This window comes from Acinetobacter sp. CIP 102129 (assembly GCF_000368305.1).
Lineage (GTDB): Bacteria > Pseudomonadota > Gammaproteobacteria > Pseudomonadales > Moraxellaceae > Acinetobacter > Acinetobacter parvus.
In genome coordinates this window covers 285,121-328,969 of sequence record NZ_KB849341.1, presented here as the reverse complement: position 1 = coordinate 328,969, position 43,849 = coordinate 285,121, and the positions used below count along the sequence as shown (strand labels likewise).

The window sequence follows — 43,849 nt, the reverse complement described above, 5'->3', positions numbered from 1 at the left end:
GAGTGAGCACCACAGGCGGTACCGGTAAAAATGCCGGCAGCTATGCCCATACGGCTTCAGGCACAGATGGTAACTATGACATCTCCTTTGTCGATGGTGTTTTAGTGATTGAGGCAAAATCTGTAGAACCGAAGCCTATTGAACCGAAACCACCTGTCATGCCAAGTTATTATCCAACTTGGGCAAACCCATATCAACGCGCTATTCGGATGCAAGCCTTACCAGTACCGATCAAAGCCTTTGAACAGGTTGAAATAGAAGTCGAAGGGGAAGGGATTAATTTAGAAAATATTCAAACATTGGGGAGCAACTAATCATGCAAAAAACCGTACTCGCAAGCATACTGTCTTTTATTAGTCTCAGTGTCTGGGCAGATGTCGTTCCTAATGCTGGGCAGTTATTACAACAGCAGCAAATGGTACCGTATCAGCCCCAAGCAGCGATTGAGTTAGAATCAGCGACAACTGTGCTACCAGCTTTGGCAAATGATGAGCAGATACGCGTTGAGAAAATTCAAATTACCGGCAATCAAAGCTTAAGCAGAGAAGTATTGCATACACTGGTGGTCGATTACGAAGGTAAAACCCTGACGTTGAGTGAACTACAACAACTCGCTATACAGATTACACAGTACTATCAACAGCAGGGTTATCCTTATAGCCGCGCTTACTTGCCTGCCCAAAATTTAAGTCAAGGGGTGGTAACCATTGCTGTATTAGAAGCACGTTATGATGGTATCAGCTATAACAATCAAAGCCGTACTCGAAATGCATTGATCGATGCCACACTGCAACCATTACAAGCAGGTCAAGTCATCACAGCACAAGCGCTTGAACAACAAATTAAATTATTGAATCGTTTAGATGGTGTACAGAGTCGTAATATTTTAAGCGCAGGACAAAGCACAGGGACGAGTCAGCTGAATATAGATATCGCACCTACCGCAGCAATGACTGGTTATGTTGGTTTAGACAATTACGGCAATGAATATACCCGAGAAGTTCGTTTCAATGCAGGTGCTGCTGTACATAATCCTTTTGGTCTTGGTGATAAGCTCAGTGTAGATGCCATGACATCAGGCAAAATGCATTATGGGCGTGTAGGCTATGAAGCGACAGTCAATGGGATGGGCAGCCGGCTAGGGGCAAGTTACTCTGACTTAAGTTATGAGCTTGGTAAAGAATACAAAGCCCTCGATGCTAAAGGTCGGGCACAGCAAGCCAGTATTTGGTTAGATCAACCAGTCCTCTTGAGTAATCGTAGTGAAGTGCTACTGAATGCACAATATGATTATAAGCAACTTGAAGATGATATAGGCGTTGCCAATGTCTATCGTCATCGTGATGTGCATGTAGGTCGGTTATCCATCCAAGCTGCACAGTATGATAACTTTGCAGGAGGTGGCTTAAATCAATTGAATATATCAAACGACTTTGGCCAAGTGAAATATCAAAATACTGCAGCAAAAAAAGCGGATCAAGCGACTGCGCAGACACAGGGCAGTTTTTATCATGCTCATCTAAATTTATCACGATTACAAAATCTCGGTCTCTCTGCAACACAGTTATATACAGGCATTCAAGCACAGTATAGTCCTGATAATTTGGATAGCAGTGAACAGTTCAGTATGGGTGGGGCTTATACCGTTGCAGGTTATCAAAACAGCGTTTTAAGTGGCTCAAGTGGCTATTATGTTGTGGCAGAGCTCAGACAAGGTCTGTTAAATACAGCACAGCATCATTTGATGTTGAAAGTTTATGTAGACAGTGCAGAAGTGAAAAAACAAGCCCAGCGTTGGGCCGGTTTAACGGGAGATAATCGAGAGCGAATCAGTAGTGCAGGCTTAGGAATGGATTGGTCGGACAACAAACGATTCCAAGTCCAAAGCAAGGTTGGTTTTCCGATCGGTGCAACACCGACTAGCATAGATAAAAAACATGATGCAGAAGGTTGGTTAAGTATGATGATGCGGTTCTAAAATAACGTGAATTCGGTTTAAGCAGATTTTAATTCAATCGGTTTTAAAATCTGCTGAATCCCAGACTTATATCCATTTACAAGCACCAAAGCATATAATGTTAAAGCAGCAAATATTGTGGTCAGTAGCCCTATTTTTGATCTGTGGCGAGTATGTTCAAGATCAAATTGGCTTTTCATCAGATGAAATGGAGCTTCAATAATTCCTCGTTTTCTTAATACTGCACGATCAAAAGCATCCAGGGATTGGGGTTTCATATTTCTTTTTACTCGTGTGATGAGTTGAACACCGACTTCCGCAAGACGAGATCTCCAATTCTTACCCACATAGCCACGATCACCAAACAATTTACCTGTGAGTTGTGAATGTTCAATTAGATCGGGCAATACTTTACGGTTATCGACGTTACCCGTTGTAATACAATAAGAAATTAAGCATCCGACATAATCACAAATCAAATGAATCTTAAAACCATAAAACCAGCCGACAGAAGTTTTCCCTCGAGTTACACTATCGGCAAATACACGATGTTGATAAATCTGTTTGTTGTGGCATACAGCAAGTTTAGTGGAATCCACAAAAGCAATCCCTGCTGATGAGACTTTTAAACTTTCAACAAGAGCAACGAAATACATCACATATTTTGCTTTTAATTCAATAAATCGACTATAGCTCGGTAGGTTTGGAAAATAGCCACAAAGAAATGGTTTTGCCCAATAAAGATAAAAAGTCTTGAAGTTTCGGCTTCCTGTTAAATGAAACCATAGCAGCAATATAATCACTTCAGATGCACAAATTTGACTTTGACGCACACGTTTAATCTTGCCACAAGTGAGCATGTATTACTCAACTTGCTCTGAAATATCAGTGCAGAAATCATCAATTAGGCAGAAAAGTGTTGTAAGCTGTGTGTCGATAGGCATTTTGAGATCATTGTTTTTCGTCATGATTAAATTTTGACTTAAATGCCTATCCTTTTATAATTTCCTTATCCCGAATTCAGGTTATTTAAGTGGTGTGCTGAAAAGGTTACCGACACATAAAGTGACCCAGATTGAAGAATTACTACCACACCGCTGGAAACCTGAACCGAATTAAAAAATAGCTATGGGGTTCAGCGGACGCTTACCTCAATAAAGCATTTCCATCAATTGAAATGGAAGAAAATAGCCAAGATTGGAATTTACTTTCAAGTTGGAAACTATGGTGGGCAAAGTTAATAAGTCAGATTAAATCATGGTTTTAATAAAAAAGAGCAATGCAAGCATTACTCTTCATCATCATACTGAGCATAATACTCAGGTGATAAGTTACTAAAACGCGTATATTGTCCTTCAAAAGCAAGACGCACCGTACCAATTGGGCCATTACGCTGTTTACCAATAATAATTTCGGCAGTGCCAGCTTCTTTCGATTCCTTATTGTAAACTTCGTCGCGGTAAATAAACATGATTAAGTCCGCATCCTGTTCAATTGCGCCTGATTCACGTAAGTCAGACATCACAGGGCGTTTATTAGGTCGGTTCTCTAAGGAACGGTTCAGCTGTGAGAGGGCAATCACTGGACATTGCATTTCTTTTGCCAATGCTTTCAGGCTTCGGGAAATTTCCGAAATCTCACCAACACGGTTATCACCCATACCTGGCACTTTCATTAACTGCAAGTAATCGACCATGATGCAGCCAATTTTACCATCGTGCATTTTAGCAATACGTCTGGCGCGTGCCCGAACCTCTGTAGGTGGCAGAGCAGAGGAATCATCAATATAAAGATGTTTTTCCTGTAACTGCAAAATCGTGCCTGTGACCTTTGACCATTCATCTCCATCCAGCTTACCTGAACGCAGATGGCCTTGATGCACTTTGCCATAGGAGGAAATCAAACGCATGGCGATAGAATCCGCAGGCATCTCCATTGAGTAAACAAGGGCAGGAAGATTGCTGTTAAATAAAACGCTCTCAACTAGATTCATGGCAAATGTGGTTTTACCCATAGAGGGACGAGCCGCCACAATAATTAAATCACCTGCCTGCATCCCATAGGTTTTATTGTCCAGTTCAAGGAAACCTGTGGAAAGGCCTGTGATATTGCCATCCATTTTGGACAGCTCATCCAGTTTGCTAATTACATCCGCAGTGACTGAACTGATTGATTTTGGGCCTGAATCCTTTTTATTGTTGTTATGCTGTTCTGCCAAAGAGAAAATATTGGTTTCAGCCAAGTCCAGAATTTCGCTGACAGGACGGCCCTTGGTGTCATAGGCATTTTGTAAAATATCTGTGCTGACCTTGATCATGCTGCGTAAGGTTGAAAATTCCTTAATCTTACTGGCATAGATTTCAAGGTTATAGAAGCTTGATGGAGAATCTGCCATCAATTGCATTAAATACTCTTCACCACCAATCGCATCCAGCAGGTTTTGCTTGAGTAACCAGTCATTGACCAAAACAGCATCGTAAGGGGAGTTTTCCTGTGCCAGTTTTTCAATGGCACGGTAAATATATTTATGGCGTGTGGCGTAAAAATCATTTTCCTTAAGCAGGTCACCGACTTGTTCAAATGATTCAGCGACCGTCATTAAAGCCGCCAGTACTGCCTGTTCAATCGCCAGATTGTGCGGTGGCGTTCTAAATTCTTTCAATTGACCTGAGTCATTCACGTTACTCTCTGTCTTTGGAGTATTTTTTGCAAAATTGGCATTTGCCTGTGACATAACAAGACCTAATAAAAAGATGAAACCGTAAAAGAGTGACTATCTTAATCCAAATGGATGCGGACAGGAGGGTTTAATTGGAAGAAAATTGTGTAAGTGGTGAAAATACAGCTCGATGGTTTTGGTAAAATTTAGACGTAAAAAAAAGAGCATGTAAAAACATGCTCTTTTCTTTGCAAAAATTACTCAGATACGATAGTAACGAGAACTTCAGCAACAACATCATGGTGCAATTGGATTGCGATGTTGAATTCACCAGTGTGACGAAGCGCACCGTTTGGTAAACGAACTTCTGCACGGTCTACAGCAAGACCAGCATTGGTCAAGGCATCAGCGATGTCACGAGTACCGATCGAACCGAACAGTTTACCTTCATCACCAGCTTTAGCTGTGATGACGATATTCACTTCGTTTAATTGTTCAGCACGTGCATTTGCAGCAGCCAAAATAGCAGCTTCCTGTTTTTCAAGTTCAGCACGACGAGCTTCAAAAGCAGCAGTGTTTGCTTCAGTTGCAGCTACAGCTTTACCTTGAGGGATCAGGAAGTTACGACCGTAACCAGCTTTAACTGATACTTTGTCGCCCAATTTACCAAGGTTCTTAATGCGTTGTAATAAGATAATATCCACGGCTCAACCTCACTTATGATTGTCAGTGTAAGGAATCAACGCTAAATAGCGCGCTTGTTTAATCGCTAACGCTAATTGACGTTGATAACGAGCTTTAGTACCTGTAATACGGCTAGGAACAATCTTGCCGTTTTCAGTGATGTACTGTTTTAAAGTGTCGATATCTTTGTAGTCGATGTACGCAACTTTCTCAGCTGTAAAGCGGCAGAACTTGCGACGACGGTAAAAACGTGCCATTGATGTTCTCCTTATTCAGCTTCTTGAACTGCGTGTTGTGCTTCTTCACGTTGCGCCTTACGGGCACGTTTTTCTTCAGCACTTTTCGCAAGTAGAGATTCTTCAGTGATTGCGTGTTCACGACGGATGATGATGTTGCGAATGATCGCGTCGTTATAACGGAACAATTCTTCTAGTTCATCAAGAGTCGTTTGACCACATTCAACATTCATAAGAATGTAGTGTGCTTTATGAATCTTGTTAATTGGGTAAGCCAATTGGCGACGGCCCCAATCTTCTAAACGGTGAATTTGACCTTCAGCTTCTTTGATCTGAGAGATATAGCGTTCAACCATACCTACAACTTGATCGCTTTGGTCTGGGTGTACCAATAGTACGATTTCGTAGTGACGCATTGTCAGCTCCTTACGGTTTAAGCAGCCCCTGACTTGATAAAGCCAGAAGCAAGGAGTCATAACTAATTTAGCTATGTCGCAAATTGCGAAGCGACAATTCTAGTCATGTTTGGCTTAAATCGCAAGTTATTATATTGATATTTGGAATTGAGATACGTAGTCAATAGGGATATCTCAAGGAGGTTTCATTGGGTTTGATTCTGGCTATGGACCATAGAATGTTTTTATTGCCCGAAATGATTACAACGAGGGGAGAATAAAAAGATAGAGTGTTCTCTATCTTTTTAAAAAATAGGGAGGAAAGGTGCAGGACTTTTAAAGGTAAAGCTAAAGCTTAGACTAATCACAGTGATGAGGATCACGGAGAATAAGAAAAAGCGTTTTGCCCAAAGCTGGTCATCTTCAGCTTTAAATCCTAAAATACCAATGTAGAACCAGTAGGCACAAAGCAGGTTACAGATCACCAGAAAAACAACATTGGTGTATCCATAAATATATAGAGCATTCATCGCGACAGTGAATAAAACCACATAGATCAGTGATTCTATTTTCGTTCTATAGATAGAGCGAGCTACAGGTAAGATTGGCACTCCTGCATTTTTATAATCATCAAAACGATAGATTGCAATTGCCCATGAATGCGGCATTTGCCATAAGGCATAGGCTACAAAAATCAGTAGGGCCGCCATATCGAAATGGTGACTTACAGCCGTATAACCAATGACAGGTGGACTCGCTCCAGAAATACTACCAATGACGGTTTGATGGATTGTGGTACGTTTGGTCCACAAGCTATAGAAACCGACATAGACGACAAAACCAATGACTGCGAATAAAAACGCATACGCATTGACATAAAACCAAAGCATGCCAAAGCCAATCATACCCAACACAAATGCATAAAGCAGTGCAATGGTCGGGGAGATGGTCTTTTTAACAAGTGCACGGTTCATGGTGCGTTGCATTTTTTGATCGATGTCTTGATCAATCACATTATTTACGACACAACCAGACGCAACCACAAAAGTTGTTCCAATCAGCGTAATTAATAATAAGAGGCAGTCTATGGAGCCTTGGGCGGCTAAGAAGAAGCCGCCCAAGGTGGTAATAAAATTACCGAAGAGAATTCCTGGCTTAGTCAGGAATAAATACTTTTTAAACATGACGACCAGTTTAGATCATCATGTTGTAGTGTAGGTAGTTCATTACCCACACAGAACCGACTAAAAGTACCGCAATACAAAGAATCGTATAGATAAATGCAATCAGGTTCCAGCGTTGTTCAGATGAGGTATTCATGTGTAGGAAATACACAAGCTGTACAATAACCTGAGCAACAGCAGTGATTGCAATCACAGTCACTAAAACGCCACGACCGAAACCACCTGCCATCACCATCCCGAATGGGATGATGGTAAGGATGACAGATAGGATAAAACCAACCGTGTATTGCTTAAAGTTACCGTGTGATGCACCAGCAGCATTATGGTCATGACTACTCATTAGAGAACTCCCAGTAAGTAAACGACGCTGAATACACAGATCCAAACGATGTCAAGGAAGTGCCAGAACAAGCTTAGACAAGCTAGACGACGAGTGTTTGGAAGTGTCAAACCATATTTCTTGATTTGGAACATCAACACAAGCATCCATACCAAACCAGAAGTTACGTGAATACCGTGCGTACCAACTAGAGTAAAGAACGCAGATAAGAACGCACTTGTGCTTGGGCCATGACCAGCATGAACTAAATGATTGAATTCATAAAGTTCCATCCCAATGAAGGCTGCACCGAATACCCAAGTAACTGCTAACCAAGTTAAAACTTGATTAACATTTTTCTTGTATGCTGCAAGAACAGCAAAACCAAAAGTTACAGAAGAGATCAAAAGGGCAAAAGTTTCGGTTAAAACAAAACCTAAAGAATCACCAAAAAGATCTTTCGCACTTGGAGTACCAGGCGGAATATGACTGCTTAATACAGCGAACGCAATGAAGAGTGATCCGAAAAGAATCAAGTCACTCATCAAATAAGTCCAGAAACCAAAGACCGTTAAGTCTGTGTCATCGTGTTCGTGATGACCGCCATGACCGTGGTTGTCGTGATGAAGTACTTCAGCCATTTCCTTAGTCCTTCTTCAAGTGTTTTTCAAGTAACGCATAGCGTTCGTTTTCAATACGCTCTACTTCAGCAGCAGGAACATAATAATCAACATTCTTGGTGAATGAGCTTACGATCAAGCTAACAACTGCAGCAACGAATGAAACAACGACTAGCCACCAAATATGCCAAATGAGTGCAAATCCAAGTACAGTAATGAACATTGCAATCACGAAACCAGCAGCACGGTTTGTCGGCATGTGGATGTCTTCATATTTTGTGTTGCGAGCGTATGCTACACCATTTTCTTTGTCAGTCCAGAAACGGTCAACACCGTCACCTGCTGGAAGATGCGCAAAGTTATAGAATGGAGCAGGGGAAGACGTTGCCCATTCGACTGTACGGCTATCCCAAGGGTCACCTGTATAGTCCATGTTGTCTTTGCGTTGTAGGAAGCCAACGATAATCTGCATAAGGAAACAAGCAATACCGATAGCAATCAATACTGCACCGAACAATGCAATTGCTAAGTATGGATCCCATTCAGGGTTGTCATATGTATTCAAACGACGCGTCATACCCATGAAACCAAGGATATAAAGTGGCATGAATGCAAAGTAGAAACCAATAAACCAGAACCAGAACGCAGCTTTACCCCATGCTTCATTGAGTTTCCAGCCAAACATCTTCGGCCAGTAGAAGATGATGCCAGCAAACATACCGAACACCACACCACCGATAATCACGTTATGGAAGTGAGCAATCAGGAACAGTGAGTTGTGTACAAGGAAGTCCGCAGGTGGAACAGCCATAAGTACACCAGTTAAACCACCGATACCGAATGTTACTAGGAAGCCAATTGTCCATAACATTGGTGTGGTGAAACTAATACGACCTTTATACATGGTGAATAACCAAGAGAAGATTTTCACACCTGTAGGAATCGCAATAATCATGGTCATGATACCGAAGAACGCATTCACGTTCGCGCCAGCACCCATGGTGAAGAAGTGGTGAAGCCATACAACAAATGCAAGTACAGTAATCGCAATTGTTGCATACACCATAGACTTGTAACCGAACAACGCTTTACGAGAGAACGTCGCCACGATTTCAGAGTATAGACCAAATGCTGGTAATACCAGGATGTATACTTCAGGGTGACCCCATGTCCAGATCAGGTTCACGTAAAGCATTGGGCTACCGCCAAGCTCATTGGTGAAGAAATGGAAGCCGAAGTAACGGTCTAGCGTCAACATTGCAAGTGTACCTGTTAATACAGGGAATGATGCAATGATCAGTACTGCCGTACAAAGTGAAGTCCAGGTAAAGATTGGCATGTCCATGAGTTTCATGCCAGGAGTACGCATCTTGATGATGGTAACGAAGAAGTTAACACCTGTTAATAGCGTACCTAAACCAGAAACTTGGAGTGCCCAGATATAGTAGTCAACACCAACACCAGGAGAATATTGAATGCCAGATAGAGGAGGGTAAGCCATCCAGCCAGTCGCAGCAAATTCACCTAATACAAGTGAAACCATCATCAAACCAGCAGCACCAGCAAATAACCAGAAACTTAAAGAGTTCAATAATGGAAATGCTACGTCACGAGCACCGATTTGCAATGGAACAGCAATGTTCATCATACCTACAACGAGACCCATCGCTACGAAGAAGATCATGATTACACCGTGTGCTGTAAAGATCTGATCGTAATGGTCTGGATGTAAGTAACCTTCGCCACCGCCTTTCGCGAGGAAAAGTTGTAAACGCATCATAATTGCATCGGCGAAACCACGCAGAAGCATGACTACTGATACGATGATATACATGATACCAATTTTCTTATGGTCTACAGATGTGAACCATTCGTTCCATAAGTATCCCCATTTTTTAAAATAGGTAATACCGCCTAGAACTGCAATGCCACCAAGAGCCATCATGACCATGGTAACGAGTACAATCGGCTCTGTTGGAATAGAATCCCAGCCTAATTTGCCAAAAATCATATCCATGTCTTATTCCCCTTGAGCAGCATGTTCAGCTGCAGCATGAGTTTCTGCTGTTGCATGTCCAGCAGCAGAGTGGTCAGCACCGTGATAATTACTCATATAGTGGTTGATAATTGTTTCAAACAATTTTGGCTCAACTGAAGAGTAATAAGTCACAGGGTGTGGCTTGTTCGGGAACGGTTTCATAGCTTCAGCTTTAGCAAGTGCTTCTTCATCACCAGCAGCCTTAGCACGGTTTACAAGAATTTCGATCTGATGTTTAGAACGATCGCCATCTTTAAGCGTTGCTAACTCAGCTTGGTCAAGTGTACCTTTTTGAATTGCTTCAGCATTGATACTTGTACCATTACCCGCTTTAATAGCTTCTACCCATTGTGCAAACTCTGGTTCAGTTACGCTATGCGCCTTGAAGCGCATTTGTGAGAAACCATAACCTGAATAGTTTGCTGAGAAACCACGGAATACACCAGGTTCATCTGCCAATAAGTGAAGGTGAGTCTGCATACCCGCCATAGCATAGATTTGGCCGCCTAACTGTGGAATGAAGAATGAGTTCATTGTGAAGTTAGAGGTGATCTTGAAGCTAATAGGTGTTTTTTCTGGGAAGCGTACTTCGTTTACCGTTGCAATGTTTTGCTCAGGATAAATAAAAATCCATTTAAACTGTTCAGCGACGGCTTGAATAGTTAAAGGCGCTTTATCTGACTCTAACGGACGGTAAGGGTCGTACTTGTGGGAACCCCACCAAGTTAACCAAGCTAAAATACCAATAATAATGACAGGTACACCCCAAACAACGATTTCAATTGTCGTAGAGTGTGCCCAGGTAGGTTTATAGTCTGCATCTTTATTCGATGCGCGATATTTCCAACTAAACCATAATGCCATCACGATTGATGGAATCACCACCAACAGCATTAAATAGATCGCAGTCATCATCAGGCTACTTTGACCTTGACCTACTGGACCTTTATTGTTTAGAAGTACCATATCACCGCCACACCCTGTCAAGAGCGCAGCCATCGTTGATAAAGACAATACAGCTAAAATCGTTTGTCTCATTTTACAACCTCGGTGAAGAGTCCCATTCCCTAAATAAATTATGGGATAGCGATTAAAGTGTCGCACGATTGATAAGAAATAATTGTGAATTGCTTAGTAATCATGCGACACCGCTACGTTGTAGGGCATTATGCCTCATATTGAAAAACTAAGCTACTGATAAAGTGGTCTGAAATACTTGTTTTAAAACCCGATTTATTTAGCAGGGATTGGATTAAAGCCTGATCTTTTTTTTATATATCAACACGCTATATTGAAAGGCTGTATAAAATGTATTTTATATACAGCTTTGTGCAAATAATTGATGAGGCTTATTTCTGAACCACTTTGGTCTTTGCCAATTTATCATGTAATGCCTGACGATTTTTCCCTAATGCAAACAGCGATTCAATCACGGAAATCAACGGCAAAATGATCATGTTTAAAATAACAAAAACCATACTTCTGAGCCAGAATGCCCTTACTGAGCTGACAGGAGCAGAGGTTTCAGCATCCACAATCTTGATTTTTAGCAATTTTTTACCAATGCTTTGACCTGATTTTCCAATCAGAAAAGCCTGTACCATAAGCATGGCAATGATATAGACACACATGGCCATCCAGGCATGGGTTGGAATAATCGCAAGAATCTCAGTCTGGACTTTCTGGGCTAGGGCAATGTCTGATGAGCGGTCTGCCATTAGTCGAAACAGTTGTTCATTCAACTGGGTAAACTTTTGTGCCTGTTCGGGTGTAAAAAAAGCGGTGAGTAGGAATGTTGCGGGAAACCATAAAAATACATCAATCAGTTTTGCAAAAAAACGTGAATGGATGGAGGCTAACTGAGATGTCTTTTGTTCGACTTTGATATTAAATGCTGAGTTGGGATGAGTCTCAGTTTTAATCTGGGCACTAAAGGGAGCGTAACCGACAGGTTCGTATACCAGTTTCCCTTGTGTAAGTTCCCCAAGCGTTTTCCATTCTGCCATACCCTCATGCCAGGCCAAATCTGTGAGTAGAACTTGTTGACTGGCAAGCATTTGGTTCACTTGTTCTAAACTATAAGGTCCCGCTTGTTGGTTGTTACGAGCCAAGTAAATTTGCATAATTTTAAAATCTCAATGACTAAAGATAAAAAAGACCCTGCGAAAGAGGGTCTTTTTCTAAAAAAAGACTAGGCTTTCTTGATTTGTTCTTCAGCAAGGAAGAACCAGGTATCAAGCACTGAATCAGGATTCAGTGACACAGATTCAATACCCTGTTCCATGAGCCATTTCGCCAAGTCAGGGTGGTCAGATGGGCCTTGACCACAAATACCCACATATTTGCCAGCTTTGCGGCAGGCATGAATTGCCATGGAAAGAAGGGCTTTAACCGCTGGATCACGCTCATCAAACAAGTGAGATACGATACCAGAGTCACGGTCCAGACCCAGTGTAAGTTGTGTTAAGTCATTTGAACCGATAGAGAAGCCATCAAAGTGCTCAAGGAATTGCTCAGCCAATAATGCATTGGTTGGCAATTCACACATCATGATGATTTTCAAGCCGTTCTCACCACGTTTCAAGCCATTTTGAGCAAGTAGCTCAATCACACGTTTCGCTTCATTTACAGTCCGAACGAACGGGATCATGATTTGAATGTTGGTGAGACCCATTTCATCACGTGCTTTTTTCAAGGCACGGCATTCAAGCTCGAAACAGTCGCGGAAATTGTCAGAAACGTAACGGCTGGCACCACGGAAGCCCAACATTGGGTTTTCTTCTTCCGGTTCGTATAACTTACCACCAATCAGGTTTGCGTATTCATTTGACTTAAAGTCAGACATACGCACAATCACTGGTTTTTCAGCAAATGCGGCTGCCAGCGTTGAAATGCCTTCCACCAGTTTTTCAACATAGAATTCGATTGGGGAAGAATAACCCGCAGTACGTGTCATTACAGCGGCACGCGTTTCACGTGGCAGGCTCTCAATATTCAACAATGCTTTTGGATGCACACCAATCATACGGTTGATGATGAACTCAAGACGTGCAAGGCCAATCCCTTCATTTGGAATCTGGGCAAAGTCAAACGCACGGTCAGGGTTACCCACGTTCATCATGATCTTGAACGGAAGCTTCGGCATCGAGTTGATCGAGTTGCGTTGAACCTCAAAGTCCAGTGCACCCTCATAGATGAAGCCCGTATCACCTTCGGCACAGGAAACAGTCACTTCCTGACCATCCGTTAACAGTTCAGTGGCATTGCCGCAGCCCACAATTGCAGGAACACCCAGTTCACGTGCAATGATTGCCGCGTGACAGGTACGTCCACCACGATTGGTGACAATCGCAGCGGCACGTTTCATTACTGGTTCCCAGTCTGGGTCAGTCATGTCAGATACAAGTACATCACCGTCTTGTACTTTATCCATTTCTTTAATCGAAGTTACGACACGAACTTTACCTGAACCGATGCGTTGACCAATAGAACGACCTTCACAGATAACCGTACCGCGTTGCTTTAACAGGTAACGTTCCATTGTGCCGACATTTTGGCGACTTTTTACGGTTTCTGGACGTGCTTGAACGATGTAGATTTGACCATCATCACCATCTTTTGCCCACTCGATATCCATCGGTGAACCGTAGTGTTGTTCAATGATTAATGCTTGTTTTGCAAGTTCATGAAGCTCATGGTCGTTTAGCGCGAATTGTTGGCGCTCAGGTTTTTCAACATCAACTACAACAACAGATTTACCCGCAGCACCTTCTTCACCATAAATCATTTTCTGGTGCTTGGAACCCAGGTTGCGGCGTAGGACAGCGTGTTTACCACCCTTTAAAAGTGGTTTTGACAGATAGAATTCGTCAGGGTTGACGGCACCTTGCACCACCATTTCACCCAAGCCATAGGATGCGGTAATAAACACCACATCACGGAAACCCGATTCTGTATCAAGGGTAAACATCACACCCGCAGCACCCGTTTCAGAGCGAACCATGCGTTGCACGCCCGCGGAAAGAGCAACCACACTGTGTTCAAAACCTTGGTGTACACGATATGCAATCGCACGATCGTTATATAATGATGCAAAAACTTCTTTAATCGCGATCAGGATATTATCGATACCACGAATATTGAGGAATGTTTCCTGTTGGCCCGCAAATGAGGCATCTGGTAAATCTTCAGCGGTGGCAGAAGAGCGTACCGCCACGGCAATATCTGGATTACCGTTTGAAAGTGCTGCAAATGCTTCACGAATTTCTTGTTCTAATGCGGCAGTCAGTGGAGTATCAACAATCCATTTACGGATTTTTGCACCTGTTTCAGCAAGTGCAAGCACATCATCAACATTCAGTTGAGTTAGTTCAGCCTGAATTCGAGCATTTAAGCCGCTTTGATCCAGGAATTCACGATAGGCAGCTGCAGTTGTTGCAAAACCACCTGGTACCGATACACCAGCATTGGATAAATGACTGATCATTTCACCCAGAGATGAGTTTTTCCCACCTACGAGTTCGACATCGTGTTTCCCTAATTTTTCCAGACCGATTACGCGCGCTTCCAAAGTATTTACTCCACTTTTTTTGCAGTATGAATGACCATCATTGGTATGAAATTATACGAAAGTGCCTAGATATAGTGTTTACTAAGCGACAGTCATGTTAGATGAGTTTACTATAAAGATTATAGTGCACTAAGACAAATGTTTAAGGAGAATTTTGATGCCCGAAAGTAAACAAATTAAACGGAGCGTATTTTTTATATCAGATGGTACGGCAATCACCGCGGAAACCCTTGGACATTCACTACTTGCGCAATTTCCAAACGTGGATTTTGACATTCATATCATGCCTTATATTGCCACTGAAGAGGCTGCTATGGTCGCGGTTGCAGAGATCAATGCATGCCAGTCCCGTGATGGTTCCCTACCACTGGTTTTTGACACTTTAGTTGATCCATTGGTACGCGATATTATCAATACTGCCAAAGCCGTTAATCTGGATGTGTTTGAGGGTTTGATCAGTAAACTTTCAGAAGAGTTGGGAACGTTGCCAACCACATTGGTTGGGCAGACCCATGCGGTGACTGACTCTGAATATTATAAGGCACGTATTGATGCGGTTCATTTCGCGCTGGACAATGACGATGGTGCCCGAACACGTCACTACGATAAAGCCGATATTATCCTGATTGGCGTGTCACGTTCGGGTAAAACACCAACCTCGATCTATTTGTCATTACAGTTTGGTATCCGCGTGGCAAACTATCCACTTACTGAAGAAGACTTAGACGACAACCGTTTACCAAAAGTTTTAAAAGAGCATAAAAACAAGCTGTTTGGTTTGATGATTGATGCGGAGCGTCTGGTTGCGATTCGTAATGAACGTAAGGCCAATAGTCGCTATGCAAGTTTTAGCCAGTGTCAGATGGAACTGCGGGCGATTGAGGGGATTTATATTTCAGAAGGCATTAAGTATTTAAATGTCACTGAAATGTCGATTGAGGAAATCTCAACCCGTATTTTACAAATGACAGGTTTAAAACGCCGTATTGGCTAAATATGATATTCAAATGAGAAGCGTGGGGATGGGGGTGGTGAAATAAGCATTGCGGAACAGGGCAATGCTTATTTGAAAATAGGATTGCCTACTGGTTTTTCAGCTCCATGAGTAAGCTAAAGTTTTCCAGACGTTTATGTGTGTCGTAAATATCACAGGTGAAGATAAACTCATCCACATCATATTGTGCGGCAATTTTTTCCAACCCCGCTTTGACAGTTTCCTGCGAGCCAATTTGAGCCATTGCATGGAAATTCTGAATAGCGAGTTGCTCAGCGCTGCTTGCCAGACCTTGTATTGATTCAGTTGGCGGTTTGAGTTTTAGACTGTGCCCCCGAATCAGGTTTAAAATACGCTGATAAGAACTGGTAGCTAAATATTGTGCTTCTTCATCAGTTGCCGCAACGACTGTTGGTACGCCCATTGACACATAAGGTTGATCCAAATACTCAGACGGCTGGAAATTATCCCGATAAATCTGGATGGCCTGTCCCAGCATTCTTGGCGCAAAATGGGAGGCAAACGAATAGGGAAGTCCCAACTTTGCAGCAAGCTGTGCGCTAAACAGACTTGAACCTAGCAACCAGACAGGTACATGAGTGCCTTGACCTGGGGTGGCAATGATTTTTTGGTTGGGTTGCGGGTCTTTAAAATATTGCAGAATTTCCAGTACATCCTGCGGGAACTGATCTTCAGTTTCCTGACGGCCACGGCGTAAGGCCCGCATGGTCAGTGGATCAGTTCCAGGGGCACGGCCTAAGCCAAGCTCAAAACGGTTTGGGTAAAGTGTCGCCAGTGTACCAAATTGCTCAGCCACTACCAAAGGTGCATGGTTTGGAAGCATGACACCACCTGAACCTAGGCGAATCTTTTGGGTGTGGGCGGCAATAAATCCTAATAGAACGGCAGTTGCCGAACTGGCGATACCATCCATGTTGTGATGCTCAGCTAACCAAAAACGTTCATATCCCAGCTTTTCAGCATGTTGAGCCAATTCAAGTGCGTGGCGTAGAGAAAACTCAATATTTTTATCCTCTCTAACAGGTGCCAACTCTAGAATGGAGAACTTTATATCTTTTAATATTTTCATCGCTGATTCTCGGAACTATATATCGAAATAATACGATATAAGTTTGGTTTTGTATATCGTTTTTATTCGATTTAATGTTTCTATATTTGTACATGAAAATGTATAAATAAAAAAAGGCACTCGAAAGTGCCAAAGGGGTAAGGATAAAATCTATTAACGATGTTTGTACCAGCCATGGTGCTTGCCATTGTCATGACGATAGTTATAGCGTGAGTTGTAGTAGCGGCGGTCATTGTTCGAACGGCGGTTGTCATAATGACGGTCATAGCGTTCCTCTTCTGCACGATCCTGACCTACTTTTTGACCCAGTGCAGCACCACCAGCCGCACCCAGTGCCGCACCGATATAACCGCCATTGGTTCCACCCATGTTACGGCCTACGGTATAACCACCAGCACCACCTAGACCACCACCAATTGCGGCTTCAGTACGGTCACGCTTATTGCTGGATGCTGCGGCACCACCAGCGCCACCAAGCGCAGAACCAATCATGGCACCTGTTTGTCCGCCAAGCTGTTGACCAATCGCGGTACCGACCACACTACCAAGGGCAGAGGTTGCTGCAACACGTGTTGCATTGTCCGCATGTGCAACAGACACTATTGATGTGGTTGCTAGGATAACGCTATATAACCAGATATTCGATTTCATGGGAAAACTCCTTGTCCTTTGTTTTGGGACAGCATTTTTTTACTTGAGACCAATTTAGCAGGACATTTGAGTGAAAATGTGGAGCAGCTCGTCCTGTGTACGATGTTTTAATGAGGGTTTTGTATCTGTTATATTGCAGATGGAGGAAATATGAACAAATTATAAAAATAAAGAATGAATGTCCAGCGAACAGCAGCGAACAGTTTAATCGAGTACAATAAAGTGATTTCGCTTAGGGTACTTTTATGCTGCTGGAAAAAATTTTGCAATCTCAAGGCTTTGGTTCACGTAAATATTGCCAGCAGTTGATTAAGAATGGCTCTGTCCTTATTGAAAATCAGGTTTATGACAATCCCAAACAAAACTTGAATACGGATGATCTTAATTTCACTGTTTTTGGTGAACCATACCAATATAGGGAAAATATCTATATTGCCTTGAATAAGCCACAGGATTATGAATGTTCGCATCAGGCGACACATCACCAAAGCGTATTTAGTTTACTACCTGAAATCCTGATTCATCGCGGCGTGCAATGTGTGGGGCGCTTAGATCAGGATACGACAGGATTATTATTATTAACGGATGATGGTCAGTATCTACAGTCACTGACGCATCCCAGAAAGCATGTACCCAAGATTTATCATGTCACCACAGCCGATCCAGTGACTCCTAAACAAATTCAGGCTCTGGAGCAGGGTGTCGAACTTCGTAATGAAAAAGGGATTTTCGCTGCAACAGATGTACAGTTGATTTCTGCGAACCAGCTTTGCATGACCGTTCATCAGGGGGTATATCATCAAGTTAAGCGTATGCTTGCAGCTGTAGGCAACAAGGTTGACGCGTTGCATCGCCATCAAATTGGGCAGCTTGAACTACCTGATTTAGCGGAGGGTGAATGGATATATTTAACGGCTTGGCAAAAACAGTTAAGTCAAAATATTGTGCTGGATTACTAGACTGCTTGCAAAACCCCCTATAATTCCCCCTTGTCAAGGGGGAAAACAAAGGGGTTTCGCAAGCAGTTTACTGATTATTTTAAAAAACAGTGGAAAATCTTGAACTCATCGTCCCGAATAAAGCCCATCTGTTCATAAAGACGGTGGGACTGGTAATTGTTCTTTTGTGTCTCGAGGCTGATACGCTGGGCATTTTCATGGCGTGCGAAGAGAATGGCTGTATCAATTAATTGTTTCGCTGAACCTTGTTTGCGATAAGTGGGAGTCACATAAACATCATCCAGAATATAGTAGGTTTCACAGGCCACAGAGGAAAAAGCGAGATAAAGCATAACAAAGCCTGTAAACACATCATCCTTAACATGGATAAAAATGACACTGTCTTTATTGTCGAAACGATGTTTGAGAAATTGATAGGATTGTTCAATATTTGATGATGCGCCATAGAACTGACGGTATTCGTCAAACAAGACAGCAAGTTGATGAAGATCTTCTTTGTTGGCTCGCTTAACAATCATCCTGACCTACCCTTAACCTTATTGTTTTAGTTGGAATTACAGGATAGCGAAAAAAATCAGCTTAAAAAATAAAAACTTGTGTATAAATGCAACATTGTTAAGTTTTGTCACTTTCACCTAAAAGTGCGTTGAGTTCTTCAAACAGGTCTTCGTGGTCATCTTCAAGGTGATTGGAAGCTGAATCTTCGGTTGTTTGGTTTGCTTTGGATTTACGCAGTTTAAGCAACTGTTCCATATTGATATTCTGGTTTTCAATCGCAAAGGGAATGGATTTGGTCAGTACCACCTGTTTAAAGAAAAGTCGCACAGCCTGAGCAGGGGAGATACCGAGCTGCTTAAAAACGGCAAATGCCTGTTTCTTTTCCTGTGAATCAAGACGAACCTGATAAACTTCTGTTTTTCGCATGAAAGATATGACCAAATATTTTTAGTTATCGCCATGTATTTTAAACGATCACAGGTTAATTTCAATATTTTTGAAGTGAAAATAGTAATTTTTTGTCATTACGTTGTGTTTACAGTGTGAGTTCAAAATTGGAAATAAAATGCATTTTCTGTTGGGAAATGGGATCAACAAACTGAATCTGCTTGGCCAGTAATTGCAATGGGCAGCTAAAGTCATCATCTGCCTTATGCTGGACAGTTGGGTAAAAAGGGTCGTGGAGGATTGGGATACCCAGGTAATTAAGGTGTACACGGAGTTGGTGTTGTTTGCCCGTTTTGGGTTTAAGCAGATATTTGGCTTTGTGCTGTGTATGTTCCAACAGTTCTATGTGTGTTTCTGTATTGCTTGGTTTTTCTGGATTAATTTGCATGGTGTAAAAAGGATTCCCCTTTTCTAGATGCAGTTGAACAGTCTGTGGAAATTTGAGTTTGGGATGATAGGCAGCAATCGCATGATAGACTTTCTGAACTTTGCGTTCGGCAAAAAGTTGTTGGTAGATTCCCCGCGATTCAAGTTTTTTGCTGAATAAAACCACGCCTGCCGTTTCCCGATCCAGTCGATGAATCGGGGTTAGGTCTTGATTAGTTGTTTGTCTTTTCAGGCGAACCAGTAAGGTTTCCTGAACGTATTGTCCAGTTGGTGTCATGCTCAGGAAGTGAGGTTTATCCACCACCAGTAAATTTTCATTTTCAAATAAAATTTCATGTTGAAAAGGCACATGAATTTCATGGGCCAGAAAACGATAATAAAAAATATGGCTATTGGGCGTATAGATACTGTCTATTTTTAATTTTTCACCGTTCGCAGCATAGATTAATTCATCGCTAAAACGTTGTTGCCATTCGCTTGATTGAATATGTGGAAAGTGTTGGCAAAGATAAGCAAAAATGGTAGGTGCAGAAATGTCATCGGGTAAAAAGACTTTACTGGCACTGACACCGTTGATCAGTGGTGGAGTAAAATTTTCAATGATATTCATATTATTTGAATGAGGCTGAATGGTGGAAACGAGGTATAAATCCCTCATCAAATGCTTTGACAAAAGATTCTGGCGTGAGTACGTTCACAATCAGGTCATTTGGTAATTCAACTTCCTGTTGATAGCCATCAAAAGACCAAACCAAATAATAATTGTCTGTAAAAACCACGATTGCTTTTGAGTCATGCTCAAAGAAAGTGCCAATTGGTAAATCAGAAATTTTAGCTTGAAATGTTTTCTTGTCTTTATCCGCTGTTAGGCGGTCTTGATGAATTTTTTTATCCATCTCTTTTACAGGTAGTGAAATACCAATGTTGTTTGCATAAATCCATGCATTTTTAAACTGTTTATAGCGTTGGTTCTGACATTCTCCACAAGGACGGTGACCTGCCGCCAAGGCAGTTGCTTCATCTAGAAAGAACAGTTCAGAATAAGACTGTCCAAAAACCTCTCTTTTGACATTACCGAATGTGGTTAAGCAGTTGATCCAGGATTGAGTGGAAAATTGCTTAATGATTTGCTTGTCTGCATTATGCAGCTTACCACCACGATTCCCCATTAAAGTCGCACTTTTTGAGGGATGCGTATTCAATTTCCCCCAAGGATCAACCCGATTTTGTAGAGTCATGTCTTCTCTTCAATGTTGTAAAAAAGAACCAACGTATTGCTATGGATTAGGCTTTACCTCAGGGCAATGTTATCATAGCGGTTATCCCAATTTTATTCTATTTGCCATGTCATATTCAGTGAAATTTACTTTAAATCATGAACAAGACACTCAAAAATTTGCGAAAGTGCTCTCACAACAAGTGCATTCAGGCGTTATATATTTGATTGGTGATTTAGGTGCTGGGAAAACAACATTCACCCGTTATTTCCTACAAAGTTTAGGGCATCAGGGTTCTGTTAAAAGTCCGACCTATACTTTGGTTGAACCGTATAGCATTCAAGGAAAAGAAATTTTTCACTTCGATTTATACCGTTTAGATGATCCCTACGAACTGGAACTGATGGGAATCCGTGATTATCTGGAAACACCTGACGCTTTATTCCTATTTGAATGGCCATCCAAAGGTGGTGATGAAATTCCTCAGGCCGATGTAATCATTGATATTCAGAAATCGGATGATGAACTGACCCGTTTTGTGACCTTAAGTGTAAATTCACAAGCGTTAGCTCAATCTTTGCAGGAACAATTGAATGGCGCATGATGCAATCCGCCGTATCCACACCCTTGATGCTGCTCTGGCCAACCAGATTGCAGCAGGTGAAGTGATTGAACGCCCAGCTTCAGTCATCAAGGAACTATTGGAAAACTCAATTGATGCAGGTGCAACTGAACTGATTATTCGGGTTGCTCAGGGTGGTTCAACGCTGATTGAAATCATTGACAATGGGCATGGTATTCATCCAGACGATTTACCTTTAGCAGTCATGCGCCATGCCACCAGTAAAATTAGAAGCTCGGAAGACTTGCATGCCATTGTGAGTCTGGGATTTCGGGGCGAGGCATTGGCCTCGATCGCGGCGGTATCCCGTTTAACCTTAACCAGCTGTCAGGATGAACAGGGGGTGGGTTATCAGGTTGAGGTCAATGGCACCGCTTTTGACCATCAACAGGTTCAGGCGGTGGCGGCAAAAAAAGGCACACATATCCGCGTTCAGGATTTATTCTTTAATGTGCCTGCACGCCGTAAATTTTTAAAAAAACCAACTACAGAATTTGGTCATATTGAAGAAATTGTACGCCGTTTGGCTTTAACTCATTTTGACATCCGTTTTGTGCTTGAGCATAATGACAATATTCGCTTGAACCTACCAATTGCTGATAGTGGTGAATTGCGTTATCAACGTGTTCAGCAGTTGTTGGGCCATCAGTTTATTGAAAATGCCTACTGGATGGATGCTGAAAGTATCAATATGCGGTTATCAGGCTGGTTGGGGCATCCGTCTGATGCACGGGCACAGGCTGATTTGCAGTATGTCTATGTGAATGGTCGTATTGTCAAGGACAAGACCATTTCCCATGCGCTGCGTATGGCCTATGAGGGGATTTTGCATGGACACCAATATTCCTCTTATTTGCTGTTTTTAGAGGTTGATCCTGAAAATATCGATGTCAATGTACATCCAACCAAGCATGAAATTCGCCTTTTAAATCAACGTGAAGTGCATGAGTTTGTACGGCATTATGCTAAAGCAACATTGTCGCAATTTCAAACAGCAAGCACTGATTTAGCCCAAGCTATGAAAATGGATGATGCCGCGACAGAGAATTTTAATTATCAGCCACAACCAAAACATCAGGAACAGTTCCATTTACATCGTGCTGAAGTTGAACCTGAACCACAGCTCAATCAGCAAACAGAACTATCAACAGATTTGCTGACTGACTTTAATCAAAGCCGTCCGCAAGCAGTTCAATATAATGCATCGCAACCACAACAGCCGCGTTACAGTGGTTCCGTACAACTCAACAATGCCTTAAAAAGTTATCTGGCTCCCTTGCGTGAAGAGGTTGATTCTGAGCAGGACCAGACAGTAGCAAAGGTAGATGAATTTCCACTAGGTATTGCGATTGCACAACTTCATGGCATTTATATTTTGGCGCAAAATACTGAGGGTTTAATCATTGTTGATATGCACGCTGCGCATGAGCGGATTTTGCTACAGCAGATGAAAGCGGCGTGGGATAAGCCTGAATTCTGGATGTCACAGCAACTACTGATTCCAAAGGTGGTTTCGATTACTCGTATGCAGGCCACACGTATTGAGGACTTGCAACCTCAATTGCAACGGCTGGGGCTGGAAATTGACCAATATGGTGATGAACAAGTGATCGTGCGTGGTGTGCCAGCCATTTTGCATAAGGCAGATTTTGGCAATTTAATTCCAGAACTGTTAAATGACCTTGACCCGAATGATGAGGCGAGAGGGTTATTGCAAAAACGTGATGAACTGTTGGCTGGAATGGCCTGTCATGGGGCTGTAAGAGCACACCGACAACTCAGTCTGTCTGAAATGAATGCATTGTTGCGCCAAATGGAGCAAACCGAGTTTGCCAGCCAGTGTAACCACGGTCGCCCCACCTGGCGGGCATTTCCACTACATCAACTAGATAAATTATTTGCTCGAGGAGAGTAGGGTTTCATGTCAAATCAATTGCCCGTGATTAATTTAATGGGGCCTACCGCAAGTGGTAAAACCGCTTTGGCATGTGAACTGTATGAGCGTGGAAATTTTGAACTGATTTCTGTGGATTCAGCTTTAGTTTATAAAGACATGGACATTGGAACGGCGAAACCGACTAAAGAAGAGCAGCAACAATATCCACATCATTTGATTGATATTATTACACCATTGGAAGTGTACTCGGCGGCCCAGTTTGTTGAAGATGTTTGCCCCTTGATTGACGATATGCACGCACGGGGCAAGACACCAATTCTGGTCGGCGGAACCATGCTGTATTTCAAGTCGCTGCTTGAGGGACTTGCCGATAACCTGCCCAATGCGGATCAGGCGATTCGTGATACCATTATTGCCAAGGCTGAACAGGAAAGCTGGCAGGCGGTTTATGATGAACTGGTTGCTGTTGATCCCATCGCAGGTCAAAAGTTTAAGGTTTCAGATCGGCAACGTATTATTCGGGCATTGGAAGTGTACCGAATTACGGGTGAACCAATAACAAAACTACAGGCAGAACAACCTAAAAATCAACCATATCGTTACAATTTTTATAACTACGCCCTTATGCCAGATCGGTTAGAATTACATCAACGCATTGAGCAAAGATTGAGCAAGATGTGGAATATTGGTTTTTTAAATGAAGTAGAGGAATTAATTAAAAAATACGATTTAAATGATAATTTACCCGCTATGCGGTCTGTAGGTTATCGTCAAGCTTTAGATTTTTTATTGAAAAGTGACTTAAGTCTCAAAAATAGGGTTGAAATGGAGACTAGAGCGCTATTTGCGACACGACAACTTGCCAAACGTCAATACACTTGGTTACGTTCTTTGCAAGAATTACACGATTTTAAAACTTATGTGACGATAAAGCAGGCGAAAGAAGACTTGCGAAACTTCTTTTGATAACGCAAAATTCGCAGGCTGTCTTTTTATAATTTTTAGTTAAAAAATAAAGATAGTTTTTTTGCGCTGATTTAAAATTTTTTGGAGTTAAAAATGTCTAAAGGTCAAACTTTACAAGATCCGTTCTTAAATTCTCTCCGTAAAGAACGTATTCCAGTTTCTATTTTCCTTGTTAACGGTATTAAACTACAGGGGCATATTGAATCTTTTGACCAATATGTGGTTTTACTTAAAAATACAGTAAGCCAAATGGTTTATAAGCATGCGATTTCGACTGTCGTTCCTGCACGCAATCCACGTCCAGCTGGTGCTCAGGGCACTGGTGGCTTCCCTGCACAGGGTGCTGCTGGCGGCTTTGGTGGTGGTCAGGCTACAGGTGGCGGCTTCGGTGGTCAGGGCGGCTTCGGTGGTCAAGGCGGCTTCGGTGGTCAGGGCGGCTTCGACGGCGAGGGCGGCTTCGTTGGTCAGGGTGGCTTCGGTGGTCAGGGTGGCTTCGGTCATCAGGGCGGCTTCGGTGGTCAGGGTGGCTTCGACGGCGAAACTAAATTTGAAGATGGTCAAGAAGACGAAAATAATCGTTAATTGATTGATGATCTTTAAAAAATGCCAGTCTGTTTTCAGATTGGCATTTTTTTATGTCTAAAAAGCTAGAATACATCTCATGGAAATTATTGTTGCGGCTGCCTGTTGCAGCGTTATCGTGTCAATTTTGCTGAAATATCTGAAAGAAAAAGGTTTTGATGTTTGGCAAATGATTGCGTGGAACTATTTAAGTGCCAGTGTGTTATGCGCCTATTGGTTTAAAACGGATATCACCCATGTTTCATGGCAACATACGCCGTGGTGGCTGATTTTAATTTTGGCGGTGTTGTTACCTAGCATCTTTCTATGTTTAGCCAAGTCATTGCAGTTTGCGGGTATTGTGAAAACGGAGATTGCCCAGCGTTTGGCAGTGATTCTTTCTTTATTGGCTGCCTATTTTATATTTGGTGAGCAGTTTAGCCTGTTAAAGCTGATTGGCGTTGCTTTAGGTGTGGTGGCAATTTTTTTCATTATTCTTGGGCAGGCGGCGGAGAAAGCCACACAAGGCCTAAATCTAAAATCTGCCCTATTTCTGTTTTGTGTCTGGGCAGGTTATGCTGCGGTTGATATCTTACTTAAATATAGCAGTAGCCTAGGTCTACAGTTTGCAGTCACATTAAATCTCATCTTCATTGTGGCGTTTGTTTTATCAATTGCGTATCTCGCCATCACCCAGCCGAATTGGCAGCCCAAGAATATTTTCGCAGGTCTAGTCCTTGGTGCAATCAATTTTGCCAATATTGCCCTGTATGTGAAAGCACATATGATGTTGAAAGACACACCAGCGATTGTGTTTGCAGGCATGAACATTCTTGTGGTGATTTTTGGGGTAATTAGTGGGGTGGTGCTGTTTCGGGAACGGCTTAAAGCCTATACATGGATTGGCCTAGTATGTGGAGTACTGGCTGTATTGTGTTTGGCAAAAGCGATGATGTTGTAGCGGTTAATGTTCTCATTCCAGCAGAACACAGTTTAATTTGGGCAGATGGTTATCTGCCCTTACAAACAACCACAATCATTATGATGATTATAAACGGGTAAAAATCACATCATTCGCAAGGCGTGATTTGGGTAGCTTCGCATTAAAATCATTTTCGCTACGATAGCCCAAAGCCACAATTACGGAGGCTTTCAAGCCTTTTTCAGCCAAACCAAATTCCTGATTAATAATATTTCTGTCAAAGCCTTCCATTGGTGTGGCATCAATGTGTTCAAGGGCTGCGGCGAATAACAGTTGTCCAAGGGCGATATAAGTCTGGTTTTCCATCCATGCTGAAAGGTTCTTCAATTCATTTCGGTAAAACTCAACATAACCCGAACGGGTATCTTTTTGTCCCTGTTTTGCTGCCTCATCCTTAAAGCGGCCACTGACATCATCTTGTTCAAGTAACTGCTCAAGATATTCATTGGAAATATCGGTGCGTGTACAGAAAACCAGGGTATGTGAAGAATTGAGCACTTTTGCGGCATTATAGGCATAGCTACCTGTTAAACCTGCTGCAATACGTTGTTTTGCCTCATCTGTTTCTGCGATCAGAAAATGCCAGGGTTGAATATTTACCGAAGAGGGGCTGAAACGTAAAATTTCTAATAATTTTTCAAACTGTTCTTTTGGAATCTTTTTACTCGCATCGTATGCCTTGGTGGTGTAACGTGTTTTTGCGGTGTTTAGGGAATCCATTTATGATTAACCAAAATAACAAAATCAGTTTATTTTACTGGATCTAGCAGGTATGAAAAGTGTCTAAATGTGATTTAAATATAGATAAAAGTCGAATGGAATAACGATCAATAGGTCCACTTTTTAAAATCCAGGCTGCTATTTTCTTGTTCGTTAATTTCTAGAATCCATGCAGAGTCTGCTTGCCAGTCACCCAAAACAATACGCTGTTTATTGCCCAGTGAATGAATTTCTGGACGGTGGGTATGACCGTGAATTAAAAAATCCACCTGTTCTATCACTGAATCTACAGCCTGAGCATTCACATCCATGATGTCATGGTTTTTGAGCTGTTTGGTTTCACTGCTCTTTTTACGGAAACCATTGGCAAGTTTCTGTCTAAAGCTTAATGGGGTCCGTTTCAATAAACCCAGCAGAACTGGATTGCGGATTACACTCCTAAAACGTTGATAGGCAATGTCATCAGTACAGAGGGCATCGCCATGCTCCAGACGGAATTTTTGATGGTTAATTTCCAGCGTATAGACATCAGGGAGTAGGATTCCATTAAATTGGTTGAGGAAATTTTTTCCTAAAACAAAATCACGATTACCGACCTGAAAATAAACCTGATTGCCTGCCTGATTGAACTCTTTTAAAGCCTGAACGATTTCACCTAGCCAAGGGGCGGTGTAGTCGTCCCCAATCCATGCGTTAAACCAGTCACCTAAAATATAGAGCTGGGTATTTTTATGTTGATATTGTTTTAGTAAGTCTAAAAACCCCCGAACCAGTCGAGGGTGATCAGGTGACAAATGCAAATCTGATATAAACAGATGGGTCACAAATAATCCTGTTGGATCAAATTATTCAGAGATAATTTTAGCAGATTCAATCACGACGTTCTCTAAAGGAACATCTGCGTGATAACCACGGTTACCTGTACGTACGCCTTTAATTGCATTTACAACGTCCATGCCTTCAACAACCTTACCAAATACCGCATAACCCCAGCCTTGTGCAGTTGGTGCTGTATGGTTCAGGAAAGAGTTGTTTTTAACGTTGATGAAGAATTGGGCAGATGCAGAGTGAGGCGCCTGGGTGCGTGCCATTGCAATGGTGCCTTCATCATTGCTTAAGCCGTTGTCTGCTTCATTTTCGATTGAATCACGGGTTGCCTTTTCTTTGAAGTTTTCGTCCATGCCACCGCCCTGGATCATAAAACCATCAATTACACGGTGGAAAATTACACCGTCATAGAAACCGTCACGTACATATTCTAAGAAATTTTCAACCGTTTTTGGCGCTTTTTCAGCGTTAAGCTCAAGAACAATACGACCTTTATTGGTATTTAATTCGACTTGAGGAAAACTCATTACATTAATCTCCTAAACATGGGCTTGTGACCATGGGTTTTTGGTTGAGAGAAGCATAAGCAAACTGTAAACTACAAGGCAAGTAAAAAACGTTAAAATCTTTGATAAAAAGCAAAGATTGCGTTTTTATGTTCTATTTTTTTACCGTAAGAAGTGATTTACACCCTATGAAGCCAAATGATGTTGTTTCAGAACTGCCAAACACCCCGACACCGAATACTCATGCCTCTGTCGATGCTGCGCAGCAAGAACAACAGGCAGGCTTGGACTTTATACGTCAAGTGATTACCGATGATTTAAAAGATGGCCGCACCCAGAAAGTGGTGACACGTTTTCCACCTGAACCAAATGGTTATCTGCATATCGGCCATGTCAAAGCAATTTGTTTGAACTTTGGTATTGCCGAAGAGTTTGACGGCGTATGTAACCTGCGTTTTGACGATACCAACCCTGATGCTGAAGAGCAGGAATATGTGGATGGCATTGCCAACGATGTGAAATGGCTGGGTTTTCACTGGAATGGTGAACCTCGCTATGCTTCAAGCTACTTTGATCAACTTTATGCATGGGCTATTCAATTGATTGAACAGGGCGATGCTTATGTGGATTTGCAGACACCTGAAGAAATCAAGTTGAACCGCGGTAGCTTTGTGGAGCCAGGTAAAAATTCGCCATACCGTGATGCGACGGTGGAAGAAAACCTGTCTCGTTTTGAACAGATGCGTAATGGTGAATTGGGTGAGGGTAAAGCGGTTTTACGTGCCAAAATTGATATGGCAAGCCCGAATGTACACATGCGTGATCCAATCCTTTATCGTGTGTTGCACTCAGAACACCACCAGACAGGTGACAAGTGGAAAATGTATCCAATGTATGACTATGCTCATCCATTGTCTGATGCAATTGAGGGTATTACCCATTCACTCTGTACCCTGGAGTTTCAGGACCATCGTCCGTTCTATGACTGGGTGATTGAGAAAGTGCACTCTCAGGCTGTGCCACGCCAATACGAATCATCGCGTTTAAACATTGACTATACCATCACATCTAAACGCAAGCTGCGTAAGCTGGTTGAGGGGAGTTATGTCAATGGTTGGGATGATCCGCGTATGCCAACTGTGGTGGGGATGCGTCGTCGTGGTTTTACCCCAGAGGGCTTGCGTGATTTCTGTAAGCGTGTGGGTGTGTCAAAAACCGATGGTATTGTGGATGTGGCTATGCTGGAGTTCTGTATCCGCCAGTCTCTGGAAAACACCGCAGCCCGTGGTATGGCAGTGTTGAATCCTTTAAAAGTGACGCTCACCAATTTGCCAGAAGAACTCGATTTAACCCATGCTCGTCATCCGAATGTGGATATGGGTGAGCGTGTGATTCCCTTGACACGTGAAATCTATATTGACCGTAAAGACTTTGAAGAAGTGCCACCAAAAGGTTTCAAACGTTTAATTCCAGAGGGTGAAGTGCGTTTACGCCATGCCTATGTGATTAAATGTGATGAAGTCATTAAGGATGCCAACGGTGAAGTGGTTGAATTGAAGTGCTCAATTGACCCTGAAACTTTAGGCAAGAATCCTGAAGGACGTAAGGTTAAGGGCGTGATTCACTGGGTATCGGCAACAAAAGGTATTCCAGCCGAAGTTCGTATTTACGATCGTTTATTTAGCAAAGCTGCACCTGATGCCGATGATGATTTCCTGGCAAATCTAAATCCTGAATCATTAAAAATCGTTCAAGCGGTGATTGAACCAGCTTTGGCACAGGCAAAACCAGAAGATCGTTTCCAGTTTGAACGTGAAGGTTATTTTGTGGCAGACCAGCATGATCATGTTCTTGCAAAACCTGTATTTAACCGTATTCTTGATTTAAAGGATAGTTTCAAGGTCGAGAAGAAATAAGACTGATTTAATAATGGATACTCAACCGAGTTAAGCGATTAACTCGGTTTTTTATTTATCCATTGGAGCGTAAAACCTCGGGGTTTAGCCCGAGGATATAAGCGACTGGCGTAAGCCATACGACATGAAATGTCGTTTTAAATACTTTTGCTATAATCACTATTAAGAAAAATACGGTTAAAATAATTGTATGAAGACACTCAAATTACGCATAAAAGACAAACATTGCAAGGTGCTAAATCAGATGGCATCTGAGGTGAATTTTGTCTGGAATTACGTGAATGATTTGTGTTTTAAACATCTACAACGAAAACAACAATTCTTTTCAGCATACGACATTGCCAAATACACAAAAGGCACATCGAAAGAATGTAATTTGCATAGCCAAACGATTCAGGCGGTCACAGAAGAATTAGTGACAAGACGCAAGCAATTCAAAAAAGCAAAACTGAAATGGCGAGTCAGCAATAAAAAATCAGCTAGGCGTTCATTGGGCTGGATACCGTTCAAGAAAGTAGCAATCAAATATGCTGATGGATATGTTCAATACGGCAAGCATCAATTCAAACTATGGGACAGCTACGGACTAAGCAAATACAATGTTAAAACAGGCTCGTTTGTAGAGGATAGTCGTGGGCGTTGGTATGTCTGTCTTGTAGTTGATTCAATTAAAACAGAGAAAACCAGCGCTAAAACCTCAATTGGCATAGACTTGGGTTTAAAGGATTTAGCCACTTGTTCAGATGGAGTAAAGCTCAAAGCCCCTCAAATCTATCGGCAATATGAACAAAAACTTGGCATAGCTCAACGTGCGAGAAATAAAAAGCGCGTCAAAGCGATTCACGCCAAGATTAAAAATATACGTCAAAACATGTTGCATCAATTCAGTCATAAACTGGTGAATGACCATGCAGCAATCTTCATTGGCAATGTGAATGCCAAAGCACTAGCACGGACTAAATTAGCTAAGTCTGTATTAGATGCAAGTTGGACAACACTAAGAACCATGCTCAAGTATAAATGCGAGAACGCAGGGGCATGGTATGAAGAAGTCAATGAGGCCTATACCACCCAAACTTGTTCGTGCTGTGGCTCACGCTGTAGTAGTCCGAAAGGTAGAGCAGGCTTAGGAGTAAGAGAATGGCAGTGTATGGAGTGCGGTACGCTCCATGATCGGGATGTAAATTCCGCACTGAATATTCTTGCGCTCGGACATGAGCGTCTAGTAGTAGGAATCCCCGTCCTTTAGGTCGGGGAGGATGTCAATCATGGATTTGATATAGGCATATTCAAATTATCTAGAGCTGTTTATCCAACAGCGTGTAAGAAGTTGCCTTGTTAATGGCGTGATTACACAAAAGCAAGCCATTTAGGGTGAGCTGGTTTATGCTAGACTATAGGCAATTGAGTGTAATGTTATAAATGCTTTTGACATTGCACATCCTGATAGATGAAAGGAATAAATAGCGAAGATGATCGGGCGGCAGCGAAACATACTGGCAACTTTGGGAATAGATGTTTGGATTCCTCGAGAAGTCGTATGCGAAAAAAATATCGCGCCGAGCTTATGGCGAGATCAAGAGGCTGAACAGATTCAGTCCTTGCCAATACAATTCGAAACGCCAGTACAAAACAAGCCTGAGCTGCAAATAAAGCATGAACCAGTTCAGCCGATCACGATGGTTGAACCGCGGAATAATGCTGAAATCATTGTAAAACCCAAAGCTGTTGAGATGATACCTGACAAAGAGCAGGTTATTGTCACAACACAGCTTCAAAGCTTTGAGTTGCAAATGTATATTCTGGAAAGCTGTGCAATTTTAGTGGAAAGCAGTCGATTCAATGAAACACAGCAACAACTCTGGCACAATATTCAGAAAGCGAAACTGGGGCAGTATGCCGAGTTAAAATGGCCTTTTCCATTGGCTGATTTTCAGGAAAGCCGCGGCTTGCCCTCCTATATTCAGGGCTTTCTGGATGCGACTGCCATGAATAAAAAGATTCTATGTCTAGGTCATCTCGATTTTATCCAGCACTCTAATATTCTACATTTAGCAAGTTTAGAAGAAATGATTGCCCAGCCTTTATTAAAAAGACGACTGTGGCAACTGATGCAATAAAAGATCGGAATTGTAACAATGAAGAAAGTTGTCGTATTCAGCCAAATAGATCAAGATGTTCTAGCACGGTTACAGCAAAATTATCAGGTGGTGGTGCTTAACCCAAAACTCGGTGAGATCAATGAGCAAATCCGTACTGAAGTGGTTGATGCCGATGCCATGATTGGTGCAGGACGTTTACTCAATGAAAGCAATCTGGCACCTGCACAAAAACTCAAGATTATTTCGACCGTCTCCGTTGGTTATGATAATTATGATGTGGATTATCTGAATCAGCGAAAAATCTGGCTGGCAAATACCCCGCATGTGCTTACCGAAACCACCGCCGATTTAGCCTTTAGCTTACTTTTGAGTGCAGCACGTAAGATTCCACAACTGGATGCATGGACCAAACAGGGGCAATGGAAGCGTACCGTTTCGACTGAACAATTTGGTGTGGATGTATTTGGTAAAACGCTGGGAATCATTGGTCTGGGCCATATTGGCGCAGCCATTGCAAGACGTGGCTTTTATGGCTTTAACATGAATATTCTGTACCATAACCGCCGTGAAAAAATTGAGGTGGCCCAGGCTTTCAATGCGCAATATCGTAATTTAGACCAGCTTCTACAGCAGTCTGACTTTATTGTGGTTGCGGTTGACTTAAATCATGATTCACAGGCACTGATTGGAGAGGTGCAGTTTGACCTGATGCAGAAACATGCTGTATTTATCAATATTGCACGTGGTTCTGTGGTCGATGAAAATGCGCTTATTGATGCGTTGCAGCAAAATAAAATCTTTGCTGCGGGTTTGGATGTATATGCCAAAGAACCATTACAAAGCTCTGCATTATTTGAACTGGCAAATGTTGTGACTGCCCCGCATATTGGTTCAGCTACTGCCGAAACGCGCAAGAAAATGGTCGATCTGGCCTATCAGAACCTAATTGATGCTTTAGAAGATCGTACACCCCGTTATCTCGTCAATCCAAAATTTGAATAAATGCTTACAAATTTATTGCTGAATTATTCATCTACAGCATCTTTTTAAACTGGTGAATATTGCTACACTTGCGCCCTTTGTAATTTATTTTGGGGTGTCTGCTTGTGTTTGAGAAATTGGCTGAGAAAAGTTTAAATTTAATGGGGTGGGAACTGGATAATCACTGGGACCTGAATGTGGACCAGTGTGTCATGATTGCTGCGCCGCATACCAGTAACTGGGATGCTTTATATGCGCGTTTGGGATTGAAAGCATTGGGTGTCAATGTGCGTCTAACCATTAAAGACAGCTACATGAAACTGCCATTTGGGCCTTTTGTCCGTGCAATGGGTGGTATCGGGATCGACCGTAGTGTGAAGCAAGCGGGGCAGGAACGTCCAAGCATGGTTCAACTGATGAGTGACCTGTTTAAAACGCACCCTAAATTGGTGATGCTGGTGACACCAGAGGGGACACGGGCAAAACAGGAGCAGTGGAAAACGGGTTTTTACCATGTCGCCATGACGGCAGGCGTACCGATTGCTTTAGCCTATATGGATTATGCCAAGAAAAAAACAGGGGTTGGAAAAATTGTCTATCCAACAGGAAACTATGAACAGGATATGGCGGAGATCATGGCGTTTTATGCCGAAATCAATGCAAAGCATCCTGAAAAATTTAGCGTTGACCAACGCTATGCGAATAACAAATAGTTTGGTTGATTTCAAAAATATAAACTAAGGCGGGATTTTCCTGCCTTTTATAACACTTCGTTGCAAATTTCTCCTATTTTCAATGCTATAGTCATTTTTTATTCATACCTTAGAGAAACCACTTGAGATCTTTATTGCTCGCATGTGGCCTTTTTGCCACCACCCAACTCAGCCATACCCAGATTTTTTTGCCTACGCAAAATATGGGTCAAACAGAAGTGCCTGACATTGGAAGCGGTATTGGTTTGCTTGATCAACAAAAAGAAAAGCTCATTGGTGAAAAGGTATATCGTGAAGTGCATCGCCAGATGCCCACCATTCAGGATGCGTGGCTGGAAGATCAGTTTCTACAGGTATTCTCAGGTATTTTAAGTCAAACCCAACTAGGGCAACCGATTGGACTGGTGATTATTAAAGACCCTCAGATCAATGCGTTTGCTGTACCAGGTGGCTTATTTGCACTCAATACGGGACTCATTACCTCAGCTAAAAATCTTGATGAGATTGCAGGGGTAATGGCGCACGAAATAGCACACGTCGCACAACGACATTATAGCCGTTCGCAAGAGGCATTTAAGGGACAGGGGCTATTGGCCTTGGCTGGTATTATTGTCGGGGCTGCGATTGCCTCACAGGCAGATAGTGATGTGGGTTCCGCCGTCATGCTTGGAACGCAGGCTGCCTTAATGGACAAGCAACTCAGCTATAGTCGGAATCAGGAACGTGAGGCTGACCGTATCGGCATGCAGTTTATGTACGCGGCAGGCTATAATCCACAAAGCATGGCTGATTATTTTGAAACCATGCATCGGGCAACCAGTCGAGTTAGTTTTTTGCCTGATTTCTGGCTTACCCATCCACTTACTACAGAACGTATGAGTGAGGCGCGGTTACGTGCCAATCAGTTGCCTCAAGTCAAGTCTAAAATCTATGATCTCGATTTTGACATATTAAAATGGTACACACAGGTTGTCTCAAATCAGGCGACAGAAATCCAGTTACAGGCACTGGCCAATCAGAAGAATATCGCGGGCTTATTGGCGCTTAGCAAGTTTTATCTGATGCAGGGAGACTATACTCAGGCACAGTCCAACCTTGATCTGGTCAAGATAAAATTAAAATCGCATATTCTGATTCCCCTGATTCAAACCGATATTTATCTGGGACAAAACAAGTTCGATCAGGCATATGACAGCATCAGTTCACTACAAAAAACCATGCCTGAAAATCGGGCTTTATCCTATAAACTGGTTGAGGTTTTAATCCGCCAAGGCAAGATTGATCAGGCACAAACTCTGGTACAGCGCTTTATAAGAAAAAATCAGCGTGATATACAGGGATGGCAGCTTTTACAGCAGGCGACCAATCTTGATAAAAGTTCACCACTGCAAGCAGTAAATGTGCTGTGCTATCGTGCGGAAGCTGAATATTGGTCTGGTTATGAAGAAAATGCGATTAAATCCATGCTACATGCCCAACGTTTGGCAAAAGGTAACTTGGCAATGTCAGCAAAAATTGACTCACGCTTGAAACAGATGCAAGATGATCGCCGTATGAAAATTTAAAAATTAGGAGAAATAGAAATGATTAAAGGGCAGTGTCTATGTGGGGAAATCGAAAATAGTATTTTGTGTTATTGCACAACATTGTGCCAGTCCAATCTATTCTTATCGTACCGATTTACCGAATATCATCCGCTTGCGTTTGGGAGCGGTGACGGAGGGGCATCTTCCAGCACCGAAAGAAGAATTTTTTACTGAACATAAGCCAGATTTTATTGAATTAAGATAAAATGCTAGTGATAAGTCATATTCATTGATGAAGTTAAAAGATTTATGAAGAAGTTTGTTTTTATTATTTTGATGACGGGTTGTATGGGGAACAGTTTTGCTGCATCCATTGAGCAATATGTCAATGCTGTACATAAAATCAGGGAAAGCTATGCACAGGACTTGCGTGGATTCTTGCGTAGCCTAGACCCTCAGCTCACTCAATTTAGTCCTGAGCAACAAGCTAAATATTGTGGCATTAACCAGCGTTATATTCAGGATATGTCAGGTGCAATTGAACAAAACCGTTCATCATTACCACCGCAATATGCAGGTATGACCAGGCAGGATTTAATTAAACAAGTGGTTGAGTCTAAAGAGATGCAGATGCTTGCTAAATATAATGTTCAGTGTGATTTTAAATAGTCGAAAAACTTTGGGTTCATTGTTAAAAATGAATCCAATTTAGAAATAAATAGCGGATATAAATAAAGAGGATTTAAGCTAATTAGCTTAATTTTGCTTTAATTTTGGCAGAAACTTGTGCAGGATCGGCACGTCCGGCTATGATCGGACGTAGAGAATTCATCACCTTACCCATATCTTTCATGCTAGTAGCTTCTTGAGCAGCAATCGTTTGCTCAATGATAGAATCAAGTTCTTCCTCAGTCATAGCGGCTGGTAGAAATTGAGAAATAACCTCAACTTCGGCTTGTTCCTTACTAGCTAAATCATCTCGACCAGCACCAGAAAAGGCCTTGATCGATTCTTTACGTTGTTTAATTTGCTTTTCAATGACCGCAAGAACCTGAGCATCGTCAAGCTCAATGCGTTCATCGACTTCGATTTGCTTAATCGCTGCCTGTACACCACGAATAACCGTTACCGTTGCCATGTCTTTGGCACGCATAGATGATTTTAATACGTCGGTAATCTGGTCTTTTAAAGTGGTCATATCAGCAGTCAATCACAAATTAATTAGTAAAGGCGAGTAGTACGTACAGATTCGCGAGTCAATTTCTTTTGATAACGCTTAACTGCAGCAGCTTTTTTGCGCTTACGTTCCTGAGTTGGTTTTTCATAGAACTCACGCTTACGAACGTCAGCTAAAACACCCGCTTTTTCGCATGAACGCTTGAAACGACGGATAGCTACGTCTACTGGTTCGCCTTCTTTCAATTTAACTTGTGGCATGTAAAATCCTCTAAGATGATGGGATAGACCTAACGTACCATTACGCCAGATCACAAGTGAAGTGCACTATTTTACTCATTTACAACTCAGATCACAAGTCTATAATAGCCCCGACATTATTTTTAAACGATGTAAAGGCAGTTAAATGATTGTTTTGGGCTTGGAAACTTCCTGTGATGAAACTGGGTTGGCACTCTATGATAGTGAACTCGGCTTGCGTGGACAGGTTTTATATAGCCAGATCAAACTGCATGCTGAATATGGTGGTGTCGTACCAGAACTGGCTTCACGTGACCATGTCCGTAAAATGATTCCCCTGATCAATCAACTGCTTGAACAAAGTGGTATTCAGAAAAACCAAATTGATGCGGTTGCCTATACGCGTGGTCCAGGACTCATGGGTGCCTTGATGACAGGCGCATTGTTTGGTCGTACTTTAGCATTTGCCCTTAATAAGCCTGCAATTGGTGTGCATCACATGGAAGGGCATATGCTTGCACCATTACTTTCAGAGACTCCCCCAGAATTTCCATTTGTTGCATTATTGGTGTCTGGTGGGCACACACAGTTGATGGCAGCCTACGGTATTGGTCAATATGAATTACTGGGTGAGTCAATTGACGATGCAGCAGGTGAAGCCTTTGATAAAGTCGCAAAAATGATGAAGCTACCTTATCCAGGTGGGCCAAACATCGCAAAACTTGCATTGCAAGGGGATGCCCTAGCATTTGAGTTTCCTCGTCCAATGTTGCATCAAGGTTTGGATTTTTCATTTAGTGGTTTAAAAACAGCGGTTTCTGTGCAGTTGAAAAAACTGGGTGAAGAAAACCGTGATGCTGACGTTGCTGCCTCTTTTCAGGAAGCAATTGTCGATACATTGGTTAAAAAATCGGTTAAAGCCTTAAAGCAAACAGGTTTAAAGCGTTTGGTGATTGCAGGCGGGGTCAGTGCAAATTTGCGTTTACGTGAGCAATTGGAAACTTCACTGAAAAAAATTAAGGCGCAGGTTTATTATGCTGAACCTGCCTTATGTACCGATAATGGCGCAATGATTGCATTCGCAGGTTATCAACGTTTAAAGGCTGGGCAGCATGATGGTTTGGCTGTCACCACAACGCCAAGATGGCCGATGACTGAGTTGCAACCAACCTGAAAATGGAATTGATGATTCTTGTTGGTTGTTAGGCTTTAGGTCGGTTTACATTCTTATTTTATTTAAAAATCAAACCATTATTTATATACATGGCAATGGCTTGGAATCAACGCTATTGTGTTAAAGTATTGGATAAATTATTTATTTTGATGAGCCAAAACTCATTAGCGGAGTTCAGAAGTTGAAAATTTCTTATGTTTTTACCTGTGGTCGATTAGAGTCTCTGTTTAAGATTCTAAATCTTATCCAATCTAATGAAAATAAAGAAAAAAATGATAAAGTGATTGAGCAGTTTAGAAAGGATATTTCTTTAGGGCGAACTTTTGAGGAAACTGAACTTTATCAATTGATAGAAGACAGTGAAGAAAAAATTGTGGTCAATCGCTTGAACAATATTCTTCGCGACAAACCCGCCCATCAGAATAAATTTGATTTTCAGGAATATAAAACTGGTGCCTGGTCTGAGTTTAATGATTATAAGCTGGCAGTTCGTTTCTCTAATGCCAAAACAGAGTTAAGTGAAAAGCACTTTGAAAAAACGGGTGAATACATGACCAGTCGAGGTATTGCAAAACTGACAGGTTTCAATCCAGCGAATATCAAGAATATGTTGCAACATAAAAGAGCTATCGTGAAAAAAATGCTCATTACATTGGAAAAGTTGGCAAAAGAATATTGATAATCTATAAAATAAAAAATTGATGCAGAGAAAATTTATTTTTCTGCATCGAGATTTAAATTAATATCTGAATAATAAGAAGAATGAAAGTACATGTTTTAAATGTCAATAGACCCTAATTAAAAGCTTGGTCAGTTATTACATGATTTTAAGAATTGTCATTCAATGGTCATGGTTTTGTCATTTCGAAAGATTAGGCTACAGCAGTAATTTTATGGGGTAGCTATTATCATGAAGCAAAAAGTATTATTGATTTCAATTATTACCAGTTTTACATTAATGGGCTGTGGCAGTGACCATGATGACAATCAAAATACAGCAAAAATGTTAAGTACCGAGCAGACATTAAACTTTGGTGATCGAGATTGCTGGTTGGGTGGAACAGTTAAATTGACAGGGCAAGATAAAAATAATAATGGAATTTTAGAGACTGATGAAATTCAGCAAACCACGCCGAGTTGTATCACAGAAAATGCTTTCGCTCGGGGTGTGCAGCTCACTTATCAGGTGATGGATCATCTGAAAGGTATTGCAGATGGGGCAAAGGCAGGCAATACCATTGAGTTTAGACAAGGTGGTTTCGGTTCTGATCTGGTGGCGCATCCAACCAATAAAAACCAATTTTATGCCATTACAGATCGAGGCCCCAATGCCGATTACAACTTAAATAAAGACAATGGCAAGATGTTTCCTGATCCAGCATATGTGCCGCGTATTGGTCTATTTGAAGTACAAACCAATGGCACACTGAAAAAGATCAAGGAAATTTTACTTAAGGATCGTAATGGGCAAAATATTTCGGGCCTACCTAATGCCAATTTTGGTGCAACCAAAGAAGCAGCTTACGACATTTATGGCAAATTATTAAGCCGTCAAACAGATGAATATGGTCTAGATGCAGAAGGTTTGGTTGCCATGAAAGATGGTAGCTTTTGGGTGAGTGATGAATATGGCCCACATATTGTTCATTATGATGCCAATGGTGTAGAAATAGACCGTATTAATGCTTTTGAAAAAGATACCCGCCGTATTGGTGGTTATTTACTGCCTGCGGAATTTGCCAATCGCCGCCCGAATCGTGGTATGGAAGGTTTAACCATTACACCAGATGGGAAAACCCTGGTGGGGATTATGCAATCCACGATGGATAATCCAACAACAGCAGTCAATAAATCAGACTTAACCCGTATTGTAACTATTGATCTAGAAACTAAAAAGGTGAAGCAATATTTATATAAACAGGAAGGTGGAGCAAAAGCTTATTCCAACTCTGCAATTACAGCTTTAAGTAATACCAGCTTTTTAGTTTTAGAGCGAGATGGAGATTTTTATCGAGATAATCCAAGCGCTTTTAAACGTGTTTATAAAATTGATTTGCGTAATGCAACCAATTTAGAAGATATTGCTGAAACAGCTCAGATTAAACAGGATGCTAAACTGGGTTTAACCATTGATGGACAGACTTTAGAACAATATGTTTTAGCAAAAGGTTGGGATGGGTTAAAAACACAGGGTATTTTACCCCCAACAAAAACGTTGGTTTTAGATATGATTGAGAAAGTCAAATTCCCTCATGATAAAATGGAAGGGTTGTGGCTGATTGATGATAAGCGTTTAGGTTTAATCAATGATGATGACTTTGCACTATGGGTAACCAATGGTGTTCTGGAGCAGAAATATTTAGATCAGGATAAGAAAAAAATTGACAGTAATACTTTATATATTATTGATGGATTGGATTTAAAAGCAGTACCGTAAATTTTTGAGATGAAAAAGCCATCAATTGATGGCTTTTTATTTGAGTGAATTATACCATTTTTAACTGCTGCGAACCGATCCAGTGTTTTGAGAACTGATATGCCGCACGGCCTGAACGCTGTCCTCGTGCCTGACACCATCTCAGTGCCTCAGCCCGTACTGTGTCATTATATTCCAGATCAGCTTTGCGAATATAATGTTCCACAATGTCCAGATAGAGCTGTTGATCCATTGGATAGAATGAAAGCCATAGTCCAAAACGATCAGAAAGTGAGATTTTTTCTTCAATCGCTTCCTGTGGATGCAACTCGGTATATTGCGGCACATCAACCTTGCGCACTGGTGTATTTTCGTGCATAAATTCAGGCAATAGGTGGCGGCGGTTACTGGTTGCATAAATAACGAAGTTGGTTGAACCAGATTGAAGCGAACCGTCCAAAACACTCTTTAAACTACGGTAATTTTCATCTTCCGCATTAAAGGCCAGGTCATCACAATAGACAATAAACTTTTCTGGGCGCTCGGCAATCAGTTTTTGAATTTTTGGTAAATCTGATAAATCATCACGTTCAATTTCAATCAGGCGTAAACCCTGTGCTGAGTACGCCGTGAGCAGGGCACGTACAATGGAGGATTTGCCTGTACCACGGGAACCTGTCAGCAAAATATCATTGGCGGGGAAACCATTTAAAAACTGCAAGGTATTTTGGATAATCTTGTCTTTTTGGCGTTCAATTCCTTTTAAATCTTCCAGATACATTTTTTTAGTTTGTTGAATTGCGACCAGTTGCTGATTTTCCCAGCGAAAAGCAATTGCTGAAAAATCAGTGGGTTGCTTTGGGGCAGGGAGGACTTGCTGGAGTTGTGTTAAAACACTGGATAATGACTGGAGAATAGATTCGGGTAAATCAAGGATAGCCATAAATACAAACCAAACTCAGTGATCAATAAATAGGGATACTATCACTGCTATAGTTAAAATAAAGAAAATATCATCAAGAATATGGAAATAAGCTGATTTTACCCTTGATTATTACAATAGGTTTTTGCATTGTATAAGTGCAGGATTAGAAAAATATGATGCGCATCAGGATAACGAATGTTAAATAAGGTCCAAGAAAAAAAGAATACATATCAAACATATAGAATAGATATGTTGCAGGAGCAATTACAACATGCCAGCTCTTATGAAGAATGGAGGGAAATTGCACTCAAATTGGACGAGGAATCAGGCAGGGAAGTATGGAAATATCACAATGAATCGCCTTATTTTGATGCTGAAGTTTTATCCAGGCGTTACAACCTGCTAAAAAGATATCGGCTGCATCACCGTACCCTTGACCTGATCTATATATTGAGGGATGGACTAACCTACGATTTTGCCAATATTGGCCATCCCATGTTATTTGCTGAAACGTATATCGGCACCAAAAAAATTATCGAAAACTATGTGGATGAGGTGAGTGACTGTTTGCGTTATTTGGCATCCAGCGAATGTATAACGTTTCAGCTCAAGGAGAAAATCCAGTTTTTTGAGGAATGTCAGAAAGCCTATGGTCAGCCTGCCTTGATGCTTTCTGGTGGCGCAACTCTGGGACTGTTTCATACTGGGGTGTGTAAGGCATTGCTGGAACAGGACCTGTTGCCGAAAGTGCTGTCAGGTTCAAGTGCGGGCGCAATCATGACGGGGATGTTGGGTACCTCATCCGCTGATCAAATTCCAGAATTATTGACAGGAAAGCATTTCTTTCATGAAGCATTTCGTTTTAGAAAGGTGATGGAACTCATTAAGGGGCATGGCGGTATTGCCGATGTGATGTACCTTAAAAAATTCCTGATTCACAATATGGGAGACCTGACCTTTGCAGAGGCGTATCAGCGTTCTGGTCTGCATATCAATATTGCAGTTGCACCTTACAATGCATCACAAAACCCGCTTATCCTCAATGCCTTGACTGCGCCGAATGCTTTGGTCTGGAGTGCGGTGATGGCTTCCTGCGCGGTTCCTGTTCTGTTTCCACCCGTTCATCTGACCAGCAAGCGCTACGATGGACAGCATACGCCCTATATGTCAAACACCAAATGGGTGGATGGGAGTATGCGTAGTGATTTTCCACAAGAAAAAATGGCTCGTTTGTATAATATCAACTACACCATTGCTAGTCAGGTGAATCCGCATATTGTTCCATTTATGCAGAGTGACTTACAGCGTTATCGTAATGATGTGTTGAGCTGGCCTGAGCGGATTATCCGTCATCAGGGTAAAACCATTGCACTGGATGTGATGGATTTAACCCGCCATTATGTGGGAAGATTTTTCCCGATTCGCCGTGCCCTGGATCATGGTTATGGTATTTTAGGACAGCGCTATTATGGGGATGTTAATATTATTGCCAAATATGGACTGCGCCACTATGGCTATATGCTCAAAAACCCTCGTCCCAAGTTGTTTAAGATTTTGCAGCAGGAGGGTGAGCGGGCGACCTGGCCTAAAATCGCTTCTATTGAAACCCATGCGCGTATTGGTAAAACCATTGAACATTGTTTAGCGTCATTACGCAAACAGGCAGAAAAGCAGCAGAATGAGTTTTATTACGTGGACCTTTGATTCGCAACTTCGGTTGGATGATCTTGTATTAAAAACCAAACCCCAAAGTTATGCCTTTGGACGGCGTTTATATACATTCCAGATCGAACAGCAAAAATATTGGCTTAAATTTCATCAAGCCCATATTCATCAGGTCTTAGAACATACTTTTCTAAATGAGCTGGATTTTTATCGGCAGAATTCAATCTCCAGAAAGCAATTTATTGTTCCTCATCAAATCATTCAGTTTAAAGAAAACACGCCGTTTCATGAACTTGCCTCCACTGGAAAAGGGCTGATTCTGGTGGATACAGAAAATTTTTTTAACTGTGTGCCCAGCGATGTGCAAGCAATTCAGCAGCAAATATTAAAGGCATTGGAAACACTGGAAAATATGCACCAACTAGGGTGGGTGCATGGCGACCTTAAAATTGAACATTTCCGTTGCTATGAAAATAGCTGTAAGCTGATTGATTTTGAGCAGAGCTTTAAATCACCTCATGCAACCCAGAATTTAACTGCCACACCGCACTATATGGCGCCAGAGCTTTTTCATGCAGAAAGGAAAACAGTTCAGAGTGATTTATATGCCTTTGGTATTATTGTCTATGAATGGCTGACTCAAATAAAATTACAAGCTAAAACCTATCATGAATGGGCGGTATTGCATTGCCAGCAACTGTATATCCAGCTTCCTGAACAGCTTGAATACTTTTTGCCCTTACTGAATGGGTTGATACAGAAGCAGGTTGAACAGCGTTTTAAGTCTGTTTCAGAGGCAAAAGACTGTCTAAACTCGACTATTTTGCTGTAAAAATAAACATAAATACTTGATTTGAATATTATATGTTCATTTGATTGGTTTTTTTAACAGAAACACTTGTCATCAAGGATGTTTCTCACTAATATGCATACCCATCGGGGGCGTGGCGAAATTGGTAGACGCACTGGATTTAGGTTCCAGCGCCGCAAGGTGTAAGAGTTCGAGTCTCTTCGCCCCCACCATATTT

Annotated in this window: 44 protein-coding genes, 1 tRNA gene and 2 pseudogenes; 23 read left to right on the top strand and 24 right to left on the bottom strand. The window is 41.8% G+C overall.

From position 1 onward, the window contains the following. On the top strand, positions 1 to 314 hold a 314-nt coding region (locus tag F973_RS09675), incomplete at its 5' end, for an MBG-2 domain-containing protein (RefSeq protein WP_171062332.1). A gap of 2 nt (positions 315 to 316) precedes the next feature. Next, entirely contained in the window at positions 317 to 1,978 is a 1,662-nt protein-coding gene (locus tag F973_RS09670) for a ShlB/FhaC/HecB family hemolysin secretion/activation protein (protein WP_004761498.1), read from the top strand. Positions 1,979 to 1,995: 17 nt separating this feature from the next. On the opposite strand, the pseudogene F973_RS09665 reads toward F973_RS09670, so the two are convergent. The 12 genes and pseudogenes from F973_RS09665 to ppsA form a co-directional block, all read right to left on the bottom strand. Further along, positions 1,996 to 2,901, bottom strand: a pseudogene (locus F973_RS09665) (IS982 family transposase). 344 nt (positions 2,902 to 3,245) lie between these two features. Continuing rightward, positions 3,246 to 4,691 carry a replicative DNA helicase gene (gene dnaB, locus F973_RS09660; RefSeq protein ID WP_004761494.1) on the bottom strand — a complete coding sequence of 482 codons (1,446 nt, stop codon included), beginning with the start codon at positions 4,689 to 4,691 and terminating at the stop codon, positions 3,246 to 3,248. A gap of 182 nt (positions 4,692 to 4,873) precedes the next feature. Continuing rightward, complete coding sequence (gene rplI / locus F973_RS09655) at positions 4,874 to 5,320, bottom strand: 50S ribosomal protein L9 (RefSeq protein ID WP_004676981.1); 447 nt, start codon at positions 5,318 to 5,320, stop codon at positions 4,874 to 4,876. A gap of 9 nt (positions 5,321 to 5,329) precedes the next feature. Further along, positions 5,330 to 5,557, bottom strand: coding sequence for a 30S ribosomal protein S18 (gene rpsR, locus F973_RS09650; protein WP_004676982.1), 228 nt, complete (start codon positions 5,555 to 5,557; stop codon positions 5,330 to 5,332). A gap of 11 nt (positions 5,558 to 5,568) precedes the next feature. Beyond that, entirely contained in the window at positions 5,569 to 5,952 is a 384-nt protein-coding gene (gene rpsF / locus F973_RS09645) for a 30S ribosomal protein S6 (RefSeq protein ID WP_004676984.1), read from the bottom strand. Between the two features lie 284 nt (positions 5,953 to 6,236). Beyond that, a complete protein-coding gene (gene cyoE, locus F973_RS09640) occupies positions 6,237 to 7,115 on the bottom strand; it encodes a heme o synthase (protein ID WP_004761492.1) in 879 nt (292 codons plus the stop codon). 10 nt (positions 7,116 to 7,125) lie between these two features. Then, entirely contained in the window at positions 7,126 to 7,455 is a 330-nt protein-coding gene (locus F973_RS09635; protein ID WP_004676987.1) for a cytochrome o ubiquinol oxidase subunit IV, read from the bottom strand. Further along, the gene (gene cyoC / locus F973_RS09630) at positions 7,455 to 8,075 is read right to left on the bottom strand and encodes a cytochrome o ubiquinol oxidase subunit III (RefSeq protein WP_004676989.1); all 621 of its coding nucleotides are present in this window, start codon (positions 8,073 to 8,075) and stop codon (positions 7,455 to 7,457) included. The genes F973_RS09635 and cyoC overlap by 1 nt, the downstream gene beginning before the upstream one ends. Before the next feature lie 4 nt (positions 8,076 to 8,079). Beyond that, positions 8,080 to 10,071, bottom strand: a complete 1,992-nt coding sequence (gene cyoB, locus F973_RS09625) for a cytochrome o ubiquinol oxidase subunit I (RefSeq protein ID WP_004761490.1) — start codon at positions 10,069 to 10,071, stop codon at positions 8,080 to 8,082. Positions 10,072 to 10,074: 3 nt separating this feature from the next. Then, positions 10,075 to 11,130: a ubiquinol oxidase subunit II gene (gene cyoA, locus F973_RS09620; RefSeq protein WP_004757762.1), complete on the bottom strand. Its 1,056-nt coding sequence runs from the start codon at positions 11,128 to 11,130 to the stop codon at positions 10,075 to 10,077. 311 nt (positions 11,131 to 11,441) lie between these two features. Further along, positions 11,442 to 12,215 (bottom strand): RDD family protein, encoded by a 774-nt coding sequence (locus F973_RS09615; RefSeq protein WP_004761488.1) that lies wholly within the window; start codon positions 12,213 to 12,215, stop codon positions 11,442 to 11,444. A 68-nt stretch (positions 12,216 to 12,283) separates the two neighbouring features. After that, positions 12,284 to 14,662, bottom strand: coding sequence for a phosphoenolpyruvate synthase (gene ppsA / locus F973_RS09610; protein ID WP_004676997.1), 2,379 nt, complete (start codon positions 14,660 to 14,662; stop codon positions 12,284 to 12,286). Positions 14,663 to 14,819: 157 nt separating this feature from the next. Here ppsA and F973_RS09605 point away from each other — a divergent pair, with 157 nt between their 5' ends. Then, positions 14,820 to 15,656: a posphoenolpyruvate synthetase regulatory kinase/phosphorylase PpsR gene (locus tag F973_RS09605; protein ID WP_004676999.1), complete on the top strand. Its 837-nt coding sequence runs from the start codon at positions 14,820 to 14,822 to the stop codon at positions 15,654 to 15,656. Between the two features lie 88 nt (positions 15,657 to 15,744). On the opposite strand, the gene F973_RS09600 is transcribed toward F973_RS09605, so the two are convergent. Together F973_RS09600 and F973_RS09595 are read right to left on the bottom strand one after the other, a co-directional pair. Next, complete coding sequence (locus F973_RS09600) at positions 15,745 to 16,746, bottom strand: LLM class flavin-dependent oxidoreductase (protein WP_004761486.1); 1,002 nt, start codon at positions 16,744 to 16,746, stop codon at positions 15,745 to 15,747. Positions 16,747 to 16,899: 153 nt separating this feature from the next. After that, entirely contained in the window at positions 16,900 to 17,397 is a 498-nt protein-coding gene (locus tag F973_RS09595; RefSeq protein ID WP_004761485.1) for a glycine zipper domain-containing protein, read from the bottom strand. Between the two features lie 245 nt (positions 17,398 to 17,642). Here F973_RS09595 and F973_RS09590 point away from each other — a divergent pair, with 245 nt between their 5' ends. Continuing rightward, entirely contained in the window at positions 17,643 to 18,356 is a 714-nt protein-coding gene (locus tag F973_RS09590) for a pseudouridine synthase (RefSeq protein ID WP_004761483.1), read from the top strand. 74 nt (positions 18,357 to 18,430) lie between these two features. Here the strand turns inward: F973_RS09590 and F973_RS09585 are convergent, their stop codons facing one another. From F973_RS09585 to F973_RS09570, 4 genes are all read right to left on the bottom strand, one after another. Then, a complete protein-coding gene (locus tag F973_RS09585) occupies positions 18,431 to 18,874 on the bottom strand; it encodes a GNAT family N-acetyltransferase (protein WP_004682468.1) in 444 nt (147 codons plus the stop codon). A gap of 97 nt (positions 18,875 to 18,971) precedes the next feature. Further along, the gene (locus F973_RS09580) at positions 18,972 to 19,280 is read right to left on the bottom strand and encodes a type II toxin-antitoxin system RelB/DinJ family antitoxin (protein ID WP_004677009.1); all 309 of its coding nucleotides are present in this window, start codon (positions 19,278 to 19,280) and stop codon (positions 18,972 to 18,974) included. 109 nt (positions 19,281 to 19,389) lie between these two features. Next, positions 19,390 to 20,298, bottom strand: coding sequence for a pseudouridine synthase (locus F973_RS09575; protein WP_034432604.1), 909 nt, complete (start codon positions 20,296 to 20,298; stop codon positions 19,390 to 19,392). A gap of 1 nt (position 20,299) precedes the next feature. Next, positions 20,300 to 20,926: a hypothetical protein gene (locus F973_RS09570; protein WP_004761479.1), complete on the bottom strand. Its 627-nt coding sequence runs from the start codon at positions 20,924 to 20,926 to the stop codon at positions 20,300 to 20,302. Between the two features lie 106 nt (positions 20,927 to 21,032). Here F973_RS09570 and tsaE point away from each other — a divergent pair, with 106 nt between their 5' ends. The 5 genes from tsaE to F973_RS09545 all read left to right on the top strand — a co-directional run bounded on the left by tsaE (position 21,033) and on the right by F973_RS09545 (position 25,912). Then, positions 21,033 to 21,509, top strand: coding sequence for a tRNA (adenosine(37)-N6)-threonylcarbamoyltransferase complex ATPase subunit type 1 TsaE (gene tsaE, locus F973_RS09565; RefSeq protein WP_004761478.1), 477 nt, complete (start codon positions 21,033 to 21,035; stop codon positions 21,507 to 21,509). Then, the gene (gene mutL / locus F973_RS09560; protein WP_004761476.1) at positions 21,499 to 23,442 is read left to right on the top strand and encodes a DNA mismatch repair endonuclease MutL; all 1,944 of its coding nucleotides are present in this window, start codon (positions 21,499 to 21,501) and stop codon (positions 23,440 to 23,442) included. Before tsaE ends, mutL begins: the two co-directional genes overlap by 11 nt. A 6-nt stretch (positions 23,443 to 23,448) precedes the next feature. Further along, positions 23,449 to 24,390 (top strand): tRNA (adenosine(37)-N6)-dimethylallyltransferase MiaA, encoded by a 942-nt coding sequence (gene miaA / locus F973_RS09555; protein WP_004677019.1) that lies wholly within the window; start codon positions 23,449 to 23,451, stop codon positions 24,388 to 24,390. 93 nt (positions 24,391 to 24,483) lie between these two features. Further along, entirely contained in the window at positions 24,484 to 24,972 is a 489-nt protein-coding gene (gene hfq, locus F973_RS09550) for an RNA chaperone Hfq (protein ID WP_004761474.1), read from the top strand. 79 nt (positions 24,973 to 25,051) lie between these two features. Then, entirely contained in the window at positions 25,052 to 25,912 is an 861-nt protein-coding gene (locus tag F973_RS09545; protein ID WP_004682458.1) for a DMT family transporter, read from the top strand. Between the two features lie 87 nt (positions 25,913 to 25,999). Here the strand turns inward: F973_RS09545 and nfsB are convergent, their stop codons facing one another. The 3 genes from nfsB to F973_RS09530 all read right to left on the bottom strand — a co-directional run bounded on the left by nfsB (position 26,000) and on the right by F973_RS09530 (position 28,008). Then, on the bottom strand, positions 26,000 to 26,653 hold the full coding sequence (gene nfsB / locus F973_RS09540) for an oxygen-insensitive NAD(P)H nitroreductase (protein WP_004761472.1): 654 nt from the start codon (positions 26,651 to 26,653) through the stop codon (positions 26,000 to 26,002). A 107-nt stretch (positions 26,654 to 26,760) separates the two neighbouring features. Next, positions 26,761 to 27,477, bottom strand: a complete 717-nt coding sequence (locus tag F973_RS09535; RefSeq protein ID WP_004761471.1) for a UDP-2,3-diacylglucosamine diphosphatase — start codon at positions 27,475 to 27,477, stop codon at positions 26,761 to 26,763. Between the two features lie 21 nt (positions 27,478 to 27,498). Further along, positions 27,499 to 28,008 (bottom strand): peptidylprolyl isomerase, encoded by a 510-nt coding sequence (locus tag F973_RS09530; protein ID WP_004677029.1) that lies wholly within the window; start codon positions 28,006 to 28,008, stop codon positions 27,499 to 27,501. 167 nt (positions 28,009 to 28,175) lie between these two features. On the opposite strand from F973_RS09530, the gene F973_RS09525 reads away from it, so the two are divergent. The 8 genes and pseudogenes from F973_RS09525 to F973_RS09490 all read left to right on the top strand — a co-directional run bounded on the left by F973_RS09525 (position 28,176) and on the right by F973_RS09490 (position 35,894). Next, positions 28,176 to 29,903 (top strand): glutamine--tRNA ligase/YqeY domain fusion protein, encoded by a 1,728-nt coding sequence (locus F973_RS09525; protein WP_034432601.1) that lies wholly within the window; start codon positions 28,176 to 28,178, stop codon positions 29,901 to 29,903. Between the two features lie 190 nt (positions 29,904 to 30,093). Continuing rightward, positions 30,094 to 31,152 carry an RNA-guided endonuclease InsQ/TnpB family protein gene (locus F973_RS09520; RefSeq protein WP_034432598.1) on the top strand — a complete coding sequence of 353 codons (1,059 nt, stop codon included), beginning with the start codon at positions 30,094 to 30,096 and terminating at the stop codon, positions 31,150 to 31,152. A 223-nt stretch (positions 31,153 to 31,375) separates the two neighbouring features. Next, positions 31,376 to 32,023 carry a hypothetical protein gene (locus tag F973_RS09515; protein WP_004761467.1) on the top strand — a complete coding sequence of 216 codons (648 nt, stop codon included), beginning with the start codon at positions 31,376 to 31,378 and terminating at the stop codon, positions 32,021 to 32,023. An 18-nt stretch (positions 32,024 to 32,041) separates the two neighbouring features. After that, a complete protein-coding gene (locus tag F973_RS09510) occupies positions 32,042 to 33,007 on the top strand; it encodes a 2-hydroxyacid dehydrogenase (RefSeq protein WP_004761465.1) in 966 nt (321 codons plus the stop codon). Positions 33,008 to 33,111: 104 nt separating this feature from the next. Continuing rightward, complete coding sequence (locus tag F973_RS09505; RefSeq protein ID WP_004761462.1) at positions 33,112 to 33,699, top strand: 1-acyl-sn-glycerol-3-phosphate acyltransferase; 588 nt, start codon at positions 33,112 to 33,114, stop codon at positions 33,697 to 33,699. 182 nt (positions 33,700 to 33,881) lie between these two features. After that, positions 33,882 to 35,264: a M48 family metalloprotease gene (locus tag F973_RS09500; protein WP_228127466.1), complete on the top strand. Its 1,383-nt coding sequence runs from the start codon at positions 33,882 to 33,884 to the stop codon at positions 35,262 to 35,264. Positions 35,265 to 35,282: 18 nt separating this feature from the next. After that, positions 35,283 to 35,490: pseudogene (locus F973_RS09495) on the top strand (hypothetical protein). A gap of 44 nt (positions 35,491 to 35,534) precedes the next feature. Further along, positions 35,535 to 35,894, top strand: coding sequence for a hypothetical protein (locus F973_RS09490; RefSeq protein ID WP_004761457.1), 360 nt, complete (start codon positions 35,535 to 35,537; stop codon positions 35,892 to 35,894). An 82-nt stretch (positions 35,895 to 35,976) separates the two neighbouring features. Here F973_RS09490 and F973_RS09485 read toward each other — a convergent pair whose 3' ends face one another. Beyond that, on the bottom strand, positions 35,977 to 36,423 hold the full coding sequence (locus F973_RS09485) for a GatB/YqeY domain-containing protein (RefSeq protein WP_004677044.1): 447 nt from the start codon (positions 36,421 to 36,423) through the stop codon (positions 35,977 to 35,979). 23 nt (positions 36,424 to 36,446) lie between these two features. Continuing rightward, complete coding sequence (rpsU, locus tag F973_RS09480; RefSeq protein WP_004652785.1) at positions 36,447 to 36,662, bottom strand: 30S ribosomal protein S21; 216 nt, start codon at positions 36,660 to 36,662, stop codon at positions 36,447 to 36,449. A gap of 145 nt (positions 36,663 to 36,807) precedes the next feature. On the opposite strand from rpsU, the gene tsaD reads away from it, so the two are divergent. From tsaD to F973_RS09465, 3 genes are all read left to right on the top strand, one after another. Further along, positions 36,808 to 37,815 (top strand): tRNA (adenosine(37)-N6)-threonylcarbamoyltransferase complex transferase subunit TsaD, encoded by a 1,008-nt coding sequence (gene tsaD, locus F973_RS09475; RefSeq protein WP_004761456.1) that lies wholly within the window; start codon positions 36,808 to 36,810, stop codon positions 37,813 to 37,815. A gap of 181 nt (positions 37,816 to 37,996) precedes the next feature. Next, entirely contained in the window at positions 37,997 to 38,494 is a 498-nt protein-coding gene (locus F973_RS09470) for a hypothetical protein (RefSeq protein ID WP_004761454.1), read from the top strand. Between the two features lie 231 nt (positions 38,495 to 38,725). Then, on the top strand, positions 38,726 to 40,252 hold the full coding sequence (locus F973_RS09465) for an esterase-like activity of phytase family protein (RefSeq protein ID WP_004761452.1): 1,527 nt from the start codon (positions 38,726 to 38,728) through the stop codon (positions 40,250 to 40,252). A 49-nt stretch (positions 40,253 to 40,301) separates the two neighbouring features. Here the strand turns inward: F973_RS09465 and F973_RS09460 are convergent, their stop codons facing one another. Continuing rightward, the gene (locus tag F973_RS09460) at positions 40,302 to 41,174 is read right to left on the bottom strand and encodes an ATP-binding protein (protein WP_004761451.1); all 873 of its coding nucleotides are present in this window, start codon (positions 41,172 to 41,174) and stop codon (positions 40,302 to 40,304) included. 177 nt (positions 41,175 to 41,351) lie between these two features. On the opposite strand from F973_RS09460, the gene F973_RS09455 reads away from it, so the two are divergent. From F973_RS09455 to F973_RS09445, 3 genes are all read left to right on the top strand, one after another. After that, the gene (locus tag F973_RS09455; protein ID WP_004761449.1) at positions 41,352 to 42,860 is read left to right on the top strand and encodes a DUF3336 domain-containing protein; all 1,509 of its coding nucleotides are present in this window, start codon (positions 41,352 to 41,354) and stop codon (positions 42,858 to 42,860) included. Beyond that, positions 42,835 to 43,653 (top strand): protein kinase domain-containing protein, encoded by an 819-nt coding sequence (locus F973_RS09450; RefSeq protein WP_004761448.1) that lies wholly within the window; start codon positions 42,835 to 42,837, stop codon positions 43,651 to 43,653. Before F973_RS09455 ends, F973_RS09450 begins: the two co-directional genes overlap by 26 nt. Positions 43,654 to 43,759: 106 nt before the next feature. Beyond that, positions 43,760 to 43,844 (top strand) — tRNA-Leu (locus F973_RS09445). Positions 43,845 to 43,849 lie beyond the last annotated feature (5 nt).

Bases quoted from the DNA above. Each gene is read 5' to 3' on its own strand.
- F973_RS09670 (WP_004761498.1), top strand. From the start codon at position 317: ATGCAAAAAACCGTACTCGCAAGCATACTGTCTTTTATTAGTCTCAGT.
- dnaB (WP_004761494.1), bottom strand. From the start codon at position 4,691: ATGTCACAGGCAAATGCCAATTTTGCAAAAAATACTCCAAAGACAGAG.
- rpsR (WP_004676982.1), bottom strand. From the start codon at position 5,557: ATGGCACGTTTTTACCGTCGTCGCAAGTTCTGCCGCTTTACAGCTGAG.
- rpsF (WP_004676984.1), bottom strand. From the start codon at position 5,952: ATGCGTCACTACGAAATCGTACTATTGGTACACCCAGACCAAAGCGAT.
- cyoE (WP_004761492.1), bottom strand. From the start codon at position 7,115: ATGTTTAAAAAGTATTTATTCCTGACTAAGCCAGGAATTCTCTTCGGT.
- F973_RS09635 (WP_004676987.1), bottom strand. From the start codon at position 7,455: ATGAGTAGTCATGACCATAATGCTGCTGGTGCATCACACGGTAACTTT.
- cyoC (WP_004676989.1), bottom strand. From the start codon at position 8,075: ATGGCTGAAGTACTTCATCACGACAACCACGGTCATGGCGGTCATCAC.
- cyoB (WP_004761490.1), bottom strand. From the start codon at position 10,071: ATGGATATGATTTTTGGCAAATTAGGCTGGGATTCTATTCCAACAGAG.
- cyoA (WP_004757762.1), bottom strand. From the start codon at position 11,130: ATGAGACAAACGATTTTAGCTGTATTGTCTTTATCAACGATGGCTGCG.
- F973_RS09615 (WP_004761488.1), bottom strand. From the start codon at position 12,215: ATGCAAATTTACTTGGCTCGTAACAACCAACAAGCGGGACCTTATAGT.
- F973_RS09605 (WP_004676999.1), top strand. From the start codon at position 14,820: ATGCCCGAAAGTAAACAAATTAAACGGAGCGTATTTTTTATATCAGAT.
- F973_RS09600 (WP_004761486.1), bottom strand. From the start codon at position 16,746: ATGAAAATATTAAAAGATATAAAGTTCTCCATTCTAGAGTTGGCACCT.
- F973_RS09595 (WP_004761485.1), bottom strand. From the start codon at position 17,397: ATGAAATCGAATATCTGGTTATATAGCGTTATCCTAGCAACCACATCA.
- F973_RS09590 (WP_004761483.1), top strand. From the start codon at position 17,643: ATGCTGCTGGAAAAAATTTTGCAATCTCAAGGCTTTGGTTCACGTAAA.
- F973_RS09585 (WP_004682468.1), bottom strand. From the start codon at position 18,874: ATGATTGTTAAGCGAGCCAACAAAGAAGATCTTCATCAACTTGCTGTC.
- F973_RS09580 (WP_004677009.1), bottom strand. From the start codon at position 19,280: ATGCGAAAAACAGAAGTTTATCAGGTTCGTCTTGATTCACAGGAAAAG.
- F973_RS09575 (WP_034432604.1), bottom strand. From the start codon at position 20,298: ATGAATATCATTGAAAATTTTACTCCACCACTGATCAACGGTGTCAGT.
- F973_RS09570 (WP_004761479.1), bottom strand. From the start codon at position 20,926: ATGACTCTACAAAATCGGGTTGATCCTTGGGGGAAATTGAATACGCAT.
- tsaE (WP_004761478.1), top strand. From the start codon at position 21,033: ATGTCATATTCAGTGAAATTTACTTTAAATCATGAACAAGACACTCAA.
- mutL (WP_004761476.1), top strand. From the start codon at position 21,499: ATGGCGCATGATGCAATCCGCCGTATCCACACCCTTGATGCTGCTCTG.
- miaA (WP_004677019.1), top strand. From the start codon at position 23,449: ATGTCAAATCAATTGCCCGTGATTAATTTAATGGGGCCTACCGCAAGT.
- hfq (WP_004761474.1), top strand. From the start codon at position 24,484: ATGTCTAAAGGTCAAACTTTACAAGATCCGTTCTTAAATTCTCTCCGT.
- F973_RS09545 (WP_004682458.1), top strand. From the start codon at position 25,052: ATGGAAATTATTGTTGCGGCTGCCTGTTGCAGCGTTATCGTGTCAATT.
- nfsB (WP_004761472.1), bottom strand. From the start codon at position 26,653: ATGGATTCCCTAAACACCGCAAAAACACGTTACACCACCAAGGCATAC.
- F973_RS09530 (WP_004677029.1), bottom strand. From the start codon at position 28,008: ATGAGTTTTCCTCAAGTCGAATTAAATACCAATAAAGGTCGTATTGTT.
- F973_RS09525 (WP_034432601.1), top strand. From the start codon at position 28,176: ATGAAGCCAAATGATGTTGTTTCAGAACTGCCAAACACCCCGACACCG.
- F973_RS09520 (WP_034432598.1), top strand. From the start codon at position 30,094: ATGAAGACACTCAAATTACGCATAAAAGACAAACATTGCAAGGTGCTA.
- F973_RS09515 (WP_004761467.1), top strand. From the start codon at position 31,376: ATGATCGGGCGGCAGCGAAACATACTGGCAACTTTGGGAATAGATGTT.
- F973_RS09510 (WP_004761465.1), top strand. From the start codon at position 32,042: ATGAAGAAAGTTGTCGTATTCAGCCAAATAGATCAAGATGTTCTAGCA.
- F973_RS09490 (WP_004761457.1), top strand. From the start codon at position 35,535: ATGAAGAAGTTTGTTTTTATTATTTTGATGACGGGTTGTATGGGGAAC.
- F973_RS09485 (WP_004677044.1), bottom strand. From the start codon at position 36,423: ATGACCACTTTAAAAGACCAGATTACCGACGTATTAAAATCATCTATG.
- rpsU (WP_004652785.1), bottom strand. From the start codon at position 36,662: ATGCCACAAGTTAAATTGAAAGAAGGCGAACCAGTAGACGTAGCTATC.
- tsaD (WP_004761456.1), top strand. From the start codon at position 36,808: ATGATTGTTTTGGGCTTGGAAACTTCCTGTGATGAAACTGGGTTGGCA.
- F973_RS09465 (WP_004761452.1), top strand. From the start codon at position 38,726: ATGAAGCAAAAAGTATTATTGATTTCAATTATTACCAGTTTTACATTA.
- F973_RS09460 (WP_004761451.1), bottom strand. From the start codon at position 41,174: ATGGCTATCCTTGATTTACCCGAATCTATTCTCCAGTCATTATCCAGT.
- F973_RS09455 (WP_004761449.1), top strand. From the start codon at position 41,352: ATGTTAAATAAGGTCCAAGAAAAAAAGAATACATATCAAACATATAGA.
- F973_RS09450 (WP_004761448.1), top strand. From the start codon at position 42,835: ATGAGTTTTATTACGTGGACCTTTGATTCGCAACTTCGGTTGGATGAT.